41 protein-coding genes and 5 pseudogenes are annotated in these 50,044 nt (G+C 62.0%); 32 read left to right on the top strand and 14 right to left on the bottom strand.

Features of this window, described 5'->3' with window-relative positions:
- From DNK34_RS23525 to DNK34_RS23505, 5 genes and pseudogenes are all read left to right on the top strand, one after another.
- Positions 1-2,954, top strand: a 2,954-nt coding sequence (locus DNK34_RS23525; RefSeq protein WP_207401631.1) for a hemagglutinin repeat-containing protein, incomplete at its 5' end; no start/stop codon positions are given.
- A gap of 9 nt (positions 2,955-2,963) precedes the next feature.
- The gene (locus DNK34_RS23520; RefSeq protein ID WP_131177679.1) at positions 2,964-3,347 is read left to right on the top strand and encodes a hypothetical protein; all 384 of its coding nucleotides are present in this window, start codon (positions 2,964-2,966) and stop codon (positions 3,345-3,347) included.
- Positions 3,348-3,523: 176 nt separating this feature from the next.
- Positions 3,524-6,223: pseudogene (locus tag DNK34_RS25610) on the top strand (hemagglutinin repeat-containing protein); the annotation flags it as partial.
- Positions 6,220-6,537, top strand: coding sequence for a hypothetical protein (locus tag DNK34_RS23510; RefSeq protein ID WP_131177677.1), 318 nt, complete (start codon positions 6,220-6,222; stop codon positions 6,535-6,537). The pseudogene DNK34_RS25610 and the gene DNK34_RS23510, both read left to right, overlap by 4 nt.
- A gap of 170 nt (positions 6,538-6,707) precedes the next feature.
- A pseudogene (locus DNK34_RS23505) lies at positions 6,708-7,472 on the top strand (hemagglutinin repeat-containing protein); the annotation flags it as partial.
- Positions 7,473-7,548: 76 nt separating this feature from the next.
- On the opposite strand, the pseudogene DNK34_RS23500 reads toward DNK34_RS23505, so the two are convergent.
- Positions 7,549-8,923, bottom strand: a pseudogene (locus DNK34_RS23500) (IS4 family transposase).
- A 135-nt stretch (positions 8,924-9,058) separates the two neighbouring features.
- Here DNK34_RS23500 and DNK34_RS26015 point away from each other — a divergent pair.
- The 4 genes and pseudogenes from DNK34_RS26015 to DNK34_RS23480 form a co-directional block, all read left to right on the top strand.
- Positions 9,059-9,337 (top strand): annotated as a pseudogene (locus tag DNK34_RS26015) (DNA/RNA non-specific endonuclease); the annotation flags it as partial.
- Complete coding sequence (locus DNK34_RS23490; RefSeq protein ID WP_207401630.1) at positions 9,334-9,873, top strand: SMI1/KNR4 family protein; 540 nt, start codon at positions 9,334-9,336, stop codon at positions 9,871-9,873. The pseudogene DNK34_RS26015 and the gene DNK34_RS23490, both read left to right, overlap by 4 nt.
- Positions 9,874-9,905: 32 nt before the next feature.
- A complete protein-coding gene (locus tag DNK34_RS26010; RefSeq protein WP_207401629.1) occupies positions 9,906-10,187 on the top strand; it encodes a guanyl-specific ribonuclease in 282 nt (93 codons plus the stop codon).
- A gap of 16 nt (positions 10,188-10,203) precedes the next feature.
- Positions 10,204-10,581, top strand: a complete 378-nt coding sequence (locus DNK34_RS23480) for a barstar family protein (RefSeq protein WP_131177674.1) — start codon at positions 10,204-10,206, stop codon at positions 10,579-10,581.
- 41 nt (positions 10,582-10,622) lie between these two features.
- Here DNK34_RS23480 and DNK34_RS23475 read toward each other — a convergent pair.
- Positions 10,623-11,646: pseudogene (locus DNK34_RS23475) on the bottom strand (IS4 family transposase).
- 415 nt (positions 11,647-12,061) lie between these two features.
- Between DNK34_RS23475 and DNK34_RS23470 the strand changes: the two are divergent.
- Together DNK34_RS23470 and DNK34_RS23465 are read left to right on the top strand one after the other, a co-directional pair.
- Positions 12,062-12,940, top strand: a complete 879-nt coding sequence (locus tag DNK34_RS23470) for a DUF6508 domain-containing protein (protein ID WP_131177673.1) — start codon at positions 12,062-12,064, stop codon at positions 12,938-12,940.
- Positions 12,937-13,383 (top strand): DUF7832 domain-containing protein, encoded by a 447-nt coding sequence (locus DNK34_RS23465; protein ID WP_131177672.1) that lies wholly within the window; start codon positions 12,937-12,939, stop codon positions 13,381-13,383. Before DNK34_RS23470 ends, DNK34_RS23465 begins: the two co-directional genes overlap by 4 nt.
- A 105-nt stretch (positions 13,384-13,488) precedes the next feature.
- On the opposite strand, the gene DNK34_RS23460 is transcribed toward DNK34_RS23465, so the two are convergent.
- From DNK34_RS23460 to DNK34_RS23450, 3 genes are all read right to left on the bottom strand, one after another.
- The gene (locus DNK34_RS23460; protein ID WP_242675384.1) at positions 13,489-13,896 is read right to left on the bottom strand and encodes a lysozyme inhibitor LprI family protein; all 408 of its coding nucleotides are present in this window, start codon (positions 13,894-13,896) and stop codon (positions 13,489-13,491) included.
- 587 nt (positions 13,897-14,483) lie between these two features.
- Positions 14,484-15,167 carry a TSCPD domain-containing protein gene (locus tag DNK34_RS23455; RefSeq protein WP_131177671.1) on the bottom strand — a complete coding sequence of 228 codons (684 nt, stop codon included), beginning with the start codon at positions 15,165-15,167 and terminating at the stop codon, positions 14,484-14,486.
- Positions 15,168-15,177: 10 nt separating this feature from the next.
- Entirely contained in the window at positions 15,178-17,319 is a 2,142-nt protein-coding gene (locus tag DNK34_RS23450; protein ID WP_131177670.1) for an adenosylcobalamin-dependent ribonucleoside-diphosphate reductase, read from the bottom strand.
- A 611-nt stretch (positions 17,320-17,930) separates the two neighbouring features.
- On the opposite strand from DNK34_RS23450, the gene DNK34_RS23445 reads away from it, so the two are divergent.
- Genes DNK34_RS23445 through DNK34_RS23435 form a run of 3 tightly spaced genes read left to right on the top strand, consistent with a single transcriptional unit; the run spans position 17,931 to position 21,188 of the window.
- Positions 17,931-18,254, top strand: coding sequence for a DUF485 domain-containing protein (locus DNK34_RS23445; RefSeq protein WP_131177669.1), 324 nt, complete (start codon positions 17,931-17,933; stop codon positions 18,252-18,254).
- Positions 18,247-20,091 carry a solute symporter family protein gene (locus tag DNK34_RS23440; protein WP_131177668.1) on the top strand — a complete coding sequence of 615 codons (1,845 nt, stop codon included), beginning with the start codon at positions 18,247-18,249 and terminating at the stop codon, positions 20,089-20,091. Before DNK34_RS23445 ends, DNK34_RS23440 begins: the two co-directional genes overlap by 8 nt.
- Positions 20,092-20,147: 56 nt before the next feature.
- Positions 20,148-21,188, top strand: a complete 1,041-nt coding sequence (locus DNK34_RS23435) for a carbon-nitrogen hydrolase family protein (RefSeq protein WP_131177667.1) — start codon at positions 20,148-20,150, stop codon at positions 21,186-21,188.
- Here the strand turns inward: DNK34_RS23435 and DNK34_RS23430 are convergent.
- Together DNK34_RS23430 and DNK34_RS23425 are read right to left on the bottom strand one after the other, a co-directional pair.
- Positions 21,176-22,087: a LysR family transcriptional regulator gene (locus tag DNK34_RS23430; protein ID WP_207390849.1), complete on the bottom strand. Its 912-nt coding sequence runs from the start codon at positions 22,085-22,087 to the stop codon at positions 21,176-21,178. The two genes, DNK34_RS23435 and DNK34_RS23430, sit on opposite strands and share 13 nt — an antisense overlap.
- A 310-nt stretch (positions 22,088-22,397) precedes the next feature.
- Positions 22,398-23,177, bottom strand: coding sequence for an exodeoxyribonuclease III (locus DNK34_RS23425; protein ID WP_131177665.1), 780 nt, complete (start codon positions 23,175-23,177; stop codon positions 22,398-22,400).
- Positions 23,178-23,269: 92 nt separating this feature from the next.
- On the opposite strand from DNK34_RS23425, the gene pyrE reads away from it, so the two are divergent.
- Together pyrE and DNK34_RS23415 are read left to right on the top strand one after the other, a co-directional pair.
- Positions 23,270-23,911, top strand: coding sequence for an orotate phosphoribosyltransferase (pyrE, locus tag DNK34_RS23420; RefSeq protein WP_131177664.1), 642 nt, complete (start codon positions 23,270-23,272; stop codon positions 23,909-23,911).
- Between the two features lie 40 nt (positions 23,912-23,951).
- Positions 23,952-24,527, top strand: coding sequence for a DUF4124 domain-containing protein (locus tag DNK34_RS23415; protein ID WP_425273944.1), 576 nt, complete (start codon positions 23,952-23,954; stop codon positions 24,525-24,527).
- A 48-nt stretch (positions 24,528-24,575) separates the two neighbouring features.
- Here DNK34_RS23415 and DNK34_RS23410 read toward each other — a convergent pair whose 3' ends face one another.
- Positions 24,576-24,977, bottom strand: coding sequence for an acyl-CoA thioesterase (locus DNK34_RS23410; protein WP_131177662.1), 402 nt, complete (start codon positions 24,975-24,977; stop codon positions 24,576-24,578).
- 407 nt (positions 24,978-25,384) lie between these two features.
- Here DNK34_RS23410 and DNK34_RS23405 point away from each other — a divergent pair, with 407 nt between their 5' ends.
- The 6 genes from DNK34_RS23405 (at position 25,385) to DNK34_RS23380 (ending at position 33,237) form a co-directional block, all read left to right on the top strand.
- Positions 25,385-26,353, top strand: a complete 969-nt coding sequence (locus DNK34_RS23405) for a PstS family phosphate ABC transporter substrate-binding protein (RefSeq protein WP_131177661.1) — start codon at positions 25,385-25,387, stop codon at positions 26,351-26,353.
- 169 nt (positions 26,354-26,522) lie between these two features.
- Positions 26,523-28,808: an ABC transporter permease subunit gene (locus DNK34_RS23400; RefSeq protein WP_131177660.1), complete on the top strand. Its 2,286-nt coding sequence runs from the start codon at positions 26,523-26,525 to the stop codon at positions 28,806-28,808.
- A 34-nt stretch (positions 28,809-28,842) separates the two neighbouring features.
- Positions 28,843-30,498 carry a phosphate ABC transporter permease PstA gene (gene pstA / locus DNK34_RS23395; RefSeq protein ID WP_165493670.1) on the top strand — a complete coding sequence of 552 codons (1,656 nt, stop codon included), beginning with the start codon at positions 28,843-28,845 and terminating at the stop codon, positions 30,496-30,498.
- Between the two features lie 89 nt (positions 30,499-30,587).
- Positions 30,588-31,421 carry a phosphate ABC transporter ATP-binding protein PstB gene (gene pstB, locus DNK34_RS23390; RefSeq protein ID WP_131177659.1) on the top strand — a complete coding sequence of 278 codons (834 nt, stop codon included), beginning with the start codon at positions 30,588-30,590 and terminating at the stop codon, positions 31,419-31,421.
- 103 nt (positions 31,422-31,524) lie between these two features.
- A complete protein-coding gene (gene phoU, locus DNK34_RS23385) occupies positions 31,525-32,253 on the top strand; it encodes a phosphate signaling complex protein PhoU (protein ID WP_131177658.1) in 729 nt (242 codons plus the stop codon).
- Positions 32,254-32,343: 90 nt separating this feature from the next.
- Positions 32,344-33,237 (top strand): response regulator, encoded by an 894-nt coding sequence (locus DNK34_RS23380; RefSeq protein ID WP_131177657.1) that lies wholly within the window; start codon positions 32,344-32,346, stop codon positions 33,235-33,237.
- 19 nt (positions 33,238-33,256) lie between these two features.
- On the opposite strand, the gene DNK34_RS23375 is transcribed toward DNK34_RS23380, so the two are convergent.
- Positions 33,257-34,675 (bottom strand): DASH family cryptochrome, encoded by a 1,419-nt coding sequence (locus DNK34_RS23375; protein WP_131177656.1) that lies wholly within the window; start codon positions 34,673-34,675, stop codon positions 33,257-33,259.
- A gap of 203 nt (positions 34,676-34,878) precedes the next feature.
- Between DNK34_RS23375 and DNK34_RS23370 the strand changes: the two genes are divergently transcribed.
- The gene (locus tag DNK34_RS23370; protein WP_131177655.1) at positions 34,879-35,472 is read left to right on the top strand and encodes a MarC family protein; all 594 of its coding nucleotides are present in this window, start codon (positions 34,879-34,881) and stop codon (positions 35,470-35,472) included.
- Positions 35,469-36,245 carry an N-acetylmuramoyl-L-alanine amidase gene (locus DNK34_RS23365; RefSeq protein ID WP_131177654.1) on the top strand — a complete coding sequence of 259 codons (777 nt, stop codon included), beginning with the start codon at positions 35,469-35,471 and terminating at the stop codon, positions 36,243-36,245. Before DNK34_RS23370 ends, DNK34_RS23365 begins: the two co-directional genes overlap by 4 nt.
- Positions 36,246-36,788: 543 nt before the next feature.
- Here the strand turns inward: DNK34_RS23365 and DNK34_RS23360 are convergent.
- Positions 36,789-38,564 carry a KinB sensor domain-containing domain gene (locus tag DNK34_RS23360; protein ID WP_131177653.1) on the bottom strand — a complete coding sequence of 592 codons (1,776 nt, stop codon included), beginning with the start codon at positions 38,562-38,564 and terminating at the stop codon, positions 36,789-36,791.
- Positions 38,561-39,904, bottom strand: a complete 1,344-nt coding sequence (gene algB, locus DNK34_RS23355) for a sigma-54-dependent response regulator transcription factor AlgB (protein WP_131177652.1) — start codon at positions 39,902-39,904, stop codon at positions 38,561-38,563. The genes DNK34_RS23360 and algB overlap by 4 nt, the downstream gene beginning before the upstream one ends.
- 228 nt (positions 39,905-40,132) lie before the next feature.
- Here algB and DNK34_RS23350 point away from each other — a divergent pair, with 228 nt between their 5' ends.
- The 6 genes from DNK34_RS23350 (at position 40,133) to DNK34_RS23325 (ending at position 44,214) form a co-directional block, all read left to right on the top strand.
- The gene (locus DNK34_RS23350) at positions 40,133-40,993 is read left to right on the top strand and encodes a BON domain-containing protein (protein WP_131177651.1); all 861 of its coding nucleotides are present in this window, start codon (positions 40,133-40,135) and stop codon (positions 40,991-40,993) included.
- 90 nt (positions 40,994-41,083) lie between these two features.
- The gene (locus tag DNK34_RS23345; protein WP_131177650.1) at positions 41,084-41,515 is read left to right on the top strand and encodes a ferritin-like domain-containing protein; all 432 of its coding nucleotides are present in this window, start codon (positions 41,084-41,086) and stop codon (positions 41,513-41,515) included.
- Between the two features lie 219 nt (positions 41,516-41,734).
- Entirely contained in the window at positions 41,735-41,977 is a 243-nt protein-coding gene (locus DNK34_RS23340; protein WP_131177649.1) for a hypothetical protein, read from the top strand.
- 62 nt (positions 41,978-42,039) lie between these two features.
- Positions 42,040-42,204 (top strand): DUF1328 domain-containing protein, encoded by a 165-nt coding sequence (locus DNK34_RS23335; protein WP_013789335.1) that lies wholly within the window; start codon positions 42,040-42,042, stop codon positions 42,202-42,204.
- Between the two features lie 175 nt (positions 42,205-42,379).
- A complete protein-coding gene (locus DNK34_RS23330) occupies positions 42,380-42,841 on the top strand; it encodes an inhibitor of vertebrate lysozyme family protein (protein WP_131177648.1) in 462 nt (153 codons plus the stop codon).
- Positions 42,842-42,984: 143 nt separating this feature from the next.
- Complete coding sequence (locus DNK34_RS23325; protein WP_131177647.1) at positions 42,985-44,214, top strand: nucleoside recognition domain-containing protein; 1,230 nt, start codon at positions 42,985-42,987, stop codon at positions 44,212-44,214.
- Here DNK34_RS23325 and DNK34_RS23320 read toward each other — a convergent pair.
- The 3 genes from DNK34_RS23320 to DNK34_RS23310 all read right to left on the bottom strand — a co-directional run bounded on the left by DNK34_RS23320 (position 44,196) and on the right by DNK34_RS23310 (position 47,135).
- On the bottom strand, positions 44,196-44,804 hold the full coding sequence (locus DNK34_RS23320; RefSeq protein WP_131177646.1) for a hypothetical protein: 609 nt from the start codon (positions 44,802-44,804) through the stop codon (positions 44,196-44,198). The two genes, DNK34_RS23325 and DNK34_RS23320, sit on opposite strands and share 19 nt — an antisense overlap.
- A gap of 53 nt (positions 44,805-44,857) precedes the next feature.
- A complete protein-coding gene (locus DNK34_RS23315; protein WP_411269336.1) occupies positions 44,858-45,874 on the bottom strand; it encodes a DUF5924 family protein in 1,017 nt (338 codons plus the stop codon).
- A 361-nt stretch (positions 45,875-46,235) separates the two neighbouring features.
- Complete coding sequence (locus DNK34_RS23310; protein ID WP_131177645.1) at positions 46,236-47,135, bottom strand: LysR family transcriptional regulator; 900 nt, start codon at positions 47,133-47,135, stop codon at positions 46,236-46,238.
- Positions 47,136-47,294: 159 nt separating this feature from the next.
- Between DNK34_RS23310 and DNK34_RS23305 the strand changes: the two genes are divergently transcribed.
- The gene (locus DNK34_RS23305; RefSeq protein WP_131177644.1) at positions 47,295-48,476 is read left to right on the top strand and encodes an acyl-CoA dehydrogenase; all 1,182 of its coding nucleotides are present in this window, start codon (positions 47,295-47,297) and stop codon (positions 48,474-48,476) included.
- An 86-nt stretch (positions 48,477-48,562) separates the two neighbouring features.
- Entirely contained in the window at positions 48,563-49,783 is a 1,221-nt protein-coding gene (locus DNK34_RS23300; protein ID WP_131177643.1) for a CaiB/BaiF CoA transferase family protein, read from the top strand.
- Positions 49,784-50,044 lie beyond the last annotated feature (261 nt).

Genomic DNA, 50,044 nt, shown 5'->3' with positions numbered 1-50,044 from the left:
GGAAGAACACCAAAACAGTAGGTCTTCAGCAAAGCGCGGATGGTAACGGCTTCACCACTTTCGTCGGCGCGGAAACGCTCAAGGACAAGACCCGCACCTCCGAGCAGACAGCCGCGGCCAGTCAGATCGCCGCTGGGCTCGACCTGGATGTGCGTGCCGGGCGCGACATCCTGCAACAGGGTTCCGACCTGAGCGCCGGCTACGACCTGAACATGCAGGCGGGGCGCGATATCCGCATCGATGCGGCCAATGAGCAATCGGCCTACGCCAGGGAGCAGAGTCAGAAACGTACGGGTACGACCACTACCGTCAACCACAACTTCGAGCGTACCAAGGATGCCGTCAGTGGGGCCGGCAAAGGCGAGAATACGGTTAGCCAGGCATCCAGCACGCTCAAAGCCGTGGATAGCATCAGCCAGTTCCTGGCCGGGCCGACCTTCGATGCACACCTGGGTAGCACCAGCCAGAGCCAGAGCGTCAGCCAGACCGTGCTCGGTAATCGGGCTTCGACACTGGAGGCTGGTAACGATATCAACCTGGTTGCGGGTAACGATGTTCTGGTGCATGGAGGGCAGTTCCAGACTGGACGTGACATCACCGTAACTGGCCGGGACATCGTTCTCGATGTCGCCCGTGGCGAGCAGCGCTATGAGAGCCAGCAGAGCCAGGGCAAAGGCGGGTTCGTCGGTGGCACCAGCGGTGGCTTCAAGGTCGGCATCGGCGGCAGCAAAGGTGTGGCCGGCGAAGAAGGCAGCCAGGGAACTGCCAGTGGTTCTTGGCTCAATGCTCAACGTGACGTCAACCTCAATGCCAGCAACGATCTGAGCCTGATCGGTACCGAAGTCCAGGCTGGGCGTGATATCGACCTCAAGGCTGGTAACGACCTCAGTATTCGTGCGGCACAGAATGCAAGCGCCAGCGAAAGCAGCCGCCGCAGCGGGGGTGGCGAGGTCGGGTTCACCTTTGGCTCGGAAGGTATTGGCGTCTACGTCAGCGTCAACGTGGGCAAGGGTGATCTGGAGCGTGAAGGCCAGCGCCAGCAGGAAGCCTACCTGTACGCGGGTGACCGTCTGAACTTCAGCAGTGGTCGAGACACCGCCGTGACCGGTGCGCAACTGCACGCCGATGAAGTGACGGGCGATGTCGGGCGGAACCTGATCGTGGCGTCGCTCACGGACACGGGCGAGGTCAAAGGCAAGGAGTTCGATGTCAGCGCCACTGCCACCTTCGGGCCGGGAGCGGGCTTCAGCGGTTCGGTTGGCTATGGGGAAACCAAGGGCTCTACCGAATGGGTGGAAAATCAGACCCGTATCGTCGCACGGGACCGCCTGGATATCCGCACCGAAGAGCACACACAGCTCGATGGTGCATTGCTGGCCTCGAACACCGGCAACCTCAAATTGGACACCGGCACCCTGGGCTTCAGCGATATCGCCGGGCACGACAAGGAACACAGCTATTACCTGAATGTTGGCGGTTCGTACGGTAAGAACGGCGCGAAAGATACCCAGCAGGACAAAAGCCAGGAAGGCAAGGGCGAAAAAGGCAAGACCGGTTGGAGCGTCGAGGGTTACGAGTACGAGAAGGATCGCCAGCAGATCGTACGGGCCACGGTGGGCGAGGGCGAACTGATCGTCCGTGACGATGCACAGACCGGGCAGGACTCCACGGAGGGCCTCAACCGCGATGTGAGCAAGGCGTACGAGATCACCCGGGACGATGAGGAACGTACGGATCTGTATGTGACCAAGTCGTCTGTGGAGGCGGTGGCGAATCCAGGAAAGACATTCGAACGCTGGGTCAAAGCAGCTGAAAATTATGGCGATAGTAGCGAAGAGGCCCTGACTTTCGCGATCCAACTATTTGCTGCAGCCACGGCGGTCATGGACGGTCGAAGTGTCGACGATATCCAGTATCAACAGCGGCTTATTGATGCAACTCGCCGTGCCAATCTAACTGTTCGGAAGCTGGAGAAAGGAACCGAAGGGCAGCGTAAGGACTCTGCAAAGTTGCTCTTTAGCTGGGTGACGCAGGGCGTGGATACGGAGCAAACCCGCGCTGTAGCGGCAAGCATCGAACGCCTTGCTGTAGAGAATCCTGAGGCTGCTATTAGAGCCTTGGTTCTGTTAAATGCGTTCAATAAACCGAGTGATGGTAGCCAGTCTTTCGGGCCACTGCCAATCTTGGGCGGACTCAGTGCTACTGAAGTACTCGGCGGCGCGCTGCTGACCACGACAGCACTTCCAGCAACACAGGAGAATATGACGAAGGTTGCTGGCTCAGTCTATGAGTCAGTCAAAGAGTCAGATTCTGACTTAGAGCTTCAGTTGCGGCTGTATGCTGAGTTATTACCACTGGTACTAGGCACTACCCTGCCTATCCATACACTTGATCCAAGATTTGGCACATTGGTCAACCCAGGTGCTGATTCGCTAAATACCGAGAATGCATCGAGTGGGGGCTATAATGCTGGTGGTTCGGTGGTTACTGTTCCGCATACAGGAGGGCAACAGCTAGACGGGCAGCAGGGTAGTGGTAGCTATACGACGCCGGAGCATCAGCTGAGTCCGGGGAATATGTATAGTGAGTCCGTATCAAAGGATTTAGCAGATTTCCGCAAAGATCTAGGATTACCTCCTGCAGGATCATCTTTGGATAAAAGTACATTGGCGGTTTTGGAGGTGAATGGGCAAAAAATATACGGTATTAATGCGCATGGGCAGCCAGTTTCGGGTGTTAATTCTATTTCCAAAACACATGCTGAGATTGATGTTCTTAATCAAATTAAGCAGCAGGGGATTAATGTCATAGGAGAGAGTTTGACTTTGTATGTTGATCGACAGCCATGCCGAGCATGTGATCAAAATGGCGGCATTAGATCCATGGTGCGTCAACTAGGACTTAAGGAACTTTCAGTGGTTGGGCCTGACGGAGTCGTTGTGATACGGCCTTAAGGAGGATGGATGAAGTTGTTTATTGATGATCGAGTTGCTAATCGAAGTGGTGATATTGAGCTAGAGTGCCATTGTTATGAACAAGCCATTGCTGCTTTAGGACGATTAAATGGACAAAATCATACGCTTGTAAGCATTGAGCGGGCTGATGGGTGGCAGTTGTGTGTGGGAGGAGGAGGAGCAGATTTTGTTGTTACTCTCAGCTCTCAGTGTGATGAGAATTTCACTTTATTGAATCCTAGTGGTGATGATGGCAGTGTTGTGGAGCTTTGTGCTGGTGGCCAGTTTGCTGATTTTTCACGAAATGTTGTTGTTGGTGAAGTTGAGGCTTCTAAAGCTATTCATAATTTCTTTTTGGGAAAAGAAATGGAACTGAATTGGGAGCGAAATTAAACGCGGTAAGACGGATTAATATTTGCAGGATGGATTAGCGAAGCGTAATCCGTCGTTTACCGCGACGTGATCGTCTGACGCATGCATGACGTTTCACAAGCCAATTGCTCTTTAAAAAATAAATAGTTTTTTGAATCATTCGGCGAATACGCCCTACGTCTGATTGCCAGTCGGATGTGCGTGCCGGGCGCGACATCCTCATCGATGCGGCCAATGAACAATCGAGCTACGCCAGGGAGCAGAGTCAGAAACGTACGGGTACGAGTACTACCGTCAATCACAACTTTGCCAATACAAAGGATGCGATAAGCGGGACAGGCAAAGGCGAGAACACGGTCAGCCAGGCGTCGAGCATTCTCAAGGCCGTGGACGGCGTCAGCCAATTCATGTCCGGGCCGACTTTCGATGGCCATTTGGGCAGCACCAGCCAGAGCCAGAGCATCAGCCAGACCGTGGTCGGCAATCGGGCCTCGACGCTGGAGGCTGGCAACGACATCAACCTGGTCGCTGGCAACAACGTTGTCATTGATGGCAGCCGCCTGCAGGCAAGGCGTGACATCGCTATCAAGGGCACTGACGTCACGTTGGGGGTCGCTCAGGGTGAATACGTTGTTGATGCTGAGCAACAGCAAGGAAAGGGCGGGATCAAGGGCGGCACCTCCGGTGGCTTCAAGCTCGGCGTGGGTGGCAGTACCGGTACGGCCACCCAGGCAGAGCGCCAAGGTACGTCCAGCCCGAGCGAGCTGCTAGCGGGCCGGGATCTTAATCTGGAAGCAACCAATGACCTCAGCCTGATCGGTACCCGTGCGCAGTCCGGGCGGGATATCAACCTGAAGGCCGGTAACGACCTGCTGATCGGTGCGGCGCAGAACCAGAGTAGTACTGACAACGATCGGCGTAACGCGGGTGGTGAAGTCGGCGTGACCGTGGGCAGCGAAGGGTTTGGGGTCTACGTCAGCGCCAGTCTGGGCAAAGGCAAGCTGGATCGTGAAGGCGAGCAGATGCAGAACGCCTACCTGTACGCCGGGCGCGACCTGAACTTCTCCAGTGGTCGCGATACCCGCATCACTGGCGCTCATGTCGAAGGCGAGAACGTGAAGGGGGAGGTGGGACGCAACCTCACCGTCTCCTCCATACCTGATACCGGCAAGGAGTATGACGTCAGCGCCACGGTCACCATTGGCTACGGCGTGAGCGTCAGCGGCTCGGTGGGTTTCGGGGAAACCAGCGGCAAGACCGACTGGGTGAACGACCAGACCCGCGTCATTGCCCGCGACCGGCTGGACATACGCACCGAGGAACACACCCAGCTCGATGGTGCGGTGATCGCCTCGCAGAGCGGCAACCTCAAGCTGGACACCGATACCTTGGGCTTCCGCGATATCCAGGGCGAAGACCGCGAGCGCAGCTACTACCTCAACGCCGGTGGTAGCTACGGTAGTGGCCAGCAGGACAAGAGCCAGGTCGGCAAGGGCGAGGAAGGCCAGACCGGCTGGAGCCTGGAGGGTTACGAGTACGAGCGGGAACGCGAACAGATCGTTCGCGCCACCGTCGGTGAAGGCGAAATCGTCGTGCGGCGCGATGCCGAAACAGGCAACGACTCGACTGATGGCCTGAATCGGGACGTGAACAGCGCCTATGAAATCACCAAGGACGAGGAAAGCCGTACCGATCTGTATGTGAGCAAGTCGTCCATCGAGGCATTGAGTGATCCGATGGCGACGGTTGAGCAGTGGGCTGAAGCACTCGCTAATTACGATGATACTGCCAAAGGAAATCTAGGCTTAATTAGCGTTGGCTTGAACGTCAGCTACAACCGCTTGGAAAAAGTACTGGGTATCCAGCGGCCCGTAGGCACCGAACATGCGGGCCTTGCGTCGATCGCCGAAGATGGGCTTGAAGTGTTGCTGTTGAACGGGATGAAACTCAAGGATGCGAAGGCTGTTGTAGGGGATGCAGGATTCCAGCAGAACGTACTTGCGCAGCTTAATGCGATAAACGGCATATCCGAGGAGCAGATTCGCGAGGCAGCAGCTGCGCTTGGTATGTCCCTTGATGATATACCTGGCTTGAATGAAGAAAAGCCGCAGGTCGGCACAACATCGGATGATCGCATTCCAGTGCTTTTGCAACCGGAGATGGTCAACCCCGGCGATCCGAATGCTTTGCAGCAGATTTTGAAACATGCCGCGAACGTTCAGATTTATATAGATGAAAACCCTAAAAATGCTCTCGCAGTCGGGATAGTCGTGGCAGGGCTGAGCGGGCCCAAGGGTGTCATTCAGTTTGCTGTTGAACAAGCGTTCTCCCAAACCGATATTGGGCAGAGCATAAATAGTTACCTTGATTCTCTAAACGAAGCTGCGGGTAGGCTTATCGCAGAGAAGATTGAAGGTGAACTCGACCCCGAGAATTATCCTGCTGAGCAACAGCTGATTGATGGCGGAAGCCTAATCACCAGCATTTTGACTGGCGCGATTCCTGGGAAAGGGGGTAAAGGGAAAACTGAGATTAGTGTAAACTCGCCGGGAAGCCTTGGGCATGTGGGAGGGGCAAAAGATAAATACACCCCGAATTCTGGCAGTGTCGGCAATATGGGGGAATTTTTGAAACAGCCAGGCCTTGGCTCGCAAGTCAATACGTCTGCTCAGAAAACCAAGCAAATATATCAAGGGCAAAGTGTTTACCAAGTAACCTCTCCTATTGGAGATTACCTTGCTAAGGGAGATAGATTTTACTTGGATGGGATGCACAAGAACCACCTTGAGGTTTTTGACAGTAAGGGACGGTTCAAGGCCGTATTGAATCTTGATGGGTCTTATAATGCGGCTAAGACAAGTAAGGCCATATCTGAGGGAAGGAGATTAGCGAAATGAGTGAGCTTTCGTCTCTTGATGATTTAAGGAGGCTGTTTAAAGAGATCGCTGAGGCAAAGATTGGCGATTTTGATAATGGCAAATTAAGTGTTGATTATAATTGTGATTTGAACGAGGCTTTTAATAAATATGCTGGCCTGCTGTGTAATTCTATAAAGATGCTTGACTCAGGAAAGGCAGATGATTTGATTGCTCAGCCTGCTCTGATGATGATTCGTACCCATGCAATAAGTTTGTCTGGCTTCTTTGATTCTATAGCTGATGATGCTGAGTTTTTTATAAAGTCTGGGAGGTGGGCTGAAATTCCTGAATGAACGCGGTAAGGTGGATTAATAATTGTAGGATGGATTAGCGAAGCGTAATCCGTCGTTTACCGCGACGTGATCGTCTGACGCATGCATGACGTTTCACAAGCCAATTGCTCTTTAAAAAATAAATAGTTTTGTCGAATCATTCGGCGGATTACGCCTTCGGCTAATTCGCCCTACGCGTGATCGCCAGCCGTGTGCAGGCGGGCAACGATGTCGACCTGGATGCCGGGCAGGATATCAACATCCTCTCGGCCCAGGACGAAAGCGCCTCCTACTACTTCAAGAAAAGCAAAGGCTCGTTCGGTCGTAGCAAGAGCAAGCAGAGCGAAAGCTACGACAGCACCAATATCGCCTCGGTGATCGAGGCGGGCAACGACCTGTCGCTCAACACCAGCACCACCGCTGACGGCGGCCTCAGCCTCGACGGTGGCCGTGACGTCACGGTGATCGGCAGCCGGCTGGTGGCGGGCAACGACCTGACCCTGGGCGCGACCGGCGATATCGCCGTGCTGTCCGGCGTCGAGGAACATGGCGCCTACTCGAAGAAAACCAAGTCCGGTTTCCTCGGCCTGTCCAAGAGCGGCAAGAGCCAGTTGCAGACCACCGTGACCCAGGTCGCCAGCGAGCTGGAAGCGGGCAACGACGTGGTCGTCGCCGCAGGCAGCGACCTGCGCCTGCGGGCCAGCACCGTCGCCGCGGGCAACGATGTGGAACTGCGTGCCGGGTTGATCGACGAAGACGGCGACATCAACCTGGTGGCGGCCAATGACGAGGCGTACAGCCGCAGCGAGTCGTACAAGAAGAAGGTCGGGCTGTCGTTCGGCGACGCGGTTGGATTGGCGGTGGGTACACCAAGCTGGGGCGCTGACATTGCCATCTCCAGCGCGAAGAAAAGCGGCCAGGAAATCATCCGCTCCACCAATGTCGGCAGCCAGGTCAACAACTAAAGGGGTCGGAGTGAATAACCTTTGATCGATTGGTCGACCCAGTAAATCACTCCGACCCGAATGGCACTTACTTAGCCCTTCTTGGATGACCGCTTCTCCTGATTTTGGCGCGTTCAGATTGGCGTGCTTGGGTCAGCAATGGATAAGGTTTCGGTCTGCGCTTGAGAGCCCGTGGCTCAACCCGCCCAGGCCGCCTGCCAACACGCTGCTGGGCGATTAGCATGAGCAACCTCTGAAGGCTTTCGTCCATATCCGAACCATCGAACTGTCGCCACGCCAGCCATAGCTGCAGACTGTGCTTGAAACTCAGTTCACGCGGCAAACAGTCAGCCATTGATGCCGATTGCACCATGAGCAGCCGGATCAGGTTGTGCGCCAACAGGTAAACCCAGAGCTCTTTCATGGCCATCGCCGGTGTTTTGCAACTCAGCATCTCAAGCCCCATCGTGCTCTTGAGATTGCGTAAATCCAGTTCGACATGCCATCGGCTTTTGAACAGTCCTTTCAATGCGGCTTTGGACGTTTGATTCGCGCAGCGCAATGTTGTGACCAGGATCTTGCCGCCGGCTTTCAACTCTCGAACCTCCAGCCTATCAGGCGCTTGCTCGTAGTGTGCCTGGCTCATCCAGGGCGGGCGTTTCGAGGGCTTTTCCAAAGCAATCAGATGATCGCGCGTGCCCAAACGCTTGCCGCGTCGGAAATCGGTACTGCGCCGACGGGCACCATATTGCTCGAATACTCCATCGATGCCTCTGCGCCGCAATTCGCACAGCAGAAAGTAGGTTGCGTAATAAGCGTCGCCCAGCAACACATCACCCGTGTTCAACGTATCGAGCATCGACCGCAACAGGGTTTGTTCATCACCTCCCTTGCCTCGAAAACGTCCCAGTGCCGCGTCCAGCACTGCCCCGCTGGAGAGACAGACAATCCCGACCAGGCGGCAAATCGGAAATCCGAGCCCTAGCTTTTGTCCGCGCGACTGCGGATAGGCCGCCTGGTTGGCTTTGGTATCAGGCATCGCCACTGTCGTCCCATCCACCAGCCGAACCGGTCTGCCCATCCACTGACCAGTCTGAGCAGAGCAGGTGCTGATCAGATTGCCAGCCCCGCGAACCAGGCTGGAAACCATCTCCACCGGCAATCTCTGACGAGCACGACAGTAGCCTCCAGTGTGAGTGCTGCAGGGCTTCAACCTTCTTTACAGCCAGGTCATTGACTGCTCTCTGGCAGGATCGGTCAGCACTCAAGGCTTGAGCCATGAACATGGACAACGTCTCCGCCGGAGGGAACAAGCGCTCCCGATGAACCGGCAGCAACGACTCGATACGGTCAAATAATTCAGGGGCGGTCAGCAAGTTGAAGAAGGCGTAGGCATCGGCACTTGATGCATGCCTCCAGGCGCGTCGCTGTTGATGAATGGCAGCTGGATGCCTAGGATTCATGTGGGCTGCTCCTTGGGCTCGGTGTGTGTTCGCAACTATCACCGTAGACCAAGAGTAGCCTTTCTTCTTCAGGATCAATCAGTTAGCGCTTAAGTAAGTGCCATTCCACTCCGACCCCTTTAGCCGGGAGCTAATCATGCGCGTGGGCATTTGCTCGCAAATTCACTTGGTGGAGCTGGTGATGATGCAAGGAACTTGGTGACGCTTTTTCAGCGCAATACAAATCATCCGAATATGAGTTCATTCGAGCGTCAAGTAAAGGCCGCCATTCAGGGTGGAGAGACAGTTAGTTATAGAGCAATTCCGATTTATACAGGGAGTAATCCGATGCCTACAGGAGTTACATTGACTGCTCGTGGCTCAGGAGGTTTTAATCTTGACGTTTCAATTCCAAATATAAATGGGGTTAGATGAGCATGATTGATGAATTAGTCCGTATTCTTCCTCCCCCGCGCGCGCGGCGCTCTTTTGATAATGCTGCTTGGTCTCGCTGTGAGTCTGAGTGGCAAGTACGATTGCCTGAAGATTTTAAGGGTTTTATATCTATATATGGCGCGGGGGTGATTGATGATTTTGTGTGGATGCTTAGCCCATTTTCAGCTAACTCTAATTTAAATTTTGAAAAGAGTAGGTATTTTCAAGAGTCGTACCTTGTGATGCAGCAAGATTTTCCGTCTGACTATCCTAGGCCAAGTTACCCCGCGCCAGGTTCGTTCTTGCCTTGGGCGGTAACGGATAATGGAGAAACTTTTTTTTGGGTTGTGAGTGGAGGGGCTGACTCATGGAAGGTTGGTGTTCATAGTGTGGATCAAGGAGAGGAGGAGATTTATGACTTGGGGTGTGTCGAGTTTTTGCTGGGCCTTCTCCGTAGGGATGTTTTGTCAAAAATCCTGCCCGGCCAATTTCCTCCAGCAGGTCTAGAGAGGCATATTTTTACAGCGGCTGATTAGGGGCAAAAGAGCCAACTCGTTTTATTGATGGTGTGAAGGTCGTTGATCAGAAGACAGGGCAGACCCTTCAGGGAACTGTTGATCTTGGCCCAACCTTGGATCGAATTAAGTCGGGTGGCTCGTTTCCTCATCGAAATGATGGCTCAATATTCCAGAATCGGGCTGGTGATTTGCCGCAGAAGCCTGCTGGTTATTATACGGAGTATGTCCATCCAACTCCGGGCGTTTCTGGGCCAGGGCCGCAACGAATAGTTGTTGGTAAGGGAGGTGAATGTACTACACGGCAGATCACTACAAAACATTTATCCCCATAAATTGAGGGTGTTATTGATGCTGCCATTTAAGTTTTTTAGTGCTGAACCTTCGTATGACGCTGCAGAGGTTTTCTATGTGCGTATTGATCCAGCTATTTGTACATCTGAGGAATTGCTAAAGGCATTGTATTATTTGCTTTGGTTTCCTGGGTATTTTGGATTTAATTGGGATGCTTTATATGACTGCTTAAGAGATCTTGAGTGGGTTCCACAGCGTAAGGTTGTTCTTGTGCATAGTGCATTACCGAAACTGCCTGAAAGTGAGTTGAGAATCTATTTAGAGGTATTGCGTGATGCTGCTCTGAGTTGGGAGGGAGATGGAGTACATGACCTTGAGGTTTTCTTTAGTATAGATGAGCGACCTAGAGTGGAGATGCTTCTGGCTGGTAGTTGATTTGGGGTAAAAGGGTCAGTTCCTGAGGAATCCCCACAAATCTACTCCAGTTGCTGAGCTTGGCGGCGCACCTCATCACGCAGCAGTAGTTCCATTTCAGCCAGTACGGAGTTGGGCAAATCGTTTGCTGAGCGCCCCAGGTATTCGAGGCCGACTCGCCAGAGTGACAGCACGGGTTTATGCCTGACACTGTTGCTTTGGAAGCGACGAGACTGACCTGTTGTCCGAGCTCGCAAGCCTGCCAAGTACAAGACGTAACAGGCCAGCGCAGCGATCAGCAACAGGATCTCAATGCGGCGCGGGCAGCGAGTTCGATGCAGGTCGAAAGCAAAGCCGAAGCGCAGGCTTTTCACGTCCCGAAATCCTTCCTCGATCTGCATCCGTTTGCGGTAAATACCGACGACTTGCCGCGCCGTCCATTGCGGTTGCGGCAGATTACTTGCCAGCAGCCAGGGCTCCTGCTCACGCCGTGCGTTCTGCCGGCTCAGTTTGTTGCGAGCGATACTGCCGGTCACGCGTCTATGCTTGCGCCCCTTGGGTGGTTGGTGCACGCAATACAGCGGTACGACATGCGGTGCACTGCGCGTCATCTCGATCAGACCGAGCGAGCGCGCGGTCGATGTTGCCTGCTTGTAGAGCTGCTTGATTGGCTCCCATTCGCCCAGTTCGTTGCGATAGAGATCCCGGTTGCGCACGCGTCCCACGTAATACCAGCCTTTGGCCTCGACGGCCTGGAACCAGATAAAGATCAGAGGCCGCATTGATCGGCGACCAGTCCACCAGGATCACAGGATGACGCAGTGAGCCAAGCAAGGCACCGAGCATCTTCCAGTAGAACAACGAACGCTCGAGATGCAGCTGGCAATTACCGAGCAAGCGATCCACTCGCTTGATCGAGTGCTTGACGTAAGCCTTGCCCGGCAAGCTCCTACCGAGGCTGGTCAGCGTCAGGCGATGACCGCGAAGCAAAGATGCGACACAGCTCATCAAGGAGCTCAGGCGCTTAGCATGAATGGTGGGGAGTGCTTGGGAAAATGCCTTGTGTAAAAATCGTATGGCCTGCATGAGTCTCGGAAGTTGGTGTGTTTGGCGACTACCAAACTGCCCGACTCATGCAGGCTATTTCAGGATATCCGACTGATTTAAAAGGGAATTTTGTGGGGATTCCCCAGGGTCTGTCCCCTGAATACGCGGCACGACAGGCAGGCGCTCGACGGATCACGGCCGAGCTGGCACGCTCCACTGATCTCGCACAGCTCCGCGACTACCTGCGGGTTATTTTCCAAGGCAGCAGCGTGGCCTTGGCCCTGATGATTCCGGGCCGCAGTCAGACCGCAGAACCGCGCGGCGAACGGCAAGCATTTCGTGCCGGTCACCTCGGCTGGGCCCCAGGAACCTGGCCGGCACTGACGACTCGAAGCAGCACGATCAAGGATACCGAGACCATGGACTTGTCCCCCGCCCCTGCCTGGATGCACCCATGCCCGGGCCGATAGAACGCATGAGGGCCTGGCTGCAGCGCAAGCCCCATGGTCCTCGGGTGCAGCAGGCCGAGACGCCGGCCGACCCGGCATCAGCCGACCGCCTGATGCTCGCGCCCCCGGCCCTGCCTCCCCTGAACCATGCGTCAGCGCAACTGCAGGCGCGTTATCGGGCCTTCGTCTCCCGGCCCCATCCCGACCCTGTCGTGGGCCGGCAACTGGTCCGCGACCTGCGCGCCGCAGCCATCGACCTGAGCAGCACCAAGGCCCATGAGCCGTCCCCGGACATCTACTGGCTCATCCAGGGCGCGGCGACCGTCGCCCTGCTGGCCTGTGGGTCCGGGTCGGACGAGTTCAAGGCTTGCCAGAGGGATCTCCACGCCTACCGGGACGCGCCGCTGACCCGGATACAGGTCCAGTGGTTCGATCGGCACGTGGCCACCGTGGACACCTCGTCCTACCTGCACGTGCAGCCCGCGGACATCGATGAGCTGCTGGCCTTCCAGCCACGCCTGTATCCCGATGGCACGCCCATCCAGGCAGTCGTGGCCTGCCATGACGACCGCTGGCCGGTATACGCCGAAGCCGTCCAGGCATTCTTCAGCGCTGCCGGCAAGGATTGCTGGAGCGATTTCGACTACGACGTGAATCGAGCAGGCGAGATGCTGAAGACCCCCGAACGGATAGCCAGCGCTTCGCTGGACGAGCTCAGGAGCATGCTGACCTGGTGCGTACGCGGCGAGCGCTTCTGCGACGGCCACCATGCCCTGGTCATCGAGAACGGCTATGTCCTCGCCCTGCTGCAGCGCCTGCAAGCGCTCCGCCAGCATGAAACGGCCGATTCACCACCCTTTCGCAATGAGAGACCTGTCCCATGAAATACGATGACGCCTCCTGGCACTACGAAGGCGATTTCCCGGAACACCTGCCTCCCGAGGCAGGCGCCACCCATATCGGCATGTTCCTCGCCTGGTTGCTGCTCCACGGTCTGCCCAGCGAGGAGTTACGCGAAGACGCCGCCGATGAGCTCGCCGCCCTCGAAGCCCGACGCATCACCGGCGTGCAGTTCTTGCGGCAGGTGCTGGATGAAAAGCTCCTGGCCAATGACCTCGACGACACCGGCAATGCCTTCGCCGTCGCCTATTACCAGGGCAAGGATGACGACAGCCGCTACTTCGACGACTACCTGCGGGTGTTCGATGGCCAGGAGAGCCTCTATCACGTCGAGGACAACTGGGCGAACTACGACAGGCTGGCGGAGCTGATCGACGAGCGCTTCGCGGCCTGGAGCGACCAGGGCCGGCCCCAGTACATCCTCTGAGCGAGGGAGGAGGTCCCTCATCGGAGGGAGAAACGGATCACGGCCCGGCGAAACGCCCGTCGCGAGCGCTCCACCTTTCCTGCCAGGGGCGCGCTCGCGCAGCGTTCAATCGCCGCGCGGTAGCGGGCAGCTCAGGTCGCCTTCGGGACAATCCAGGTAGGCTTGAAAATCAGCGATACGTTTCCGGGTCAGGGTTTCCAGGCAGCCGAGGTCGACCATCATGCGTGCACTGCCCTCATCCAGTGCGGAAGAAGCGAAGTCGCACTCCGCATCGCGAAAAGCGATCCACGAGCGCTGCGCCGCGACCAGTTTTTGCTTGGCCGCCACCTCGTCAGCCAAACGGCCGGTCACCTCGCGGTACACCGCGTTCAGTTGCTTGTCCGCCGCCTCGTAGGCCTGCCGCGCACAGCCATTCATCGCCGTCTGCGACACGGCCGTGTCCATGCAGTCCTCCGCTACGGCCATCAAGGGCGAAAAGGCCAGAACCACGGCCACCCCCATCCATGCTTTCATGCTGGCTCCTCACTATGGGTATCCGATGATTCCCCGCAGCCGGTCAGGACGACGAGGGGCTGAAATGATAAAAGCCGTCAGAGCCAGATGACAAAAGGGCCCGCTTGGTTGGTGTTGGTCAGGCTCGGCCCGCAAACGGCGATCGGCCCGGCCCGATGGGCGCGATGATGGCCATTACACGTTTTGCGATGACGACAGTCACATGGGTTGCGGACACAGCTTCTACATGGGCGCGGTCTGCCAGTGCGTCTGTAGGCGCCGCATTTGTACAACGCCTTACCTGATGGACAGGTCGTTAGACGAACTTGGCGAACCTGAAAATAACAGCCCATAACGGCATCTTGGTAGCACGGACTCTTACATGAGCAGTGAGTGGCGAAACTTGTGCTGGTGCGGACTCATCCTGTCGATGCGCCAAGCAGTGACCGGCGAGCCAGGAAACCCTGAAACAGACACCAGCAGCCAGGCGCCTGACCCGCACGGCGACTCGCCCAACCCCCAGGACTCGCGCCTGGCGGGATGAGCAAGCCACTGTTTCAGGAAGCGGTCGGACGGATAGCGCCCCATGTAACGCCATCAGGCTCCGGTTACCCGCACTTGCTGTCCCCGCAGTTCAGGCAGGTCAGGCAGCCATCCAGCTGCACCAGCGCCATGGTGTGGCACTTGCCACACAGGGCGGCGCCCGGCGGGTAGCCGGAATCCGGGCTGGCGGCATCGGCCTTCAGTTCGGCTTTCTTCTGCTCGATGAAGGCCTTCTGGTGTTCGTCCAGGCGCTCGGAGTCGATCAGGCCGATCTTGCGCAGGTGGATTTCGATCACATCGCCGATCTCGGCGACCAGGGATGGCATGAACTTGCCGCCCTTCTTGAAATAGCCGCCCTTGGGATCGAACACCGCCTTGAGCTCCTCGGCGAGGAAGGTGCAGTCGCCGCCCTTGCGAAACACCGCCGAGGCGATGCGCGTGAGGGCGACGATCCACTGGAAGTGGTCCATGTTCTTCGAGTTGATGAAGATCTCGAACGGGTGACGCTGCTCATGCTCGGTGCCCTGGTTGAGCACGATGTCGTTGATGGTGACGTACAGCGCATGCTCGGACAGCGGCGTCTTGATCTTGTAGGTCGAGCCTTCCAGCGCCTCGGGGCGCAGGACCTTCTCGTGCATCAGCTCGATTTCCTGTGGCGCCGGGCCGGTATCGACGACGGCGGCCTGCTCCGGCTTGACCACTTCGTAGCCGACGATCTTGCTGTCGATGCGGATTGTCTTGTTGCTCATCGGCGCGTCCTCAGAATTTTCCGTAATAGCCTTCTTTGAGGGCATCGAACAGGTTGGCGGCGCTGTGGATCTCGCCGTCGTATTCGATTTCCTCGTTACCCTTGGCCGCGACGATCTGGCCGTCGGCCAGGGTGAAGCGGTAGGTGGTGGCAGCCAGGTCGGCCTCCTTGACCAGCACGCCCTGGAAGGCCTCGGGGTTGAAACGGAAGGTGGTGCAGCCCTTCAGGCCTTGCTGGTGGGCGTAGACGTAGATGTCCTTGAACGACTCGTAGGGGTAGTCGCTGGATACGTTGGCGGTCTTGGAAATGGAACTGTCGACCCATTTCTGCGCTGCCGCCTGGATATCCACGTGCTGCTTCGGCGTGATGTCGTCGGCGGTGATGAAGTAGTCCGGCAGGCCGTTGCCGGGCGCCGCCTCGGCGTCGATGAAGTGCCGGTAGGCGAGCAGCTCGGACGAGTAGACGTCGACCTTCTCCTTGGATTTCTTGCCCTCGCGGATGACGTTGCGGAAGTAGTGGTGGGCGAAGCTCGGCTCGATGCCGTTGCTGGTATTGTTGGCCAGCGACAGCGAAATGGTGCCGGTCGGCGCGATGGAACTGTGGTGGCTGAAGCGGCTGCCGGTCTCGGCCAGCTGTTCGATCAGTTGCGGCGCGACTTCGCCGATGCGCTGCATGTAGCGCGAGTACCTGGCCCAGAGCACGCGCCCCTTGACCCTATCCCCGGGCTTGATGCCATCCACGGCCATTTCCGGACGCTTGGCGAGCAGTTCGGCGGTGACGACGAAGTCCTCGTCCATCAACGGTGCCGCACCTTTCTCCCGCGCCAGTTCCAGGCCGGCTTCCCAACCGACCACGGCCATCTGCTTGGCGACTTCCTCGGTGAAGACCAGCGACTGCGCATCGCCGTATCGCATCTTGAGCATGGTCAGGGTCGACCCCAGGCCGAGGAAGCCCATGCCGTGGCGGCGCTTGCGCTGGATTTCACGGCGCTGCTGCTCCAGTGGCAAGCCGTTGATCTCCACCACGTTGTCCAGCATGCGGGTGAAGATGCGCACCACCTCCTTGTACTCGTCCCAGTCGAAACGCGCCCGGTCGGTGAACGGATCGCGCACGAACTGGGTCAGGTTGATCGAGCCGAGCAGGCACGCGCCGTAGGGCGGCAGTGGTTGCTCGCCGCAAGGGTTGGTGGCGCGGATGTCCTCGCAGAACCAGTTGTTGTTCATCTCGTTGACGCGGTCGATGAGGATGAAGCCCGGCTCGGCGAAGTCGTAGGTGGAGCTCATGATCATGTCCCACAGGCGCTGCGCCTTGATCACCTTGTACACCCGACAGGCGGTCAGGCCCTGGTCGTTGGTGATGTAGGGGCCCTTCTGCGGCCAGTCGCGCCAGATCACCTGGCTGGCGTCGGTGGTGTCGATGCCATCCTCCTCGACCTCCTTCTGGCTCAGCGGAAAGGCCAGCGGCCAGTCGGCGTTGGCCTGCACGGCGGCCATGAATTCATCGGTGATCAACAGGCTCAGGTTGAACTGGCGCAGGCGGCCGTCTTCGCGCTTGGCGCGGATGAAATCGGCGACGTCGGGGTGGCCGACGTCGAAGGTGGCCATCTGCGCCCCACGGCGCCCGCCGGCGGACGACACGGTGAAGCACATCTTGTCGTAGATATCCATGAACGACAGGGGCCCCGAGGTGTACGAGCCGGCCCCGGAGACATAGGCGCCCCGCGGGCGCAGGGTGGAGAACTCGTAGCCGATGCCGCAACCGGCCTTGAGCGTCAGGCCGGCCTCGTGGACCTTCTCGAGGATATCGTCCATGGAGTCGGCGACGATGCCCGACACGGTGCAGTTGATGGTGCTGGTGGCGGGCTTGTGTTCCCAGGCGCCGGCGTTGGAGGTGATGCGCCCGGCGGGGATGGCGCCACGACGCAGCGCCCAGAGGAATTTTTCGCCCCAGAGCTTGCGCAGTTCAGGTGTCTGCTCGACTTCGGCGAGGGCCTTGGCGACGCGCTGGAAGCTGTCGTCGATGGTCTGGTCGATGACCCGGCCGTCCTTGGCCTTGAGGCGGTACTTCTTGTCCCAGATATCCATCGACGCATCCTGGATCGGGATATCGGCGACGGCCTTGCTGATGGGTCGTACCTTCGCTGCTTGGGTCATTGCAGGGAACCTCCTGGTTCAAGGGCGGAGTCTTGCTTGGCACGAATACGGTGGCGGATCGCTCCATCGCCTTCGTGCACAAGATGTTGTGTCGAATGCCGGATGTTAGCCCATATGTAGGGATCTACCAAGATGATAACGATTCCTGTCGACGAGCGTACGCGACCTATGCGCGCAGGCTGCTACGGTGCGTTTGAGATGCCATCTGCGTCGTCAGTCCTTGGACAACCGGGCGCCTGCTCGAGAATGGCGGATGCTCCGGCGCGGTCGTGCTGAAACGTCAACAGACCCTAGAGACTGTAGTGGCGTGATCGCCATGCACATTTGCCTGTTTGGGTTCCATCCCGGGCTCCCTGGCGCGTGAAGGGCGCAGTGAGCGCCTGCCGTGCATCGTCCTGCCGCGTGTGCCAGGCCGCGCCAGGCGGGGTGGCTCAGGCTCTTCAGCTCGGTCATCCATCCATTGCATAAATGCAAACGGTCTTTCGACATTTCGACTGATCGGTTCCGCCGCGTGAGCTTATGCTGGCCACAGAGCGTTTCCGAAAACGCCGTTCATCTGGCCGCTGCCGGCCCTTGCCATCTGCCGTCCTCGACGTTCAGGAGTACGGATCATGTCACAACCCCCTTGCATCCCCTGGGAGCAACTGAGCCGCGACGAGACCTTCCTCGCCGCCACCCGCGAGAAGTACCGGCTGGTCACCGTGCTGGCCTCGATTTCCGCCCTCTACTATTTCGCCCTGCCGCTGGGCGCCTCCTGGCTCAGGCCGCTGTTCACCCACTATCTGGTGGGCGATCTCAATATCGGCCTGCTGTTCGCGGTGTCCCAGTACCCGGTGGGGGCCGTGCTGGCCTATGCCTATGTGCGTGGCCTGCGTCGCATCAACCCACGCATCGCCAGCGTCTGCGCGGCGCACCTGGAGCCGCGCCATGACTAGGACTCTAGCGTTTTGCCTGGCCCTGTCCGCCCTTCTGGGCGCCGCGCCGGCCTTCGCCCAGGACACGGTGGTGGCGGCGCAGTACCGTGGCGCGACCTTCGCCGTGTTTGGCGTGTTGCTCGGCTTTACCCTGCTGGTGACCTGGTGGGCGGCCAAGCGCAACCGCTCGGTGGGCGAGTTCTATACCGCCGGCGGCGGTATTTCCGGGCGCAAGAACGGCCTGGCGATCGCCGGCGACTATCTGTCGGCCGCCGCCTTTCTCGGGGTCTCCGGCCTGATCGCCCTGTACGGGTTCGACGGCATCCTCTACCTGGTGGGCTTCTTCGTCGGCTTCGTGCCCGTGCTGCTGCTGGTGGCCGAACCCTGCCGCAACCTCGGGCGCTACACCCTGGGCGACGTACTGGCGTTCCGCAACGGCTTCCGCGCCTCGAAGAGCGCCGGGGCGGTGTCCAGCGTCGCCGTGGCGATCTTCTACCTGATTCCCCAGGTGGTCGGCGGCGGGGTCATCATCAAGTCGCTGATCGGCATCGAGTACGAGGTCTCCGTCCTGGTGGTCGGCCTGCTGATGCTGGTCTACGTGTTCTTCGGCGGCATGCTGGCGACCACCTGGGTGCAACTGATCAAGGCGGTGCTGCTGATCGGCACCTGCTTCCTGCTGGTGGTGCTGGCCTGGGCGCCGTTCGGCTTCAGCGTGCCGGCGTTCCTCGCCGCGCTGGTCGACAGCGCCACGCTGCAGGGCTACCTGGCGCAGCTCTCGCCGGCAACCGGCCATAGCGACGGCCGGGCGCTGCTGGAACCCGGCCTGTACCTGAAGAACCCGCTCGAGCAGATGTCCCTGGGGCTGGCCCTGGTGCTGGGCACCGCGGCGATGCCCCACGTGCTGATGCGCTTCTTCACCGTGCGCGACGGCGCCACGGCGCGCGGTTCGGTGCTCTGGGCGATGCTGGCGATCGGCGCCTGCCACCTGTTCATCATCGGCATCGGCTTCGCCGCCGCCTATTACGTCGGCTCGTCGGTCATTGGCGGTTTCGACAAGGGCGGCAACCTGGCCGCGCCGCTGCTGGCCCAGTACCTGGGTGGTGGGGCGGACAGCGTGATGGGCAACCTGCTGCTGGCCTTCGTCGCCGCCGTGGCCTTCGCCACCATCGTCGCGGTGGTCGCCGGGCTGACCCTGGCCGCCGCTTCGGCCCTGGCCCACGACATCTATGTCGGCGCCATCCGCCACGAGCAGGCCACCGAGCGCGAGCAGGTGATCGCGGCCCGTATCGCCACGGTCGCCGTTGGCGTGGTGGCCATCGGCGTGAGCATCCTGGCCAAGGGGCAGAACGTCGCCCATCTGGTTGGCCTGGCCTATGCGGTGGCGGCCTCGGCCAACCTGCCGGCGCTGCTGCTGACCCTGTACTGGCGGCGCTGCTCCACCCTCGGTGTGCTGGCCGGGGTGATCGGTGGCACGCTGACGGCCATCGTGCTGGTGCTGGTCTCGCCGAACATGACCTACCCGCAGGCGGTCAGGAGCGCCGCCCTGGAGAGCGCGGCGAGCCTGCAGCCGCAGATCGACGTCCTCGGCGAAGGCGAGCAGCGTACCGCGCTGGAGACCCGCCGGCGCGACGCCCTGGCCCAGGCGGCGGCCATCGCCCCGGACGCCACCAGCCTGGTGGGCCTCAGCGCGCCGCTGATCGGCCTGCGCAACCCGGGGTTGATCTCGATCCCGCTCGGCTTCCTGCTGGTGATCCTGTTTTCCCTGTTGCGCCGCGATCCACGTTCCGAGTCGCGCTGGGCGGAAATGACCGTTCGCCAGCACACCGGACTGGGCATCGACCAGGCCGTCGCCCACTGATCGACACCGGGCCCGCGCGGCCCGGTTCACCTTCGAAACCACGAGAGAGCTTTCCCATGTCTTCATTACCCCGCTTGAAGGTCGCGGCCTGCCATGCCGCGCCGGTATTCCTCGACAAGACCGCCACCACCGCCAAGGCCCTCGCCCTGATGGGCGAGGCCGCGGCCCATGGTGCCGAGCTGGTGGTCTTCCCCGAGTCCTACATCCCCGCCTTCCCCATCTGGGCGGCGCTCTGGGCCCCCATCGTCAATCACGACCTGTTCGAGCGCATGGTGGAGAACAGCCTCTACCTCGATGGCCCGGAAATCGCCGCCGTGCGCGCCGAGGCGCGGCGCCTGGGGGTGTTCGTCTCCCTTGGCATCAGCGAGCGCAGCCGTCACAGCGCCGGCTGCATCTGGAACAGCAACCTGCTGATCGGTGACGACGGCGAACTGCTCAACCACCACCGCAAGCTGGTGCCGACCTTCTACGAGAAGCTGGTCTGGGCGCCGGGCGACGGCGAGGGCCTGCGTGTCAGCGACACCCGCATCGGCCGCATCGGCGCGCTGATCTGTGGTGAGAATACCAACCCCCTGGCGCGCTACGCGCTGATGGCCCAGGGCGAGCAACTGCACATTTCCTGCTGGCCGGCGCTGTGGCCGACGCGCCTGCCCGAGGGCGGCGGCAACTTCGACAATGTCGCCGCCAACCGCATCCGCGCCGCCGCCCATTCGTTCGAGGCCAAGGCCTTCGGCATCCTCTGCGCCGGCTACATGGACGCCGCGATGCGCGACTTCCTGGTGGATCGCGACCCGACCGTCGCCGCAGTGCTCGACGGCACGCCTCGGGCGGCGACCCTGTTCGTCGACCCCACCGGCACCCAGGTCGGCGAGATGCTGCAGGCCGAGGAGGGCATCCTCTATGCCGACCTGGATCTCAACCGCTGCATCGAGCCCAAGCAGTTCCATGATGTGGTCGGCTACTACAACCGTTTCGACGTTTTCGACCTGCGCATCGAGCGGCGTCGCCACGAGCCGGTGCGTTGGGCCGACGGGCCGGCGCTGGAAATGCCGGAGGCGCCGCCCGTCGATGAGCCGGCCGCGGCTCAGCAGGCGTAGATCGGGTCGTCGCGGAACAGCCGCTGGAGGAAAGCCACCACGGTCTTGATCCTGGGCACGTAGCGCAGGTCGTGGTGCACGCTGAGCCACAGGTCGCGGCGTACCTGCACCGCGTCGGCGAGCACCGGGTACAGGCCGAAGCGCTCGGCGTCGGTGAACGCGGGCAGCAGCACCAGGCCGCTGCCCGCGGCGGCGGCGAACATCTGCGCCAGCATGCTGCTGGAATGGAAGACGATGTGCGGGTCGTCGACCGCTTCTTCCAGCCAGCGCACCGCCTCGATCTGCACCAGGTCGTCGATGTAGCCGACGAACGCGTGGTTGGCCAGGTCGGCCACCGAGGCGGGTTCGCCATGGCGTTCCACGTAGGCCGGCGAGGCGTACAGGTGCAGGGCGAAACGGCCCATGTGTTCGACGTCCAGGCCGCTGCCGTGGGGCTCGAAGAAGCTCAGGAAGATGTCCGCCTCGCGCCGGGTCACGTGCAACTGCTGGGTGGAGGTGACCAGTTCCAGCATGATCCCCGGGTAGTCGCGGTTGAAACGCGCCAGGTGGCGGGTCAGGTACAGCGAGGCGATCCCCTCCATGGTGCCCAGGCGCACCGGACCCACCAGCTCGCGGCGCTGGCCGCCGAGGGTCTGCGCCAGGTTGACGAAGGCCGTGTCCATCGGCTGCGCGCAGGCCAGCAACTGATGGCCCTGGGTGTTCAGTTGCAGGCCCTTGGGCGTGCGTTCGAACAGGCTGGCGCCGATGCACAGTTCCAGGTGGGCGATGCGCCGGCTGACCGTGGACTGGTCGATGCCCAGGCGCTTGGCCGCCATGGCCAGGCTGGTGGCGCGAGCCATCTCGACGAAGATGCGCAGGTCTTCCCAGTTCAGGTGCTTCGCCGACGTCAGGTTTCCCACATCTGCCTCCGGGATCATCGTTCGCACGCCGAACCTGCGGGCTTGCCGGACGTGCATGAAAAAGCCGGCGAGCCTGCCTAATGCCGATCGGTTAAGGTCTTTGCAGGAGCAGAGGCGCGCCTACAGGAGAGCGGCAAACCGCCGCCCCTGTAGGAGCGTCGACCTCGGCGCGATGCGATGGCGGCCCTCCGACAAAATCCGTGGTGCGCCCCGCAATCGCCGCGGGGTCGCGGCTCCTACAGGGCCAGGGCACGCTGCCGTTTTGCGGGCCAAATGCTTAACTGACCGGCATTAGGCAGGCTCGCCGGGCTCAGACGCTCAGCGTCCAGTCGTAGTCGACGATCAGCGGTGCGTGCTGCGAGAAGCGCGGCTGGCGCGGCAGGCGCGCCGTGCGCACGCTACGGCGCATGCCGGGCGTGAGCAGCTGGTAGTCGAAGCGATAGCCCAGGTTGAGCATCTCGGCCTGCTCGTTATCCGGCCACCAGCTGAACTGGTCGGCTTCGCGATTGACCTCGCGCACGGCATCGACATAGCCCATGGTGCCGGTGATCTCGTCCATCCAGGCGCGCTCCGGCGCGAGGAAGCCGGGCGATTGCTGGCAGTCGCGCCAGTTTTTCACGTCCAGCTTCTGATGCGCGACGTAGAGCGAGCCACAATAGATGTAGTCGCGGCGCTTGCGGCGCTGTTTATCCAGGTAATGGGCGAAATCGTCCATGAACTTGAATTTCTGATTCAGATTCTCGTCACCGCCCTGCCCGGATGGCAGCAGCAGCGAGGCGATGCTCACCTTGTCGAAATCCGCCTGCAGGTAGCGCCCGTAGCGATCGGCCGTTTCAAAGCCGAGCCCGCTGATCACCGCCTTGGGTTGCAACCGCGAGTAGAGTGCCACGCCACCTTGGCTTGGTACCTCTGCTTCGCAGGCATAGAGGAAATAGCCATCCAGTTGGAGGGCTTGGTCGTCCAGTTCAAAGGCGGAGGCACGGGTGTCCTGCAGGCAGATGACGTCGGCATTCTGTGCTTGCAGCCAACTGAGCAAACCGCGCTCGACTGCAGCATGAATACCATTCACGTTCACACTGATGATCCGCATAAATGGCCCCCAAAAACACGTGCGTGTATGATACCCGAGCTGGCCTCCATTAGGTAAATTCCTAGCCAAATCCGTGCCGCCCGGGACTTTTCATGCAAACGTATCAGCGCGAATTCATTCGCTTTGCCATTGAAAGAGGCGTTTTGCGCTTCGGTCAGTTCACCCTCAAGTCAGGGCGTACCAGTCCTTACTTCTTCAATGCCGGCCTGTTCTACAGCGGTCTGGCCCTGGCTCGGCTCGGGCGTTTCTATGCCGCGGCGGTGGTGGAGAGCGGCATTCCCTTCGATGTGCTGTTCGGCCCGGCCTACAAGGGGATTCCGCTGGCGGCCAGTACTGCCGTGGCGCTGGCCGAACATCACCAGCTCGACCTGCCCTGGTGCTTCAACCGCAAGGAAGCCAAGGATCACGGCGAGGGCGGAACCCTGGTCGGTGCACCTTTGGCGGGCAAGGTTCTGATCATCGACGATGTGATCACCGCTGGCACCGCCATTCGCGAGGTGATGCACATCATTCAGGCGCAGGGCGCCCAGGCCGCGGGCGTGCTGATCGCACTGAACCGCCAGGAGCGGGGGCGCGGCGAGCTTTCGGCGATTCAGGAAGTCGAGCGTGACTTCGGCATTCCGGTGGTGAGCATCGTGTCTCTGCAGCAGGTACTGGAGTACCTGGCCGATGATGCCGAACTCAAACATTATCTGCCGGCGGTTGAAGCCTATCGCGCCGAATACGGCATCTGATTGTCAGCTCGAGGGATCTCGCCCCATGCATGGATCGGTCATGACGCGTTGCTCGCTGTGGTTATGCCTGCTGCTGCCGTCTTTGGCGGGGGCGGCCGAGATGTATCGTTATACCGATGACAAGGGCGTCACGGTCATCGATCGCCAGGGTGTGCCCAGTGAGTTCATCGGCAAGGGCTACGAGGTGCTCAATGACCAGGGCCGCGTGATCCGCGTGGTGCCGCCGGCCCCGACCGCCGAGGAAATGAAGAAGCTGCTGGCCGACCGGGCGCGGGCCAAATCCGACGCCCAACTGCTGCGCCTGTACAGCACGCCCGAGGATGTCGACCGCGCCCGCACGCGCAAGCTCGCCGAACTGGATGGCCTGATCGGCGTGGCCAAGGGCAATCTGCAGTCGGTGCGTTTGCAGCAGGCCAATCTGCAGAGCCAGGCGGCGGATCATGAGCGGGCCGGGCGTCAGGTGCCCGATTATCTGCTGGCGCAGATCGAAAACCAGCGCGCCGAGCAGGCGAGCCTGAGAAAGAATATCGAGCGCTACCAGCAGGCCCGCAAGTTGGCGGATAGCAGCTTCGCTGCCGACCGTGAGCGGCTGGTCGAATTGCTGCAGGGGCGCTAGAGGCCCATGCCTCGGCCTTGGGCCATCGCCAGGCCCAGGGATGAAACCTCAGCGGCGCGCCGGCACTGAGCGGGTACGCCCGCTGCCATCGATGGCGACGAAGACGAAGACCGCCTCGGTGACCTTGCGCCACTCGCTGGACAGCGGGTCGTCGCTCCAGACCTCGACCAGCATCTGAATCGAGCTGCGGCCCACTTCCAGGGTCTGGGTATAGAAGGACAGTTGTGCGCCGACGGCGACCGGCACCAGGAAGGCCATGCGATCGATCGCCACCGTGGCGACTCGGCCGGCGGCCACCTTGCTGGCCATGGCCGTACCGGCCAGATCCATCTGCGCGACCAGCCAGCCGCCGAAGATATCGCCGAAACCATTGGTCTCTCGAGGCAGCGCGGTGATCTGCAGGGCCAGATCGCCTTGGGGTATCGGGTCTTCCTGTTCGAAGTCGTTCATCTGTCTACGGCTCGCGGCGCGGTGGTAGGTGTCAGCGCGGAGCCCGCAACACTGCGGGCTGCGGAAAGTATACCGACTGGGTGGTCGCAGGGCGACCATAGCGCGTTGGCAGGCTGTTGAAAAACTATCTCGGCTTTGGCTTCCTGCGTCGCTCTAGCTCCTGCATTCCATGCAGTCGTCGCCAGCGTTTTTCAACGGCCTGCTGGATGCCCCCATGCACCCGGATTCGCGCACCCCGGGCGCCGTCATCCAACTGTCATATTGATTACATAGAGTGGTCACATCGGCTGACGATACTGAGCCCCGTTCCAACCAACACGACCCCAATCGTGAGAAGGCGGTAGATCGGGCGCTACGACCACGGCACGCCGGCCTTCCAATGATTACCACTCTGCTAGGAGCAAGGCATGAAACTGAAGCGTTTGATGGCGGCCATGACATTTGTCGCCGCTGGCGTCGCCACCGCCAACGCGGTTGCCGCTGTCGATCCGGCTCTGCCGACCTATGAGAAGACCTCGGGCGTATCGGGCAACCTGTCCAGCGTCGGTTCCGATTCCCTGGCCAACCTGATGACCCTGTGGGCTGAAAACTACAAGCAGTCCTACCCGAACGTGAACATCCAGATCCAGGCCGCTGGTTCTTCCACCGCGCCACCTGCACTGACCGAAGGCACCGCCAACCTCGGCCCGATGTCGCGCGCCATGAAGGACAGCGAGATCCAGGCTTTCGAACAGAAGTACGGCTACAAGCCGACCGCCGTTCCGGTCGCCATCGATGCCCTGGCCGTATTCGTGCACAAGGACAACCCGATCAAGCAACTGACCATGCAGCAGGTCGATGCCATCTTCTCCAGCACCCGTCTGTGCGGCGAAGCCAAAGACCTGAAAACCTGGGGCGACATCGGCCTGACCGGCGAGTGGGCTACCAAGCCGGTTCAGCTGTTCGGTCGTAACTCGGTATCCGGCACCTACGGCTACTTCAAGGAAGAAGCCCTGTGCAAAGGTGACTTCAAGTCCAACGTCAACGAGCAGCCGGGTTCGGCCTCCGTGGTGCAGTCGATCTCCAGCACCGTCAACGCTATCGGCTATTCGGGCATTGGCTACCGTACCGCCAGCGTCCGTGCCGTTCCCCTGGTGAACAAGCAAGGCGAAGTCGAGGAAGCCAACGAGGACAACGCGCTGTCCGGCAAGTACCCACTGGCTCGCTTCTTCTACATCTACGTGAACAAGGCGCCCAACAAGCCGCTGAGCCCGCTGGATGCGGAGTTCCTCAAGCTGATCCTGTCCAAGCAGGGCCAGGACGTCGTGGTCAAGGATGGCTACATCCCGCTGCCTGCCAAGGTCGTCGAGAAGACTCGCACGGAACTGGGGCTGTAAGCCACACGTAGTAAGCAACTCCCGCAGCCCACCTCTCCCCCGGGAGGTGGGCTTCGCTACGTCACCGCGCTGTAACTTTTCTGTCACACGAACAGGCTAGATTTGGCCTGGCTAGTGAAACGGACGAAGAATACGGCGCGCTCATGGCCGCGCAGAGACGCTCTCCACTATGAATGACTTGGCAAGTGAACCCATGACCGCCTCTCCCAATTCCCTCGGGCTGGACTTCAACACTCCGGCCCTGCAGCGCAAGCGCCGCCTGCGCGCCTTCAAGGATCGCCTGGCACGCTGGTGCGTGTCGGTTGGCGGCCTGGCCGTGCTTGGCGCCATCACCCTGATCTTCTTCTACCTCGCCTATGTCGTGCTGCCGATGTTCCAGGGCGCCGACATCGAGAAGCGCGCCGCTGTAGAACCTGCGTGGTTGGCCGATGCCGACGCACCGCTGCTGCTGGCCCTGGAAGAACAGAACCAGGTCGGTATGCGCCTGGCTCGCGATGGTCGGGTTCAGTTCTTCGATGCTCAGAGCATGGCGGCGCTGACCAGTATCGAGCTGCCCCTGCCGGCGGGCAGCGAGGTGGTCTCCGTCGGCGAGGATCAGCCGGGCAGCCACCGCGTCGCGCTCGGTCTGTCCAATGGCCAGGCGCTGGTGTTCGAGCACACCTATCGGATCTCCTACCCGAACGACGTGAAGACCATCACGCCGACCATCGTCTACCCGTTCGGCGAAACGCCGTTGACCATCGATCCTCAAGGCCGCCCGCTGGAACATATGGGCATCAGCCTGAACAGCGGTACGTTGCTGGTCGCTGGCTCGGTAGGCAGTGAGTTGCAGGCCCTGAGCCTGAGCCGTACCGAGAACCTGATGACCGGTGAGGTCAGCACCAGCGAGGAGCGCCTGGCGCTGCCGCAGATCGCCGAGCCGATCAAGGAGCTGATCATCGATCCGCGTCAGCATTGGCTGTTCGTGATCAACGGTCGTGCCACTGCCGATGTCTTCGACATACGCAGCAAGGCCCTCAACGGCCGCTACAAGCTGCTCAACGATGGTGCCCGCGAAATCACTTACGCCACCTCGTTGCTGGGCGGTATTTCCCTGCTGATCGGCGATAGCGCCGGCGGCATCCAGCAATGGTTCATGGTGCGTGACGAGGACGGCAAGTCCTCGCTCAAGCCGGTACGTGAATTCACCATGGCCGGCAGCCCGATCACCCAGATCATCTCGGAAGAGCGTCGCAAGGGGTTTATCGCCCTGGACGCCAAGGGCAACCTGGGCATCTTCCACAGCACTGCGCACCGCACCCTGCTGGTCGAGCCGGTAGCGGAAGGCTACAACATCGCCGCTCTGTCACCGCGCGCCAACCGTGCTCTGGTCGAAGCCAATGGCAAGATCGAGCGCGTGCTGATCGATAACCCGCACCCGGAAATTTCCTGGAGCTCGCTGTGGGGCAAGGTCTGGTACGAGAACTACGACAAACCGGCTTATGTCTGGCAGTCGACCTCGGCCAGCACCGACGCCGAGCCGAAGCTGAGCCTGGCACCGCTGGCCTTCGGTACGCTCAAGGCTGCCTTCTACGCCATGCTGCTGGCTGCTCCACTGGCCATCGCCGCGGCGATCTACACCGCTTACTTCATGGCCCCGGCCATGCGCGGCAAGGTCAAACCGGTGATCGAGCTGATGGAAGCGCTGCCGACGGTGATCCTCGGCTTCTTCGCCGGCCTGTTCCTCGCACCTTATGTGGAGGGACACCTGCCCGGTATCTTCAGCCTGTTGATCTTCACGCCGATCGGCATTCTGCTGGCGGGCTTCCTGTGGAGCCGCCTGCCTGAATCGGTGCGCCTGCGTGTGCCCGATGGCTGGGAAGCGGCGCTGCTGATCCCGGTGATCCTGCTGGTTGGCAGCGTGTCGCTGAGCATGAGCGGCTACCTGGAGAACTGGTTGTTCGACGGTAACATGCGCGCCTGGCTGAGCAATGACCTGGGCATCCCGTTCGATCAGCGCAACGCTCTGGTGGTCGGTCTGGCCATGGGCTTCGCGGTGATCCCGAACATCTACTCGATCGCCGAAGACGCCGTGTTCAGCGTGCCCAAGAGCCTGACGTTCGGCTCCCTGGCCCTGGGCGCCACGCCGTGGCAGACGCTGACTCGTGTGGTGATCCTGACCGCCAGCCCGGGCATCTTCTCGGCGGTGATGATCGGCATGGGGCGCGCCGTCGGCGAGACCATGATCGTGCTGATGGCCACCGGCAACACGCCGATCATGGACATGAACATCTTCGAAGGTCTGCGCACCCTGGCCGCCAACGTGGCGGTGGAAATGCCCGAGTCGGAAGTCGGTGGTACCCATTACCGGGTGCTGTTCCTCTCCGCCCTGGTGCTGCTGTCGTTCACTTTCGTCATGAATACGCTGGCCGAGCTGGTGCGTCAGCGCCTGCGCGTCAAGTACGCTTCGCTCTGAGGACTGCAAGACTATGTCCGTGAAACAGCACAACATGAAATCCTGGTTCAAGAGCGGTTCGCCCTGGATCTGGATGAACGCCGGTGCGGTATCCATCGCCATCATCATGACCCTGGGTCTGCTGGCCGTGATCGCCACCCGTGGTCTGGCCCACTTCTGGCCGGCCGACATCATCGAGGCCAGCTACCAGATCCCTGGTGAAGAAGCCAAGATCATGGCCGGCGAAGTGGTGCAGAAGGAAGAAATTCCCCGTGCCCGCCTGGCTTCTGCCGGCCTGCCGGTGAACGTCGAGGGCGGCGAGTTCATGACTCGCGAGCTGCTCAAGGTCGGTAACCGCGATCTGTATGGCGCGGACTTCTCCTGGGTAGTCGGCGAATGGCTCAGTGAGCAGCGCAAGCCCGAGACCCTGACCGCCTTCGAGCGCCGCGAGTGGGGCAACTTCTACGGCTACCTGATCAACGTCAAGGAAGACGGCAAGCTGGTTGCCGAAGGCGATGCCGCCTGGCCGGAACTGCAGAAGCGCATCGAGCGCGTCGACGATCTGCACGGCCAGATCGTGCAGTTGGAGAAACGTGATATCGGCCGCATCAACGCCGGTCTCGAGCGCGTCCGTCTGCAGACCCGCAAGCTGGAACTCAGCGGTGGATTGACCGACGCGGCCCAGGCCGACCTCGACGCCGAGCGTGCCCGCTGGGATGCCGAGTACAAGGTGCTGGAAGCCGAGCTGAATGCCCGTCATCAGCAGTTCAATCGCGACAGCATGACCGTTCGTTCGGCCGATGGCCGCGAGCAGGAAATCAGCCTCGGCAAAGTGGTGCGCGCTTTCCGCCCGAACGCGATGTCGACCCTCGACAAGCTCAGCTTCTACGGCAGCAAGCTGTGGGAGTTCGTCAGCGACGATCCGCGAGAGGCGAATACCGAGGGCGGTATCTTCCCGGCGATCTTCGGCACCATCATGATGACCCTGATCATGGCGGTCATCGTCACCCCGTTTGGCGTGGTTGCGGCGATCTATCTGCGCGAATATGCCAAGCAGGGCCCGCTGACCCGAGTGATCCGCATTGCGGTGAACAACCTGGCCGGTGTCCCGGCGATCGTCTACGGCGTGTTCGGCCTGGGCTTCTTCGTCTACGTGCTGGGTGGTTCGATCGACCGCCTGTTCTTCCCCGAGGCAGCGCCGGCACCGACCTTCGGTACGCCGGGCCTGCTGTGGGCCTCATTGACCCTGGCACTGCTCGCCGTGCCGGTGGTGATCGTCGCCACCGAGGAAGGTCTGGCGCGTATTCCGCGGGCGCTGCGTGAAGGCTCCCTGGCGCTGGGTGCGACCAAGGTCGAAACCCTCTGGCGCGTGGTGCTGCCGATGGCCAGCCCGGCGATGATGACCGGTCTGATCCTCGCCGTGGCCCGTGCCGCGGGTGAAGTGGCGCCGCTGATGCTGGTCGGTGTGGTGAAACTGGCGCCGAGCCTGCCGGTCGATGGTAACTATCCTTACCTGCACCTCGACCAGAAGATCATGCACCTGGGCTTCCATATCTATGACGTCGGCTTCCAGAGTCCCAACGTCGAGGCCGCGCGGCCGCTGGTTTATGCCACCGCGCTGCTGCTGGTAATGGTGATCGCGATTCTCAACCTGACGGCCGTTTACATGCGCAACCGCCTGCGCGAGAAGTACAAGGCCCTGGACCACTAAATCCGAGCCGCAAGCCTCAAGCCGCAAGCTTCAAGCAGAAGCGCGGCGGACGGGCTTGCAGCTTGGCGCTGCGAACGGAGTGAGCACTTATGCAACACGAAACCGCTACCCACGGCATCGACATCTCGGCCCTGGGCCGTGACAAGCAGAGCCTCGACCTGGCCAACGAAACCGTGGCCATCGAAGTCCCGGGCCTGAACCTGTTCTATGGCGACAAGCAGGCGCTGTACGACGTCAAGATGAACATCCCCAAGCAGCGCGTGACGGCGTTCATCGGCCCCAGCGGTTGCGGCAAGTCGACCCTGCTGCGCACCTTCAACCGGATGAACGATCTGGTCGACGGTTGCCGCGTGGAAGGCGAGATCAACATCGACGGCCGCAACATCTACCGCAAGGGCGAAGACGTCGCCGAACTGCGTCGTCGCGTCGGCATGGTGTTCCAGAAGCCCAACCCGTTTCCCAAGAGCATCTACGAGAACGTGGTCTACGGCCTGCGCATTCAGGGCATCAACCAGAAGCGCGTGCTCGACGAGGCCGTGGAATGGGGCCTGAAGAGCGCCGCGCTGTGGGATGAGGTCAAGGACCGCCTGCATGACTCGGCCCTCGGCCTATCCGGCGGCCAGCAGCAGCGCCTGGTGATCGCCCGCACGGTGGCGGTACAGCCGGAAGTGCTGCTGCTCGACGAGCCTTGCTCGGCCCTCGATCCGATCTCCACGCTGAAGGTCGAAGAGCTGATCTACGAACTGAAATCCAAGTACACCATCGTCATCGTCACCCACAATATGCAGCAGGCTGCCCGGGTGTCCGACTACACGGCGTTCATGTACATGGGCAAGCTGATCGAGTTCGGCGATACCGACGCGCTGTTCACCAACCCCGAGAAGAAACAGACCGAGGACTACATCACCGGGCGTTACGGCTGAGACAGCCACAAGCCGCGAGCTTCAAGCGGCAAGTCACAGCGATTCCCGACGACGATTAACTTGCAGCTTGAGGCTTGCAGCTTGAAGCTCGCGGAGCGACCAAATGATGAACAAAGACAGCCTGACCCATCACATCTCCCAGCAGTTCAACGCCGAGCTGGAGGAGGTGCGCAGCCACCTTCTGGCCATGGGCGGCCTGGTCGAGAAACAGGTCAACGACGCGGTCACCTCGCTGATCGAGGCCGACTCCGGCCTGGCCCAGCAGGTGCGCGAGATCGACGACCAGATCAACCAGATGGAGCGCAACATCGACGAGGAATGCGTACGCATCCTCGCCCGTCGCCAGCCGGCCGCGTCGGACCTGCGCCTGATCATCAGCATTTCCAAGTCGGTGATCGACCTGGAACGCATCGGCGATGAGGCGACCAAGATCGCCAAGCGCGCCATCCTGCTTACCGAAGAGGGCGAGGCGCCGCGGGGTTACGTCGAAGTGCGGCACATCGGCGATCAGGTGCGCAAGATGGTGCAGGAGGCGCTGGATGCCTTCGCCCGTTTCGACGCCGAGCTGGCGCTGTCGGTGGCGCAGTACGACAAGACCGTCGACCGCGAGTACAAGACGGCGCTGCGCGAACTGGTCACCTACATGATGGAAGACCCGCGCTCCATCTCCCGCGTGCTCAACGTGATCTGGGCCCTGCGCTCGCTGGAGCGTATCGGCGATCATGCGCGCAACATTGCCGAACTGGTTATCTATCTGGTGCGCGGTACCGACGTCAAGCACATCGGCCTGACCCGCATGCAGGAAGAAGTGCAGGGTGGCAGCAAGGACTAAGCCGCTCGGCCCGATGACCCGCGATACGGTAACGTTGGCCTTTGGCCAGCGCTCGCGTCTATGCTTAGGCCATTCCTGCAGGAGTGGTCGATGAGCAAAGTCAGTGTGCTGGTGGTGGATGACGCCACCTTTATCCGCGATCTGGTGAAGAAGGGGCTGCGCGACCATCTTCCCGGCATTCAGATCGAAGAGGCGGTCAATGGGCGCAAGGCCCAGCAGATGCTCGGCCGTAATCCGGTCGACCTGATTCTCTGCGACTGGGAAATGCCGGAAATGTCCGGCCTGGAGCTGCTCGGCTGGTGCCGCGAGCACGATGAGCTGAAGACCGTACCCTTCATCATGGTCACCAGCCGTGGCGACAAGGAGAATGTCGTCCAGGCCATTCAGGCGGGTGTGTCCGATTTCATCGGCAAACCCTTCTCCAACGAGCAACTGGTGACCAAGGTGAAGAAGGCCTTGCAGCGTGCCGGCAAGCTCGCCGCCCTGCTTGCCAGCGCGCCGCCGAAGATGCTCAGCACGGGCGCCTTCGCCAACGACTCCCTGGCGGCGCTCACCGCGGGCAAGGCCGAGGTGATACGGCCGGCCGCAGCACCTCAGCCCCAGGCGCCTGCGCCCGTGACCCGCAAGGCGCCACCGAGCACGCCCATGGGCCGCAGCCAGGGCCAGTTGCGCCTGCCGGGCGGGATCATGGCCTGCGTGATCAAGGCCCTGAGCCTCAAGGAGGCCTTGCTGGTGGTCAAGCGCGGCGAGTTGTTGCCCCAGGTTCTGGAAAGCGCGGTGCTCGACCTGGAGCAGGGCGAATCCTCGGAAGTCGCCCGTCTCAATGGTTACCTGCACAGTGTCGCGGCCTTCGAACCGAAGGCGGACAGCGAGTGGTTGCAGTTGGTATTCCGCTTCGTCGATCGCGATCCGCAGAAGCTGGACTACCTGTCGCGGCTGATCGCGCGCGGCACCACACAGAAACATTTCACTCCCGGCGGCTGAGCCGGCGTACGGCTGCGCCTCAGGCGACGTCCGTCAGATCCTGCTGCCAGGCCTCGGGGATCTGCTCCAGTCTCGGGTAGTTGAGCGCTTCCAGCTGCAACTGGGGAAGCAGGAAGGGCGTATGCCGCAGATGCTCGGGGATGCTGCGCAGCTCCGGTAGCCACAGGCTTACGTAGGCGGCCTGCGGATCGTACTGGCGGGCCTGCCTCAAGGCGTTGAACATGCCCTTGAGGCGTGGATCGCTGCCGACGCCGGCGAGGTAGGCCCAATTGCCCCAGTTGCTGGCCGGGTCATAGTCGATCAGATGTTCCTCGAACCAGGCCGCACCGTGGCGCCAGTCCTGCTGCAGGTCGCTGATCAGGTAGCTGGCCACCACCTGGCGGCCTCGATTGGAGAGGTAGCCGGTACTCATCAGTTCGCGCATGTTGGCGTCGACCAGAGGCATGCCGGTGCGGCCCTGACACCAGTGCTCGAAACGTTCGTCGATCCGATCGGGCGCGCGTTCGGTGGCCTTCAAGCCCCGCGCTTCGAACAGCGCCTGGCCGTGGCGCTGCAGGGTACAGCGGAAGAACTCGCGCCACAGCAGTTCCAGCCACAGCCAGTAGGTCGAGTCGTTGCGGCCATGCAGGGCTTCGTGGCGCCGCAGTTCGGCAGCCACGCGGCGCGGTGACAGGCAGCCGTTGGCCAGCCAGGGCGAGAACTTCGACGAGTACTCGCTGCCGATCATGGCATTGCGGGTTTCCTTGTACTGACGCACGTTCTGGCTGTCCCAGAGATAGTCGCGCAGACGTGCCTGCGCCGCCGCTTCGCCGCCGGAGAAGGGAAAGGCGCTGGCCGGCACGCTGAGCGGCTCGCCCAGGCCGAGCTGGGACAGGGTCGGCAGGCCATGCAGCAAGGCTTCGACGCCTTCCGGCAGAGGAGGGAGCTGGTCCGGGGCCGGCAAGGGCTGGAACACATACTGGCGCGCATTGATCAGGGTGCGGAACTGGCTGTAGACCTGGGGCAGTTCCGCCAGCGGGCAGGGCAGTTCGGATGCGCTCAGCAGGCCGTTGGCCATGCCGGTGCGCAGCGGCACGCTGCCCAGGGCCTCGCGCACGCGGGCGAGCTGGGTGATTTCCTGCGGGGCGATTTCCTCCAGGGTCAGCACCTGTTGCAGAGCGAACTGCTCGACCAGTTGGGCGATGACCTCCTCGGGTTTGCCGGGCATCACCAGCAGGCGCGAGCCGCGCTGGCGCAGAGCGCCATCCAGGGCGGTGAGGCTTTCCAGCAGGAAGCGTGCGCGGTGCACGCCGATACGGCGGCTGCCGAACGTGTCGATCTGCAGCAGGGCCGGATCGATGACGTACAACGGCAGCAGGCGCCCGGTACCGAGGGCCGCTTGCAAGGCGGGATGATCGTCGAGGCGTAAATCCTGTTTGAACCAGAGCAAGGCACGCATGGAATGTTCCCTCAAGGCCATTGCAATGTGGATGGCGGCCACCGGGACAAGTTCAGCGCCGTCCGGCGGCGACAAGTGGCGTCCAGGCGCCGTTGCCGTTGCCGTTGCCGTTGCGCTGAAGCGGCGGCTGCCCGGCAAGACGGCGGCGCTTTGGCGGCAGACGCTTGTTCAGTAGACTGTGGGGCTGTTTTCAGGAGCCCTCCATGGACATATTCAGCATTGCCGTTCTGATCTTTCTGGTCACCGACCCGTTCGGCAATATCGCCATCTACATCGCCGCCTTGAAGAATGTAGCGCCGCGCCGACGCCTGTGGGTGGCGGCGCGTGAGCTGCTGTTCGCCCTGGCCCTGTTGCTGTTGTTCCTTACCTTTGGTGACAAAGTGCTCAGCGGTCTGGGCCTTTCGCGGGAGGCAACCGGCATCGCCGGCGGTATCATCCTGTTCGTCATCGCCATGCGCCTGATCTTTCCCAGCCCGCAGGGATTGCTTGGCGATGTGCCCGATGGCGAGCCCATGCTCGTGCCGCTGGCCACGCCGGCGGTGGCCGGACCCTCGGCCCTGGCCGTGCTGATGACCCTGCGCAACACCCACGAGGGCGCACTCTGGGAGCTCTACATCGCGCTGATCCTGGCCTGGGCCGTGACGGCGTTCATCCTGTTGCAGGCTTCGTTGCTGCAGCGTTTCCTCGGTCCTCGCGGACTGACCGCAGTGGAGCGGCTGATGGGCATGCTGTTGATCATGCTCAGCGTCGACATGCTGCTGGACAACCTACAAAGCGTACTGCATATCCAGCCATGAAATTTTTCAGCCTTGCCCTGTTCGTCCTTCTGCTCGCCGGTTGCAGCAGCGGGTTGCGCATCGATACCAGCCATACCGCCAGCGGCCAGAGCAGCCGGGTGCAATACATCGTGCTGCACTACACCTCGGCCGATCTGCCGCGCTCGCTGGCGTTGCTGACCCAGGAGGAGGTCAGTGCCCACTACCTGATCGATGCCGTGCCGCCGACCGTCTACCAATTGGTGGACGAGAACCGCCGGGCCTGGCATGCCGGGGTCAGCGAATGGCAGGGACGCACCTGGCTCAACGGCACCACCATCGGCATCGAGCTGATCAACCAGGGCTATTTCGACACGCCCAAGGGACGCTACTGGCAACCCTATGCGCAAGGCCAGATCGATACGCTGATCGTGCTGCTCAAGGACATCATGCAGCGTCACCAGTTGCCGCCGGGCAGCATCATCGGACACAGCGATATCGCCCCGCAGCGCAAGGTCGATCCGGGCCCGCTGTTTCCCTGGAAACGACTGGCCGATGCCGGACTGATGCCCTGGCCCGATACCCAGGCGGTCGCCCGCGAGCAGGCCGCGTTCAGCGCCAGCCTGCCGAGCGTGGCGTGGTTCCAGGAGCAACTGGCCCGGCAGGGCTATACAGTGCCGGACACCGGCGTGCTGGATGAAGCCACGCGCAACGTGCTCAGGGCGTTCCAGATGAAGTACCGGCAGTCGCTCTACGATGGCCAGCCGGATGCGGAAACCGCCGCCCTGCTGCTGGTGCTCAACCGCATGGCTTAGAGGAAAGCGGCAAGCCGCCGGTCAGGAGCTTCAGCCGAGCCGCTGCGGTTGTGCAGAAAGGCCTGTGCGGCCTGACCCAGCCTCCGCTCTTGCCCCGGGTTCCGGCCCTAGTGTCGCGACATGGATCAAATGTCGGTCGCACGGTATCTGCACGGGATTCAGCAATAAGCGCGCAGCATTGCCGCACTCGTGTAGGAGCCGCGCCCTCGCGGCGAATCGTGGCCACACCGCGTTTCTGCAGCATGGCCGCCCTCGCATCGCGCCGGGGTCGGCGCTCCTACAGGCGAACCCTGATACCGAACGGGCTCTTGCAGGCCGGATCAAGAGGGTATCTGCACATAAGCGCGCAGCATTGCCGCACTCGTGTAGGAGCCGCGCCCTCGCGGCGAATCGTGGCCAGAGCGCGTTTTTGCAGCATGGCCGCCCTCGCATCGCGCCGGGGTCGACGCGCCTACAGGCGAACCCTGATTGCGAACGGGCTCTTGCAGGCCAGGGCTCAAGACGGTATCCACGGGAGTCCGACATTTCATGGTTGACACGGCCCTAGAGCGGCAGCGCCATATGGAAGCGGGCACCCTGGCCGGGGTGCGACTGGGCGCCGATGCGCCCACCGTGCAACTGCACGATCTCCTTGCACAGCGCCAGGCCGAGGCCGGCGCCACCTTTCTTGCGGCCTATCTGTACGAAGGGTTCGAACAGCCGGGCCTGCTGGCCATAGGCGATGCCTTCGCCGTCGTCCTCGACGCTGATCAGCAGGCGATCTTCCTGGCGTTGTGCCTGCAGGCGGATCTCGCCGGCTTCGGGGCTGTGGCGCAGGGCGTTGTCGATCAGGTGGTCGAGCACGCGGTTGATCTGGGCATGATCCAGGTGCACGCGTGGCAAGCCCGCGCCGGTTTCCAGGGTCAGGACGATCTGTCGTGTCTGTGCCTTGTCGGTATGTCGCGTGCGGGCCTCGTCGAGCAGTTGCGGAATGTCGCAGGGCGCCAGTTCAAGCTTCTGCAGGCCGCTCTGGTAGCGCGAGAAGTTCAGCAGGTCGTCGATCAGGTGCACCAGGCGCTCCATTTCCTCGTCCACGGTACGTGCCAGGTCGGCTTCACGGGAGTCTTCGGCGAAGCGGATGCGCTCGCGCAGCAGGCTGAAGGCCATGTGCATGCCGGTGACCGGCGTGCGCAGCTCATGGGAGGCCCGCAGGACGAACTCGTTGCGCACCCGCTCGAAGGCGCGCTGCTCGGTGACGTCGTGCAGCACCATCACCGCGCCGAGGATATGCCCCTCGTCGTGGCTGACCGGGGTCAGGCTGTAGTTGAGCAGGCGGGTTTCGCCATCGGCCTCGACCTGCAGATCCGCCAGGCGCTGGTCCAGGCTCTGGCCCTGCAGCACCTGTTGCAGCTGGGCGTCCAGCTCCGGGTACTGCAGCGCCTGGCTCGGGCGCTGTCCCAGGGGCTGCGCGTGCCAGCCCAACTGACGCTGGGCCACCGGGTTGAAGTGTTCCAGCAGGCCATCGTGGCCGAAGATCAGCAGGCCGTCGTCGATGCTGTCGAGCACTGACTGCAGGCGCCGTTGTTCGGCCATCAGCGCTTCGATATTGCTGTCCTGGAACTGACGCAGGCCTTCGGCCATCAGGCCGATGCGGCGGCTGAGGGCGGCCAGCTCGGTCACCGGGGTGACGGGCAGGGTGACCTGGAAGTTGCCCTGGCCGATCTGGTCGGCCGCGCGGGCCAGGGCCTCGATCGGCTGGCCGACCCGCCGGGCGACGGTCTGCGCGGTGATGAAGCCGATCACCAGCACGGCAAGGCCGACCAGTCCCAGCAGGCCGGCGATCATCCAGGCCCGCTCGCGCGATGCCTGCTCGGCGCTCTTTACCGCATCCACATAGCGCACCTGCACGGCGTTGACGCGGTTGCGCACGGTTTCCAGGGCCAGGCCGAACTCATCGTTACTGAGCAGGCCGCGGCGCACTTCCTGAGGGTTTGCCAGGATCGCGCTGTAGCGCTCGTAGGCCTGCCTGATGGCGGTCACGGCCTCGCGGTCGCTGTCGGTCATGGCGCCTTCTGCGGCCTTGTCGATCCAGCCGCGCACGCGCTGGTCGGAAACCTGCAAGGCGGGACGGTCGAGCTCCTCGGCGAGCAGCAGCACGACCTGCTTGCCCAGTTCCTGGCGCAGGCCAAGGCTGGCGTCGATGATGCTCAGGTTGCGGGTCATGGTGTGGTTCTGCGTCTTGGTCAGCTGCAGCACGCTGAATATGCCCAGCAGCAATCCCAGCAGCGCCACCGTGAGCAGCGCGCTGGTGCTGATGAACAGCTTGTTGCGCAGCTTCATAGGCCGAGTTGCTTGCGTTTGCGATACAGGGTCGACGCGTCGATGCCCAGTGTCTTGGCGGCCTGGTCGAGGGTCTCGCTATTGGCCAGCACCGCGGCGATATGGGCTTTCTCCAGGGCTTCCAGGCTGAGGTCGGCGCCGACCCGCGGCGCACTGTTGGTGGCCGGCGCGCTCATGCCGAGGTGGCTGACGTCCACCCACTCGCCCGGGCAGATGATGCTCGCCCGTTCGATCACGTTGCGCAGTTCGCGGATGTTGCCCGGCCACTGGTAGTCGAGCAGGGCCTTCAGCGCCTCATCGCTGAAGCCCCGCGCCGGCCGGGCGTAATCCTTGACGAAGCGGGCGAGGAAACGGTCCGCCAGGGTGAGGATGTCGTCGGCCCGTTCGCGCAGCGGCGGCAGGGTCAGGGTGATGACGTTGAGGCGGTACAGCAGATCCTCGCGGAAGTGACCTTCCTTGACCATCTCCGCCAGATCCCGGTTGGTCGCCGCGAGGATGCGCACGTCGGCATGGCGGGTCACCGGATCGCCGACCCGCTCGTATTCCTTGTCCTGGATGAAGCGCAACAGCTTGGGTTGCAGGGTCAGGGGAAAATCGCCGATTTCGTCGAGAAACAGCGTGCCGCCGTCGGCCTGGTTGACCCGCCCCAGGGTGCTTTCGCTGGCACCGGTGAAGGCGCCGCGGCTATGGCCGAACAGCTCGCTTTCCATCAGCTCGGCAGTCAGCGACGGGCAGTTGATGGTCACGCAGGACTTCTTCGTGCGGCGGCTCCAGCCGTGGATGGCACGTGCCAGCTCGCCCTTGCCGGTGCCCGACTCGCCGAGGATGAGGATATTGGCGTCGGTGCCGGCCACCTGCCGGGCGGTTTCCAGGATCGCCATCATCGCTGGGCTGTGCGAATCGATGCCGTCATGGGGCTTGCGCACTTCGCCTTCGAGGGCTTCCAGGCGGGCGGCGAGCTGGCGGACTTCCAGCTGCTTGGCCGCGGCCAGGCGCAACTGGTCGGGGCTGCAGGGCTTGACCAGATAGTCGGCGGCGCCGGCCTGCATGGCATCCACCGCGGTGTCGACCGCCGAGTGAGCGGTGACGATCACCACGCGCATCCAGGGCGCGAGTATGCGCATCTGGGCCAGCACGTCGAGGCCATTGTCGTCACCCAGGCGCAGGTCGAGGAAGCACAGATCGAAGACCTGGCGCTGCAACAGCGCTTCGGTCTGCGCGGAGCTGTTGGCGGTGGTGACCTGATAGCCCTCGTCTTCCAGGCAATAGCGGAAGGTGCGCAGGATCGCCGCTTCGTCGTCGACCAGAAGAATGCGCCCGCTCTGACCTGTTGCTTCCATTTACTTACTCCGTGGTTTGTTTGCAGAGGTTAGTCCGGAAATCTTCGTGCAAGTTGCACGGCGAGTATGACCCGATCTTGCATCGTGCATGCGGCCACCTGCCATTGGTTTGATTTAAATGGCTGATTTTAGTTGGTTTTTATTTTGAACAGAGGCTGGCACAGGGCTTGCGACGTAGCACTGGCCACTACCTGTAGTGGTCTGCATCAAGGTTTTGGAGGAGACATCATGCTGCTGTTGAGACATTCCACGTTGGCCATCGCCATTACAGCTCTGATCACGTTTGCACCTGTGGGAATCGCAGGCGCGGCCGAGGCTGACCTGGGGCGCCAACTGAGCGATGCCCGTCAGCAGGGTTCCATCACGACCGCCTTCGCGCTCAACCGTCATCTGAGCCCCTTCGATATCGACGTCGAGGTCGAGAACGGCCAGGCGACTCTCAGCGGTGTGGTCGAGAGCGAGGTGGAACGCGATCTTGCCGGCGAGCTGGCCCAAGGCATCGAGGGCGTGCAGGGCGTGGACAATCGCCTCGAGGTGGATGCCCGGATCGAGCCGCAGGTGGTCGACGAAGAACGCCGGATCACCACCGACAAGACCCTGGCCCAGCGCTTCGATGACGCCACGCTGGCGGCCACGGTCAAGTCCAAGCTGCTGTGGAACAGCAATACCGAAGGCCTGGACACCCAGGTGCGTGCCGAGAGCGGCGTGGTCAGCCTCAGCGGTAATGCCGGCACCCCGGCGGCCAAGGAGCTGGCCGGTGAACTGGTGGCCAACACCGATGGCGTGCGCGAAGTGCACAACCACCTGAGCATCAGCAGCGCCGACAGCACCGCTGCCGAAGCGCAGAACGCCGCCAACGACGCGGCGGCGGCGATCAGCGATACCTGGATCACCAGCAAGGTGAAGTCCAGCTTCTTCTATAGCCGCAACCTCGACAGCCTGAATATCAAGGTCGACACCCACGACGGGCTGGTCAGCCTCAGCGGCACCGTGTTGAGCAATGCCGAAAAACGCCTGGCGGTGGAAACCGCCCGCAATATCCGCGGTGTTCGTGGCGTCGACGCCGACGCACTACGCATCGCCAGTTGAGTCCGGAGCACCACGCTGGCGGGCGTCTTCGCTCGCCAGATTCAGCAGTGTCATCCATGACGCTGCATGGCAGACACAGGAGTAGCACCCATGAACAGTAAAACAGCACAACTCAACGAACTGATCGAGATCACCCGTGACGGCCAGCGCTTCTACGAGCACGCCCATGACGAAGTCAAGGACGTGCGCCTGCAGGCTCTGTTCCGCGATATGGCACAGACCAAGACCCAGGTGATCCAGGCGCTGGCGGTGAAAGTCGCGGCCAATCAGGAAGAGCCCGCCACCGGCGGCACCGTGGTCGGCAAGCTGCGTCAGGCCTATGCCGATGCCCGCGCCACGTTGTCCAGCGATGAGGAAGCCACCTACGTGGCGCAACTGGAGGAGGCCGAAGACCGCATCCTGCATGCGTTCGAAGACGCGCTGGAAAGTGCCGAACCGGACGTGCGTGCCCTGCTGGCGGTGGAAATGCCCAAGGTGCGTGCCTGCCATGACCGCATGCGCGACCTGAAGCACGCCATGTAACAACACGGCATCGGCACAGGGATGTGCCGCCTGCCGGCGCTTCGTGCAGAACGCCCGAGCCGCCCATGCCCATCGTGCAGGATGCCTGCGAAAGAACTCTGATTTATTTTATAACTATATGATTTATAAGTATTTTATTTTTATCTGAAACTGGCATGCAGGCTGCAATCAATAGGTCATGAGCAAGATTGCGCAGCAATGATTTCGAGGAACTCCAGCATGAACCAGCACCGTCTATACGCCGAGTCATCCTTCATCGCCATCGCCGCCGTTGCTGCGTTGCTGCTGTGCGTGTGGCTGGTCAAGGCACCGCTGGGCCAGACCTCGAGCCAGCAAGCCACCGTCGTGCAACTGCAGGCTGCCCCTGCCGCCGCACAGACGGTCAGCACGCAAGCCAGCGGCGACTGGCTACGTGCCGATGCCGTGGAGCTGCCCCGGCAGCAAACGCGCTGGGTGTTCTGAAGCCACCCCCGAATTTCAAAGTGCTACACCCGCAAGACCTCTAAAAACCAAGGAGAAACGCCATGTTGAGCTGGGCCATTACCTTTCTGATCATCGCCATCGTCGCTGCCGTACTGGGCTTCGGTGGTATCGCCGGCACCGCCACGGGTATCGCGAAAATCCTCTTCGTCGTGTTCCTGGTGATGTTCATCGTGTCCTTCATCATGGGCCGCCGCCCCCGCGGTTAGCAGGCTGTTGAAAAACTACCTGCGTTGCCATCGCGGCGTTAAAAACAGGCTCGGGCGCGAGTCCGATCAAAATGCTCATTTACAACACGTAAACTCCGCTTTTTCGCCTGTTTTTGCCTTGCGCTGGCTGCCTCGTCAACGTTTTTCAACGGCCTGTTAGCCGAGAGGAGTAGCGATGAATCGACTCAAGACGCTCGCTGCGGCCCTGATGCTGGGGAGCAGCGTAGCGGCTTTGGCCGCTAACACCGACGGCGAGTTTCGCCTGAACGAGCTGCTCGGCAGCCATCCCGATTACCGGGAAGCATGGAGCGAGCTGGTTCAGGACGAGGAACGCCTGCCCGAATGGGTGATGAACCTCAGTGGCGTGGCCATGCCCATGCAGGCACTCGAGGAGGACGGTGACAAGTACCTGGTCGGGCAGTTGTGCGAAACCTCCAACTGCTTCAACCAGCGCCTGTACGTCGCCTTCACCTGGGACAAGGACGATGCCTACGCGCTCTGGGTGCAAGTGCCGGCAGGCTTGCCCGAAGACAAGTCGCCCAGCAAGCATGCCGACCTGCGCTGGCTCGGCGATCCGGACGAAGGCGTCAAGCAACTGCTCCAGGAACAGTTGCAGAAAGACCCCAACTGGTACTGATCCCAACGGCGCCCCGGGCGCCGTTCATTCACCAGGGCTCTCAGCAGCCATTCTGCGCAACCCTGCGCCTGCCCCGTAACTTCCTTGTGCGTCCACTTCCCGGGCCGCGTTATCATCGGCCGCTATGTCCAGGGGGGTGAGATATGCTCAACGGTTTGTGGCTGAGCTTTTTCGTGGTGGCGGCGGTGGCGGGTTTCAGCCGCTGGCTGCTGGCCGACGATCCGGCCGTGTTCGCGGCGATGGTGGAAAGCCTGTTCAATATGGCCAAGCTGTCGGTCGAGGTCATGGTGCTGCTGTTCGGTACCCTCACGCTCTGGCTCGGTTTGCTGCGTATCGCCGAAAAGGCCGGTCTGGTGGACGCGCTGGCGCGGGTACTCGGCCCGCTGTTCGCCCGGCTGATGCCGGAAGTGCCACGCGGCCATCCCGCGTTGGGCCTGATCACCATGAATTTCGCCGCCAACGGCCTGGGCCTGGACAACGCCGCCACGCCCATCGGCCTCAAGGCCATGCGCGCCCTGCAGGACCTCAATCCCAGCAGCACCACGGCGAGCAATGCGCAGATCCTCTTTCTGGTGCTCAACGCCTCGTCGTTGACCCTGCTGCCCGTGACCATCTTCATGTATCGCGCCCAGCAGGGCGCGCCCGATCCGACCCTGGTGTTCCTGCCGATCCTGCTGGCCACCAGCGTTTCGACCCTGGTCGGCCTGTTGTCGGTGGCCCTGATGCAGCGCCTGCGTCTGTGGGACCCGGTGGTGCTGGTCTACATGATTCCCGGGGCGCTGCTGCTCGGGGGCTTCATGGCGCTGCTCGCCGGCATGTCCGCCACGGCCCTGGCGGCGCTGTCGTCGCTGCTGGGCAACCTCACGCTGTTCGGGGTCATCGTGGCCTTCGTGGTGATCGGCGCGCTGCGCAAGGTGCAGGTCTACGAGCAGTTCATCGAAGGCGCCAAGGAAGGCTTCGACGTGGCCAAGAGCCTGTTGCCCTACCTGGTGGCGATGCTCTGTGCGATCGGTGTGTTGCGGGCCTCGGGAGCGCTGGAGATCGCGCTGGACGGCATTCGCTGGCTGGTCGCCTGGGGTGGCTGGGACACGCGTTTCGTCGACGCCCTGCCCACGGCCATGGTCAAGCCATTCTCCGGCAGCGCGGCGCGGGCCATGCTCATCGAAACCATGCAGAGCCAGGGCGTGGACAGCTTCCCGGCGCTGGCGGCCGCGGTGATTCAAGGCAGCACCGAAACCACCTTCTATGTGCTGGCGGTGTATTTCGGCGCGGTAGGCATCCAGCGTGCGCGCCACGCCGTTGGTTGCGCCTTGCTGGCGGAACTGTCCGGGGTGATCGCGGCCATCGCCGTGTGCTACTGGTTCTTCGGCTGAGCGGGTTTTCCGCTGTCGCTGGCGAACAGGTCGCCGACCCAGCCCAGCAGCGGGTCTCGCGTCTTGATCTGGCGCACCTGGCGCATGCGCGGTTCGACGAAGGCTTCGAAGTCCTCGGCGTGCTCGAAGTACACGCCGGTGAACAGGACGAATACCGACCTGCTGGCGATCCGGGTGAAGAACATGTTGCCCACCGGCTCGCCATCGCTGAGCAGCAGATCCAGGCTGGAACCGTCGCCATATGCCGGGCTCAGGCTCAGCGGTCGTTTCTGCAGCCCGTTGTTCTCCAGGGAATGGCTGGCGCCGACATTCGCCGCGTAGTTGTTGATCAGCGCATCGCCGGCATTGGGGTGAAGGGTCACGCCACTGTACAGGTAGAAACCCGTGTCCGCGCTGTGGCTGTAGCTGAGCTCCACGGTCCGGGTCAGGTACTGCACGCTCTTGCCATAGTGGCCGCCCCTGCTCACGCCGAAGCTGGCGAAGTCCTGGTCACTGAGCAGCAACCGCTGTTCGTCGGCGGTGAGTGCGGCCTTGTTGTCGCAACCGCCGATCGACAGGGCCAGTACCAGGCCGGACAGGTATCGGTGCATCGAGTCCTCCTTGAATGGCGTGCTTGTCCTTCGGCGCCTGCGGCACGTCGCGCTCAGTCGGGCGTCACGTCGAAACGCAGTACGCCGATCATCTGCCCGGCCTCGGTCAGTACCTGAATCTGCCAGCGCCCGACCACGTCCTGGGGGAAGTTCTGCTTGTGCGTCCAGGCCCGGTAGCCTTTCTCGCGGCCGCCATGGATATCCAGAGCGATGCGCTCGACCTCGCCGCCGTCATGCTGCCAGACATGATAGATGCGTTCGTCCAGGCCGCGCGGGGCATTGATCGCGGTGTAGGCATACAGCCCATGATCACGCAATTGCGTCACGCTCAGGCGTTCCAGGCCTTCGCCCGGCGAGCGGTTCTGGTTGTCGAACTCGGTGGTGATCGCCACCTCGGTCAGCCACAGCGTCGCCGGTGGTACCCAGGCCCGCGCCAGCCAGCCAGTGGCGCCGATCACCAGGGTCAGGCCCACCAGCAGCAGGCCACGCCACCAGCGGCGCACGGTGATGATGCTGAACAGGCTGGGAAACGACAGCAGCACCGCGGCCGCCAGCGCCAACTGGTAGCTCTCCGTGGTGTCGAGCTTGAGGATGATCGGCAGCGCCGTGAGCAACACGGCGAACAGCGCCAGGGTATGGTAGGCGAGGAAGATCCAGCGGCGCGGCGCCAGCCACTTGTAGTACAGCGGGTCGATGATCGAAACCAGCGCCGCCGCTGCCAGCAGGCCACTGAACAGCGCCTGGCCGCTGTTCCAGGTGGTGGTGATGAAGAAGAACGGCAGGACGAAGAACAGGCTTTCCTGGTGGATCATCTGCGTGGCGTAGCGCAGCAGCGGTCGCGGCAGCTCGAAGCCGAAGCGGGCGGCGATGCGCTCGCGCAGCATGTTCTCCAGGATCAGCCACAGCCAGCTGACCAGCATCACCAGCGCCAGCACCTTGGCCAGCCCGGCCTGGCGGTCGACCAGTACGAAGCTCGCCACCCCGGACAGAAAACCGAATATCGCGATGGCACCGGGATGACGCTGCATCAGCGCGATGATCCGGAACACGAGGCTTTTACTGGAGGCGATAAGAGACAAGGCGGTTCTGGCAGTGGTCAAGAACGACACGCAGGATACTGCATTTGCCGACGCTTGCGGCCTCCACCGATCAGGCGTGGTGTCTAGCGAACTGGCCGATTAACGCAACAGGTGGGAGCGGCCGTTCGTAGGGTGGACGACGCTTCATCCGTCCACCGCTCTGCGATCGCAATGGTGGACAAAAAGAGCGTTGTCCACCCTACGCCCTGTGACTGTAGGAGGGGCCGGGCGGCGATCCGCTTTAGCCGCGAGCTCTTCGCGCTTTATCGATCCCGTCGCGGCTAAAGCCCCTCCCACAAAGAACCATCGCATCTCACCGGCCGCTATCGCTCTTGCGGCCATACATCGCTGCTCAGCCTATCGCCCGATACCGCTGCGCTTCTCCCAACAGCCAGTCACGAAAAGCCTTGAGCGCCGCGGACTCGACCTTGCGTTCCGGTACGGTCAGGTAATAGGCACGGCCGTTGTCCGGCACTGGACGGTCGAGGGCGACCACCAGGCTGCCGTCGGCCAGTTCGCGCTGGATCAGGAAGGGTGGAATCAGCGCCACACCCATCTCGTGGCAGGCCGCCTGGGCGAGCATGGAGAACAACTCCAGGCGCGGGCCGGTCATGTCGCGGCCGACATTCAGCCCCTGCGCCGCGAACCACTGGCGCCAGGCGTAGGGCCGGGTGCTCTGCTGCAGCAGCGGCAGTTCGGCGATCCGCTCGGCGCTCGCGGCCGCGCCCTCGAGCAGGGCCGGGCTGCACACCGGCATCAGGTGCTCGTGCATCAGGAAGTGCGCAGCGGTACCTGACCAGTCGCCATCGCCGAAGTAGATCGCCGCGTCGAAACCGGTATCGGCGAACAGGAACGGGCGGGTGCGGTTGGTCAGGTGCACGGTGACTTCCGGGCGCAGGCGCTGGAAGTCCTTCAACCGCGGCAGCAACCATTGGGTGGCGAAGGTCGGCACCACGGCCAGCTCCAGGCTCATGGCGCCCTGGGCGCCCATCAGTGCCAGGGTGTCGCGCTCCACTGCATCGAGCTGGGCGGCGACCTTGCCGGCATAGGCGGTGCCCGCTTCGGTGAGCAGTACACCGCGCCGCGAGCGGCGGAACAGTTCCACGCCGAGGAACGCTTCCAGCCCGGCGATCTGCCGGCAAACGGCGCCCTGGGTCAACGCCAGCTCGTCCGCCGCGCGGGTGAAGCTCTGATGGCGTGCCGAGGCCTCGAAGGCGATCAGGGCTGCCGTGCTGGGGATCTTGCGACGCATGTATGCGAACACCTCACTAATTGGTGCTTCTATTCAGGTGATCAAGCTATCTCGGAGTGAGCTTAATGCACAACTGCGTGCGAATTACTCGTTTGCCGAGAGGCAGGTAGCTGCCTAGGCTAAGCCCGACAAGAACCGTTCACGCACGAGGAATCTGCGATGGCCGCCAAGGCAAGCTTCAACTGGATCGACCCGCTGCTGCTGGATCAGCAACTCACCGAAGAAGAGCGCATGGTGCGCGATAGCGCCGAGCAGTTCGCCGCCGACAAGCTGGCGCCGCGGGTGCTCGAAGCCTTCCGCAATGAACGTACCGACCCGGCGATCTTCCGTGAAATGGGGGGCACCGGCCTGCTCGGCGCGACCATTCCCGAAGCCTATGGTGGCAGCGGCCTGAACTATGTGTGCTACGGCCTGATCGCCCGCGAAGTGGAGCGCATCGATTCCGGCTATCGCTCGATGATGAGCGTGCAGTCGTCGCTGGTGATGGTGCCGATCTTTGAGTTCGGCAACGAAGCCACCAAACAGAAGTACCTGCCCAAGCTGGCCTCCGGCGAATACATCGGCTGCTTCGGCCTGACCGAGCCCAACCATGGCTCCGACCCGGGGTCGATGATCTCCCGGGCGAAGAAGGTCGACGGTGGCTATCGCCTGTCCGGCAGCAAGATGTGGATCACCAACAGCCCGATCGCCGATGTCTTCGTGGTCTGGGCCAAGGACGACACCGGCGAGATCCGCGGTTTCGTCTTGGAGAAGGGCTGGCAAGGGTTGTCGGCCCCGGCGATCCACGGCAAGGTCGGCCTGCGCGCCTCGATCACCGGCGAGATCGTCATGGACAACGTGTTCTGTCCCGAGGAGAACGCCTTCCCTGACGTACGCGGCCTGAAAGGCCCCTTCACCTGCCTCAACTCCGCCCGCTACGGCATCAGTTGGGGGGCGTTGGGCGCTGCCGAGTTCTGCTGGCACACCGCGCGGCAGTACACCCTCGACCGGCAGCAGTTCGGTCGCCCGCTGGCGGCCAACCAGTTGATCCAGAAGAAACTGGCCGATATGCAGACCGAGATCACCCTGGCCCTGCAGGGCTGCCTGCGCCTGGGGCGGATGAAGGACGAGGGCACGGCGGCGGTGGAAATCACCTCGATCATGAAGCGCAACAGCTGCGGCAAGGCGCTGGATATCGCCCGCCTGGCCCGCGACATGCTGGGCGGCAACGGCATCAGCGACGAGTTCGGTGTGGCCCGGCATCTGGTCAACCTCGAAGTGGTGAACACCTACGAGGGCACCCACGACGTGCATGCGCTGATCCTCGGCCGCGCGCAGACCGGCATTCAGGCTTTTTTCTAGCGGCAAGCCGCAAGGAAGGACAAAGACAACCACCGGCTTCAGTTCGCTTCCACTTGCGGCCTGAAGCTTGCAGCTTGAGGCTCTCCATGACCGCTTTATCCCATCTGCGTGTGCTCGACCTGTCCCGCGTGCTCGCCGGGCCCTGGGCCGGGCAGATTCTGGCCGACCTCGGCGCCGAGGTGATCAAGGTCGAGCGCCCGGGCGTGGGCGACGACACGCGCCACTGGGGGCCGCCGTTCCTCCACAACGAGGCTGGCGAGAACACCGGCGAGGCGGCCTATTACCTAGCGGCCAACCGCAACAAACAATCGATCACCATCGACTTCACCCAGGCCGAAGGGCAGCGCCTGGTGCGTGAACTGGCAACCCGTTCGGACATCCTGATCGAGAACTTCAAGGTCGGTGGCCTGGCGGCTTACGGCCTGGATTACGCCAGCCTCAGTGCCCTCAACCCGCGGCTGATCTACTGCTCGATCACCGGCTTCGGCCAGAGCGGCCCCTATGCCGGCCGGGCGGGCTACGACTACATGATCCAAGGCCTCGGCGGCCTGATGAGCCTCACCGGGCGTGCCGACGACGAAGCCGGCGCCGGGCCGGTGAAAGTCGGGGTGGCGCTGACCGACATCCTCACCGGGCTCTATTCGACCGCGGCGATACTCGCCGCCCTGGCCAGCCGTAACGAGACCGGTGCCGGCCAGCACATCGACATGGCCCTGCTCGACGTGCAGGTCGCCTGCCTGGCCAATCAGGCGATGAACTACCTGACCACCGGCAGTGCTCCGCGCCGTCTGGGCAATGCCCACCCGAACATCGTTCCCTACCAGGATTTTCCCAGCGCCGACGGCGACATCATCCTCACCATCGGCAACGACGGGCAGTTCCGCAGGTTCTGTGACGTGGCGGGCAGGCCGGAGTGGGCCGACGATCCGCGTTTCGCCAGCAACCGCCAGCGCGTCGCCCATCGCGCCGAGCTGATTCCGCTGATCCGCCAGGTCACGGTGTTTCGCAGCACCGCCCAGTGGGTCGAGCAACTGGAAGCCGCCGGCGTGCCCTGCGGGCCGATCAACGACCTCGAGCAGGTATTCGCCGATGCCCAGGTGCAGGCCAGAGGGCTGCGCATCGATCTGCCCCACCCGCTGGCTGGCAGCGTGCCCCAGGTCGCCAGCCCCATCCGCCTCTCGGCGACGCCGGTGCAATACCGCAATGCGCCGCCGCTGCTTGGCGAGCATACCGACGGCATCCTGGCCGGGGTGCTCGGCTTGAGCGGCGAGCGGATCGCCGCGTTGCGTGGTGCCGGGGTGATCTGAGCGCGGACTCGGTGTGTCTGTTCCGCCACCTGGGGCTCGAGTGAGGTCTCTCCATATAGAAGAGCAATGGAGCAGCAGACTTTTGCCGGTTTATTTCATTCAAATGAAATAAACCGTTGACCTGTATTTCTGAGTGCCTATAATGCGCACCACTTCCGGCGCGGCCTGATCTGAAAACCTATTGTTAAACAAAGGGTTAGAGGAATATAAGGGTTGCACGGACGGCGAATTCGAGTAGAATGCGCCGGCGCTGACAGGGCG

Origin of the sequence: Phytopseudomonas dryadis (assembly GCF_004327355.1) — a bacterium.
Taxonomy (GTDB): Bacteria; Pseudomonadota; Gammaproteobacteria; order Pseudomonadales; family Pseudomonadaceae; genus Aquipseudomonas; species Aquipseudomonas dryadis.
The sequence above is the reverse complement of the archived record's forward strand: the minus strand, read 5'-3'. Positions and strand labels throughout refer to the sequence as shown.

Coding starts and splice junctions, on each gene's coding strand:
- DNK34_RS23520 (WP_131177679.1), top strand. CDS start 2,964: ATGAAGTTGTTTATTGATGATCGAGTTGCTAATCGAAGTGGTGATATT.
- DNK34_RS23510 (WP_131177677.1), top strand. CDS start 6,220: ATGAGTGAGCTTTCGTCTCTTGATGATTTAAGGAGGCTGTTTAAAGAG.
- DNK34_RS23490 (WP_207401630.1), top strand. CDS start 9,334: ATGAGCATGATTGATGAATTAGTCCGTATTCTTCCTCCCCCGCGCGCG.
- DNK34_RS23480 (WP_131177674.1), top strand. CDS start 10,204: ATGCTGCCATTTAAGTTTTTTAGTGCTGAACCTTCGTATGACGCTGCA.
- DNK34_RS23470 (WP_131177673.1), top strand. CDS start 12,062: ATGCCCGGGCCGATAGAACGCATGAGGGCCTGGCTGCAGCGCAAGCCC.
- DNK34_RS23465 (WP_131177672.1), top strand. CDS start 12,937: ATGAAATACGATGACGCCTCCTGGCACTACGAAGGCGATTTCCCGGAA.
- DNK34_RS23460 (WP_242675384.1), bottom strand. CDS start 13,896: ATGAAAGCATGGATGGGGGTGGCCGTGGTTCTGGCCTTTTCGCCCTTG.
- DNK34_RS23455 (WP_131177671.1), bottom strand. CDS start 15,167: ATGAGCAACAAGACAATCCGCATCGACAGCAAGATCGTCGGCTACGAA.
- DNK34_RS23450 (WP_131177670.1), bottom strand. CDS start 17,319: ATGACCCAAGCAGCGAAGGTACGACCCATCAGCAAGGCCGTCGCCGAT.
- DNK34_RS23445 (WP_131177669.1), top strand. CDS start 17,931: ATGTCACAACCCCCTTGCATCCCCTGGGAGCAACTGAGCCGCGACGAG.
- DNK34_RS23440 (WP_131177668.1), top strand. CDS start 18,247: ATGACTAGGACTCTAGCGTTTTGCCTGGCCCTGTCCGCCCTTCTGGGC.
- DNK34_RS23435 (WP_131177667.1), top strand. CDS start 20,148: ATGTCTTCATTACCCCGCTTGAAGGTCGCGGCCTGCCATGCCGCGCCG.
- DNK34_RS23425 (WP_131177665.1), bottom strand. CDS start 23,177: ATGCGGATCATCAGTGTGAACGTGAATGGTATTCATGCTGCAGTCGAG.
- pyrE (WP_131177664.1), top strand. CDS start 23,270: ATGCAAACGTATCAGCGCGAATTCATTCGCTTTGCCATTGAAAGAGGC.
- DNK34_RS23415 (WP_425273944.1), top strand. CDS start 23,952: ATGACGCGTTGCTCGCTGTGGTTATGCCTGCTGCTGCCGTCTTTGGCG.
- DNK34_RS23410 (WP_131177662.1), bottom strand. CDS start 24,977: ATGAACGACTTCGAACAGGAAGACCCGATACCCCAAGGCGATCTGGCC.
- DNK34_RS23405 (WP_131177661.1), top strand. CDS start 25,385: ATGAAACTGAAGCGTTTGATGGCGGCCATGACATTTGTCGCCGCTGGC.
- DNK34_RS23400 (WP_131177660.1), top strand. CDS start 26,523: ATGAATGACTTGGCAAGTGAACCCATGACCGCCTCTCCCAATTCCCTC.
- pstA (WP_165493670.1), top strand. CDS start 28,843: ATGAAATCCTGGTTCAAGAGCGGTTCGCCCTGGATCTGGATGAACGCC.
- pstB (WP_131177659.1), top strand. CDS start 30,588: ATGCAACACGAAACCGCTACCCACGGCATCGACATCTCGGCCCTGGGC.
- phoU (WP_131177658.1), top strand. CDS start 31,525: ATGATGAACAAAGACAGCCTGACCCATCACATCTCCCAGCAGTTCAAC.
- DNK34_RS23380 (WP_131177657.1), top strand. CDS start 32,344: ATGAGCAAAGTCAGTGTGCTGGTGGTGGATGACGCCACCTTTATCCGC.
- DNK34_RS23375 (WP_131177656.1), bottom strand. CDS start 34,675: ATGCGTGCCTTGCTCTGGTTCAAACAGGATTTACGCCTCGACGATCAT.
- DNK34_RS23370 (WP_131177655.1), top strand. CDS start 34,879: ATGGACATATTCAGCATTGCCGTTCTGATCTTTCTGGTCACCGACCCG.
- DNK34_RS23365 (WP_131177654.1), top strand. CDS start 35,469: ATGAAATTTTTCAGCCTTGCCCTGTTCGTCCTTCTGCTCGCCGGTTGC.
- DNK34_RS23360 (WP_131177653.1), bottom strand. CDS start 38,564: ATGAAGCTGCGCAACAAGCTGTTCATCAGCACCAGCGCGCTGCTCACG.
- algB (WP_131177652.1), bottom strand. CDS start 39,904: ATGGAAGCAACAGGTCAGAGCGGGCGCATTCTTCTGGTCGACGACGAA.
- DNK34_RS23350 (WP_131177651.1), top strand. CDS start 40,133: ATGCTGCTGTTGAGACATTCCACGTTGGCCATCGCCATTACAGCTCTG.
- DNK34_RS23345 (WP_131177650.1), top strand. CDS start 41,084: ATGAACAGTAAAACAGCACAACTCAACGAACTGATCGAGATCACCCGT.
- DNK34_RS23340 (WP_131177649.1), top strand. CDS start 41,735: ATGAACCAGCACCGTCTATACGCCGAGTCATCCTTCATCGCCATCGCC.
- DNK34_RS23335 (WP_013789335.1), top strand. CDS start 42,040: ATGTTGAGCTGGGCCATTACCTTTCTGATCATCGCCATCGTCGCTGCC.
- DNK34_RS23330 (WP_131177648.1), top strand. CDS start 42,380: ATGAATCGACTCAAGACGCTCGCTGCGGCCCTGATGCTGGGGAGCAGC.
- DNK34_RS23325 (WP_131177647.1), top strand. CDS start 42,985: ATGCTCAACGGTTTGTGGCTGAGCTTTTTCGTGGTGGCGGCGGTGGCG.
- DNK34_RS23320 (WP_131177646.1), bottom strand. CDS start 44,804: ATGCACCGATACCTGTCCGGCCTGGTACTGGCCCTGTCGATCGGCGGT.
- DNK34_RS23310 (WP_131177645.1), bottom strand. CDS start 47,135: ATGCGTCGCAAGATCCCCAGCACGGCAGCCCTGATCGCCTTCGAGGCC.
- DNK34_RS23305 (WP_131177644.1), top strand. CDS start 47,295: ATGGCCGCCAAGGCAAGCTTCAACTGGATCGACCCGCTGCTGCTGGAT.
- DNK34_RS23300 (WP_131177643.1), top strand. CDS start 48,563: ATGACCGCTTTATCCCATCTGCGTGTGCTCGACCTGTCCCGCGTGCTC.